Source organism: Flavobacterium sp. (genome assembly GCF_031537875.1).
GTDB lineage: Bacteria > Bacteroidota > Bacteroidia > Flavobacteriales > Flavobacteriaceae > Flavobacterium.
Genome location: NZ_JAVKNB010000011.1, coordinates 115,344 through 173,014, shown reverse-complemented (window position 1 = coordinate 173,014; position 57,671 = coordinate 115,344). Strand labels below are relative to the sequence as shown.

General features: G+C 34.5%; 57 protein-coding genes (2 of these 57 cut by a window edge). 25 read left to right on the top strand and 32 right to left on the bottom strand.

The features are described 5' to 3' along the window. The 3 genes in view from nrfD to RMR09_RS08050 are tightly spaced (at most 35 nt apart) and all read right to left on the bottom strand, a layout consistent with a single transcriptional unit that may run on beyond the window. Nucleotides 1–727, bottom strand: partial view of an NrfD/PsrC family molybdoenzyme membrane anchor subunit gene (nrfD, locus tag RMR09_RS08060; protein ID WP_310595285.1) — the 5' portion only. 674 nt of this gene lie to the left of the window's left edge; only the first 727 of its 1,401 coding nucleotides appear in the window; it begins with the start codon at nt 725–727; its stop codon lies beyond the left edge, outside the window. A 35-nt stretch (nt 728–762) separates the two neighbouring features. Further along, complete coding sequence (locus RMR09_RS08055) at nt 763–3,819, bottom strand: TAT-variant-translocated molybdopterin oxidoreductase (RefSeq protein ID WP_310595284.1); 3,057 nt, start codon at nt 3,817–3,819, stop codon at nt 763–765. Nucleotides 3,820–3,848: 29 nt separating this feature from the next. Further along, nucleotides 3,849–5,183 carry a c-type cytochrome gene (locus tag RMR09_RS08050; RefSeq protein WP_310595283.1) on the bottom strand — a complete coding sequence of 445 codons (1,335 nt, stop codon included), beginning with the start codon at nt 5,181–5,183 and terminating at the stop codon, nt 3,849–3,851. 218 nt (nt 5,184–5,401) lie between these two features. On the opposite strand from RMR09_RS08050, the gene RMR09_RS08045 reads away from it, so the two are divergent. Beyond that, nucleotides 5,402–5,791 (top strand): SPOR domain-containing protein, encoded by a 390-nt coding sequence (locus tag RMR09_RS08045; RefSeq protein WP_310595282.1) that lies wholly within the window; start codon nt 5,402–5,404, stop codon nt 5,789–5,791. Between the two features lie 65 nt (nt 5,792–5,856). Here RMR09_RS08045 and infB read toward each other — a convergent pair whose 3' ends face one another. From infB to RMR09_RS08020, 5 genes are all read right to left on the bottom strand, one after another. After that, entirely contained in the window at nt 5,857–8,640 is a 2,784-nt protein-coding gene (gene infB, locus RMR09_RS08040) for a translation initiation factor IF-2 (RefSeq protein ID WP_310595281.1), read from the bottom strand. 94 nt (nt 8,641–8,734) lie between these two features. Beyond that, a complete protein-coding gene (gene nusA / locus RMR09_RS08035; protein ID WP_310595280.1) occupies nt 8,735–9,982 on the bottom strand; it encodes a transcription termination factor NusA in 1,248 nt (415 codons plus the stop codon). Between the two features lie 13 nt (nt 9,983–9,995). Further along, nucleotides 9,996–10,460 (bottom strand): ribosome assembly cofactor RimP, encoded by a 465-nt coding sequence (gene rimP / locus RMR09_RS08030; protein ID WP_310595279.1) that lies wholly within the window; start codon nt 10,458–10,460, stop codon nt 9,996–9,998. A 250-nt stretch (nt 10,461–10,710) separates the two neighbouring features. Next, nucleotides 10,711–11,007, bottom strand: a complete 297-nt coding sequence (locus tag RMR09_RS08025; protein ID WP_310595278.1) for a thioredoxin family protein — start codon at nt 11,005–11,007, stop codon at nt 10,711–10,713. A gap of 73 nt (nt 11,008–11,080) precedes the next feature. Continuing rightward, on the bottom strand, nt 11,081–12,316 hold the full coding sequence (locus RMR09_RS08020) for a metallophosphoesterase (protein WP_310595277.1): 1,236 nt from the start codon (nt 12,314–12,316) through the stop codon (nt 11,081–11,083). 144 nt (nt 12,317–12,460) lie between these two features. Here RMR09_RS08020 and polA point away from each other — a divergent pair, with 144 nt between their 5' ends. Continuing rightward, on the top strand, nt 12,461–15,289 hold the full coding sequence (polA, locus tag RMR09_RS08015) for a DNA polymerase I (protein ID WP_310595276.1): 2,829 nt from the start codon (nt 12,461–12,463) through the stop codon (nt 15,287–15,289). Nucleotides 15,290–15,330: 41 nt separating this feature from the next. On the opposite strand, the gene RMR09_RS08010 is transcribed toward polA, so the two are convergent. Beyond that, nucleotides 15,331–16,359, bottom strand: coding sequence for a LacI family DNA-binding transcriptional regulator (locus RMR09_RS08010; protein WP_310595275.1), 1,029 nt, complete (start codon nt 16,357–16,359; stop codon nt 15,331–15,333). Between the two features lie 303 nt (nt 16,360–16,662). Here RMR09_RS08010 and rplM point away from each other — a divergent pair, with 303 nt between their 5' ends. From rplM to RMR09_RS07980, 6 genes are all read left to right on the top strand, one after another. Continuing rightward, the gene (rplM, locus tag RMR09_RS08005) at nt 16,663–17,118 is read left to right on the top strand and encodes a 50S ribosomal protein L13 (RefSeq protein ID WP_310595274.1); all 456 of its coding nucleotides are present in this window, start codon (nt 16,663–16,665) and stop codon (nt 17,116–17,118) included. Further along, entirely contained in the window at nt 17,118–17,504 is a 387-nt protein-coding gene (rpsI, locus tag RMR09_RS08000; protein WP_310595273.1) for a 30S ribosomal protein S9, read from the top strand. The genes rplM and rpsI overlap by 1 nt, the downstream gene beginning before the upstream one ends. A 173-nt stretch (nt 17,505–17,677) precedes the next feature. After that, on the top strand, nt 17,678–18,460 hold the full coding sequence (gene rpsB, locus RMR09_RS07995; protein WP_310595272.1) for a 30S ribosomal protein S2: 783 nt from the start codon (nt 17,678–17,680) through the stop codon (nt 18,458–18,460). Between the two features lie 111 nt (nt 18,461–18,571). Further along, the gene (gene tsf, locus RMR09_RS07990; protein WP_310595271.1) at nt 18,572–19,396 is read left to right on the top strand and encodes a translation elongation factor Ts; all 825 of its coding nucleotides are present in this window, start codon (nt 18,572–18,574) and stop codon (nt 19,394–19,396) included. 115 nt (nt 19,397–19,511) lie between these two features. Then, the gene (locus tag RMR09_RS07985; protein ID WP_310595270.1) at nt 19,512–20,168 is read left to right on the top strand and encodes a queuosine precursor transporter; all 657 of its coding nucleotides are present in this window, start codon (nt 19,512–19,514) and stop codon (nt 20,166–20,168) included. Between the two features lies 1 nt (nt 20,169). Then, a complete protein-coding gene (locus tag RMR09_RS07980; protein ID WP_310595269.1) occupies nt 20,170–20,730 on the top strand; it encodes a DNA-3-methyladenine glycosylase I in 561 nt (186 codons plus the stop codon). Nucleotides 20,731–20,787: 57 nt separating this feature from the next. On the opposite strand, the gene aat is transcribed toward RMR09_RS07980, so the two are convergent. The 4 genes from aat to RMR09_RS07960 form a co-directional block, all read right to left on the bottom strand. Next, complete coding sequence (aat, locus tag RMR09_RS07975) at nt 20,788–21,423, bottom strand: leucyl/phenylalanyl-tRNA--protein transferase (RefSeq protein ID WP_310595268.1); 636 nt, start codon at nt 21,421–21,423, stop codon at nt 20,788–20,790. A gap of 178 nt (nt 21,424–21,601) precedes the next feature. Then, nucleotides 21,602–24,028 carry a ribonucleoside-diphosphate reductase subunit alpha gene (locus tag RMR09_RS07970; protein WP_310595267.1) on the bottom strand — a complete coding sequence of 809 codons (2,427 nt, stop codon included), beginning with the start codon at nt 24,026–24,028 and terminating at the stop codon, nt 21,602–21,604. Between the two features lie 114 nt (nt 24,029–24,142). Then, the gene (locus tag RMR09_RS07965; RefSeq protein WP_310595266.1) at nt 24,143–25,120 is read right to left on the bottom strand and encodes a ribonucleotide-diphosphate reductase subunit beta; all 978 of its coding nucleotides are present in this window, start codon (nt 25,118–25,120) and stop codon (nt 24,143–24,145) included. Nucleotides 25,121–25,386: 266 nt separating this feature from the next. Continuing rightward, nucleotides 25,387–25,953, bottom strand: a complete 567-nt coding sequence (locus RMR09_RS07960; protein WP_310595265.1) for a DUF3109 family protein — start codon at nt 25,951–25,953, stop codon at nt 25,387–25,389. 164 nt (nt 25,954–26,117) lie between these two features. On the opposite strand from RMR09_RS07960, the gene RMR09_RS07955 reads away from it, so the two are divergent. From RMR09_RS07955 to RMR09_RS07945, 3 genes are all read left to right on the top strand, one after another. Next, a complete protein-coding gene (locus RMR09_RS07955; RefSeq protein WP_310595264.1) occupies nt 26,118–26,696 on the top strand; it encodes a MarC family protein in 579 nt (192 codons plus the stop codon). An 81-nt stretch (nt 26,697–26,777) separates the two neighbouring features. Beyond that, on the top strand, nt 26,778–26,975 hold the full coding sequence (locus tag RMR09_RS07950; protein WP_296684703.1) for a hypothetical protein: 198 nt from the start codon (nt 26,778–26,780) through the stop codon (nt 26,973–26,975). Next, nucleotides 26,968–27,585 carry an FAD-dependent oxidoreductase gene (locus RMR09_RS07945; protein WP_310595263.1) on the top strand — a complete coding sequence of 206 codons (618 nt, stop codon included), beginning with the start codon at nt 26,968–26,970 and terminating at the stop codon, nt 27,583–27,585. Before RMR09_RS07950 ends, RMR09_RS07945 begins: the two co-directional genes overlap by 8 nt. Nucleotides 27,586–27,589: 4 nt before the next feature. Here RMR09_RS07945 and RMR09_RS07940 read toward each other — a convergent pair whose 3' ends face one another. Together RMR09_RS07940 and RMR09_RS07935 are read right to left on the bottom strand one after the other, a co-directional pair. Beyond that, nucleotides 27,590–28,024 (bottom strand): dCMP deaminase family protein, encoded by a 435-nt coding sequence (locus tag RMR09_RS07940; RefSeq protein WP_310595474.1) that lies wholly within the window; start codon nt 28,022–28,024, stop codon nt 27,590–27,592. Nucleotides 28,025–28,028: 4 nt separating this feature from the next. Continuing rightward, nucleotides 28,029–28,622 carry a HupE/UreJ family protein gene (locus tag RMR09_RS07935; protein WP_310595262.1) on the bottom strand — a complete coding sequence of 198 codons (594 nt, stop codon included), beginning with the start codon at nt 28,620–28,622 and terminating at the stop codon, nt 28,029–28,031. 174 nt (nt 28,623–28,796) lie between these two features. Here RMR09_RS07935 and RMR09_RS07930 point away from each other — a divergent pair, with 174 nt between their 5' ends. The 3 genes from RMR09_RS07930 (at nt 28,797) to RMR09_RS07920 (ending at nt 31,215) form a co-directional block, all read left to right on the top strand. Further along, nucleotides 28,797–29,228 (top strand): TerB family tellurite resistance protein, encoded by a 432-nt coding sequence (locus tag RMR09_RS07930; protein ID WP_310595261.1) that lies wholly within the window; start codon nt 28,797–28,799, stop codon nt 29,226–29,228. A 229-nt stretch (nt 29,229–29,457) separates the two neighbouring features. Then, the gene (locus RMR09_RS07925; protein WP_310595260.1) at nt 29,458–29,937 is read left to right on the top strand and encodes a GNAT family N-acetyltransferase; all 480 of its coding nucleotides are present in this window, start codon (nt 29,458–29,460) and stop codon (nt 29,935–29,937) included. Nucleotides 29,938–29,961: 24 nt separating this feature from the next. Beyond that, nucleotides 29,962–31,215 carry an aspartate kinase gene (locus RMR09_RS07920; protein ID WP_310595259.1) on the top strand — a complete coding sequence of 418 codons (1,254 nt, stop codon included), beginning with the start codon at nt 29,962–29,964 and terminating at the stop codon, nt 31,213–31,215. Nucleotides 31,216–31,286: 71 nt separating this feature from the next. Here RMR09_RS07920 and phoU read toward each other — a convergent pair whose 3' ends face one another. The 8 genes from phoU to RMR09_RS07880 form a co-directional block, all read right to left on the bottom strand. Continuing rightward, nucleotides 31,287–31,961 carry a phosphate signaling complex protein PhoU gene (gene phoU, locus RMR09_RS07915; protein ID WP_310595258.1) on the bottom strand — a complete coding sequence of 225 codons (675 nt, stop codon included), beginning with the start codon at nt 31,959–31,961 and terminating at the stop codon, nt 31,287–31,289. Nucleotides 31,962–32,020: 59 nt separating this feature from the next. Then, entirely contained in the window at nt 32,021–32,779 is a 759-nt protein-coding gene (pstB, locus tag RMR09_RS07910) for a phosphate ABC transporter ATP-binding protein PstB (RefSeq protein ID WP_310595257.1), read from the bottom strand. A 44-nt stretch (nt 32,780–32,823) separates the two neighbouring features. Beyond that, complete coding sequence (gene pstA, locus RMR09_RS07905; RefSeq protein ID WP_310595256.1) at nt 32,824–33,768, bottom strand: phosphate ABC transporter permease PstA; 945 nt, start codon at nt 33,766–33,768, stop codon at nt 32,824–32,826. Nucleotide 33,769: 1 nt separating this feature from the next. Then, nucleotides 33,770–34,975 (bottom strand): phosphate ABC transporter permease subunit PstC, encoded by a 1,206-nt coding sequence (gene pstC / locus RMR09_RS07900; RefSeq protein WP_310595255.1) that lies wholly within the window; start codon nt 34,973–34,975, stop codon nt 33,770–33,772. A gap of 86 nt (nt 34,976–35,061) precedes the next feature. Then, on the bottom strand, nt 35,062–35,895 hold the full coding sequence (locus tag RMR09_RS07895) for a phosphate ABC transporter substrate-binding protein (RefSeq protein ID WP_310595254.1): 834 nt from the start codon (nt 35,893–35,895) through the stop codon (nt 35,062–35,064). Nucleotides 35,896–35,927: 32 nt separating this feature from the next. Next, entirely contained in the window at nt 35,928–37,253 is a 1,326-nt protein-coding gene (locus tag RMR09_RS07890) for a porin (RefSeq protein ID WP_310595253.1), read from the bottom strand. 153 nt (nt 37,254–37,406) lie between these two features. Further along, nucleotides 37,407–38,477, bottom strand: coding sequence for an ATP-binding protein (locus tag RMR09_RS07885; RefSeq protein WP_310595252.1), 1,071 nt, complete (start codon nt 38,475–38,477; stop codon nt 37,407–37,409). Between the two features lie 77 nt (nt 38,478–38,554). Beyond that, entirely contained in the window at nt 38,555–39,238 is a 684-nt protein-coding gene (locus RMR09_RS07880) for a response regulator transcription factor (protein WP_310595251.1), read from the bottom strand. A gap of 228 nt (nt 39,239–39,466) precedes the next feature. Between RMR09_RS07880 and RMR09_RS07875 the strand changes: the two genes are divergently transcribed. Both RMR09_RS07875 and RMR09_RS07870 read left to right on the top strand, forming a co-directional pair. Continuing rightward, complete coding sequence (locus RMR09_RS07875; protein WP_310595250.1) at nt 39,467–39,805, top strand: T9SS type A sorting domain-containing protein; 339 nt, start codon at nt 39,467–39,469, stop codon at nt 39,803–39,805. Nucleotides 39,806–39,894: 89 nt separating this feature from the next. Then, nucleotides 39,895–40,875 carry an acyl transferase gene (locus RMR09_RS07870; RefSeq protein WP_310595249.1) on the top strand — a complete coding sequence of 327 codons (981 nt, stop codon included), beginning with the start codon at nt 39,895–39,897 and terminating at the stop codon, nt 40,873–40,875. Here the strand turns inward: RMR09_RS07870 and RMR09_RS07865 are convergent. Both RMR09_RS07865 and RMR09_RS07860 read right to left on the bottom strand, forming a co-directional pair. Beyond that, complete coding sequence (locus tag RMR09_RS07865) at nt 40,872–41,813, bottom strand: DUF3078 domain-containing protein (protein WP_310595248.1); 942 nt, start codon at nt 41,811–41,813, stop codon at nt 40,872–40,874. The genes RMR09_RS07870 and RMR09_RS07865 overlap by 4 nt on opposite strands. Before the next feature lie 33 nt (nt 41,814–41,846). Beyond that, nucleotides 41,847–43,619 (bottom strand): 1-deoxy-D-xylulose-5-phosphate synthase, encoded by a 1,773-nt coding sequence (locus RMR09_RS07860; protein ID WP_310595247.1) that lies wholly within the window; start codon nt 43,617–43,619, stop codon nt 41,847–41,849. A gap of 37 nt (nt 43,620–43,656) precedes the next feature. Here RMR09_RS07860 and RMR09_RS07855 point away from each other — a divergent pair, with 37 nt between their 5' ends. Next, complete coding sequence (locus RMR09_RS07855) at nt 43,657–44,100, top strand: nucleoside deaminase (protein WP_310595246.1); 444 nt, start codon at nt 43,657–43,659, stop codon at nt 44,098–44,100. Between the two features lie 178 nt (nt 44,101–44,278). Here the strand turns inward: RMR09_RS07855 and RMR09_RS07850 are convergent, their stop codons facing one another. Both RMR09_RS07850 and RMR09_RS07845 read right to left on the bottom strand, forming a co-directional pair. Then, nucleotides 44,279–45,823 carry a ribonuclease E/G gene (locus tag RMR09_RS07850; protein ID WP_310595245.1) on the bottom strand — a complete coding sequence of 515 codons (1,545 nt, stop codon included), beginning with the start codon at nt 45,821–45,823 and terminating at the stop codon, nt 44,279–44,281. Nucleotides 45,824–46,213: 390 nt separating this feature from the next. Further along, nucleotides 46,214–46,504 (bottom strand): HU family DNA-binding protein, encoded by a 291-nt coding sequence (locus RMR09_RS07845; RefSeq protein ID WP_039112429.1) that lies wholly within the window; start codon nt 46,502–46,504, stop codon nt 46,214–46,216. A 134-nt stretch (nt 46,505–46,638) separates the two neighbouring features. On the opposite strand from RMR09_RS07845, the gene mutY reads away from it, so the two are divergent. From mutY to gldD, 3 genes are read left to right on the top strand one after another with little or no spacing between them, the layout of a single operon-like run. Then, nucleotides 46,639–47,700: an A/G-specific adenine glycosylase gene (gene mutY / locus RMR09_RS07840; protein ID WP_310595244.1), complete on the top strand. Its 1,062-nt coding sequence runs from the start codon at nt 46,639–46,641 to the stop codon at nt 47,698–47,700. Nucleotides 47,701–47,718: 18 nt separating this feature from the next. Continuing rightward, nucleotides 47,719–48,132, top strand: coding sequence for a single-stranded DNA-binding protein (locus RMR09_RS07835; protein WP_310595243.1), 414 nt, complete (start codon nt 47,719–47,721; stop codon nt 48,130–48,132). Nucleotides 48,133–48,155: 23 nt separating this feature from the next. After that, nucleotides 48,156–48,719 carry a gliding motility lipoprotein GldD gene (gene gldD / locus RMR09_RS07830; protein WP_310595242.1) on the top strand — a complete coding sequence of 188 codons (564 nt, stop codon included), beginning with the start codon at nt 48,156–48,158 and terminating at the stop codon, nt 48,717–48,719. Nucleotides 48,720–48,768: 49 nt separating this feature from the next. On the opposite strand, the gene RMR09_RS07825 is transcribed toward gldD, so the two are convergent. After that, nucleotides 48,769–49,146: a heavy metal-associated domain-containing protein gene (locus RMR09_RS07825; protein ID WP_310595241.1), complete on the bottom strand. Its 378-nt coding sequence runs from the start codon at nt 49,144–49,146 to the stop codon at nt 48,769–48,771. 96 nt (nt 49,147–49,242) lie between these two features. Here RMR09_RS07825 and RMR09_RS07820 point away from each other — a divergent pair, with 96 nt between their 5' ends. Next, entirely contained in the window at nt 49,243–50,109 is an 867-nt protein-coding gene (locus RMR09_RS07820) for a DMT family transporter (RefSeq protein WP_310595240.1), read from the top strand. Between the two features lie 47 nt (nt 50,110–50,156). Here the strand turns inward: RMR09_RS07820 and RMR09_RS07815 are convergent, their stop codons facing one another. Both RMR09_RS07815 and RMR09_RS07810 read right to left on the bottom strand, forming a co-directional pair. Continuing rightward, nucleotides 50,157–52,205, bottom strand: a complete 2,049-nt coding sequence (locus tag RMR09_RS07815; protein WP_310595239.1) for a pitrilysin family protein — start codon at nt 52,203–52,205, stop codon at nt 50,157–50,159. 8 nt (nt 52,206–52,213) lie between these two features. After that, entirely contained in the window at nt 52,214–53,539 is a 1,326-nt protein-coding gene (locus tag RMR09_RS07810; RefSeq protein WP_310595238.1) for a pitrilysin family protein, read from the bottom strand. A gap of 252 nt (nt 53,540–53,791) precedes the next feature. Here RMR09_RS07810 and rplU point away from each other — a divergent pair, with 252 nt between their 5' ends. Continuing rightward, nucleotides 53,792–54,235 (top strand): 50S ribosomal protein L21, encoded by a 444-nt coding sequence (gene rplU, locus RMR09_RS07805; RefSeq protein WP_310595237.1) that lies wholly within the window; start codon nt 53,792–53,794, stop codon nt 54,233–54,235. A gap of 25 nt (nt 54,236–54,260) precedes the next feature. After that, entirely contained in the window at nt 54,261–54,521 is a 261-nt protein-coding gene (gene rpmA / locus RMR09_RS07800; protein WP_025539465.1) for a 50S ribosomal protein L27, read from the top strand. 75 nt (nt 54,522–54,596) lie between these two features. On the opposite strand, the gene RMR09_RS07795 is transcribed toward rpmA, so the two are convergent. Further along, nucleotides 54,597–55,085 carry a DUF1761 domain-containing protein gene (locus RMR09_RS07795; protein WP_310595236.1) on the bottom strand — a complete coding sequence of 163 codons (489 nt, stop codon included), beginning with the start codon at nt 55,083–55,085 and terminating at the stop codon, nt 54,597–54,599. A 117-nt stretch (nt 55,086–55,202) separates the two neighbouring features. Continuing rightward, nucleotides 55,203–56,519, bottom strand: coding sequence for an adenosylhomocysteinase (ahcY, locus tag RMR09_RS07790; RefSeq protein ID WP_310595235.1), 1,317 nt, complete (start codon nt 56,517–56,519; stop codon nt 55,203–55,205). 233 nt (nt 56,520–56,752) lie between these two features. On the opposite strand from ahcY, the gene RMR09_RS07785 reads away from it, so the two are divergent. Both RMR09_RS07785 and pnuC read left to right on the top strand, forming a co-directional pair. Then, nucleotides 56,753–57,439 carry a 4'-phosphopantetheinyl transferase superfamily protein gene (locus RMR09_RS07785; protein WP_310595234.1) on the top strand — a complete coding sequence of 229 codons (687 nt, stop codon included), beginning with the start codon at nt 56,753–56,755 and terminating at the stop codon, nt 57,437–57,439. Further along, nucleotides 57,433–57,671, top strand: partial view of a nicotinamide riboside transporter PnuC gene (gene pnuC, locus RMR09_RS07780; RefSeq protein WP_310595233.1) — the 5' portion only. 391 nt of this gene lie beyond the right edge of the window; the window shows 239 of its 630 coding nt (coding positions 1–239); the start codon lies at nt 57,433–57,435; the stop codon falls past the right edge of the window. Before RMR09_RS07785 ends, pnuC begins: the two co-directional genes overlap by 7 nt.

Here is a 57,671-nt window from a genome sequence, read left to right as displayed (position 1 = left end):
ATACAATTGTGTGTACCGAAAGTACCAATGGAGTCGCTAAACCTGCTAGTACCAAAGAAACTTCTTCAAAACGTTGCCAGTCTTTAGCTCTACCACTCCATCCAAAACTTAAAATAGAATAGATTCTTTTATGAAAAGGAGTAATAGCTCTATCTCTTAACATTGCAAAATCAGGCAATAAACCAGTCCACCAGAAAACTAATGAAACCGAAAGGTAAGTAGAAATTGCAAATACGTCCCATAACAATGGTGAGTTAAAGTTTACCCATAATGAACCAAATTGATTCGGGATAGGCAATACCCAGTAAGCCAACCAAGGACGTCCCATGTGAATAATTGGGAACAAACCAGCCTGAATTACAGAGAAAATGGTCATTGCTTCCGCTGAACGGTTAATAGCCATTCTCCATCGTTGACGGAAAAGTAATAATACTGCAGAAATTAACGTTCCTGCGTGACCGATACCTACCCACCAAACGAAGTTAGTGATATCCCAAGCCCAACCCACGGTTTTATTTAATCCCCATGTTCCGATACCTGTAGATACAGTATAGATAATACAGCCTAATCCCCAAAGGAAAGCTGTTAATGCGATTGAAAACACAATCCACCAATGTTTGTTAGCTTTACCTTCTACAGGAGCTGCAACATCTACTGTTACATCGTGATAAGATTTATCACCTATAACTAAAGGTTTTCTAATGCTTGATTCGTAGTGAGACGACATAATCCTTTATCTTGTTTCTTAATTAATATTTTATACTAGGTATTTCTAACTTTAACGTGATAGATCACATTTGGTTTAGTTCCTACATGCTCTAATAAATGATACATTCTGTCATCAGCAGCTAACTTAGCTACTTTTGCTTCATCGTCATTAACATCTCCAAATACCATTGCTCCAGTAGAACAAGCATTTGAACAAGCTGTTTGGAATTCACCATCAACAATAGCTCTTCCTTCTTTTTTAGCTTTAAGGATAGTTGCTTGAGTCATTTGAAGACACATAGAACATTTTTCCATAACTCCACGAGAACGAACATTCACATCTGGATTTAAAACCATACGACCTAAATCATCATTCATATGATAATCAAATTCGCTGTTTTGGCTGTATAAGAACCAGTTGAAACGACGCACTTTATAAGGACAGTTGTTAGCACAGTAACGAGTACCAACACATCTGTTGTAAGCCATATTGTTTTGACCTTGACGTCCGTGAGAAGTGGCTGCAACAGGGCAAACAGTTTCACAAGGAGCATGGTTACAGTGTTGACACATAACTGGTTGGAAAGCTACTTGAGGATTATCTCCTGCTTTTTCCATTTCGTTAAATGTTGACAATGAACTTGACAGACCTGCAATATTTTCTTTTCTTTCGTTATCTCCTTCAAAAGTACTTTCAGAAGAATAATATCTATCAATACGCAACCAGTGCATATCACGACTTCTTCTAACTTCTGATTTACCTACTACAGGAACGTTGTTCTCTGCATGACAAGCGATAACACAAGCACCACAACCAGTACAAGCATTTAAGTCAATAGATAGATTAAAGTGATGTCCGATTGAACGATCAAATGAATCCCATAAATCAACTTTAGTTGACTCTACTTCTTTGTGATCCAAAGATACCATAGGAACTTCATTCCATTCTTTAGCGTCTTTAGTATTGAATATCTCTAAAGTTGTTTCTTTAATGATATCCCCTCTTCCCATCAAAGTTTTTTGACCTTGAACACAAGCAAACTCATGGTCTCCATCCGCTTTAACTAAGGAAACAGATTGTACATTATTAAAACCTTTATATAAAGCGTAAGCATTTATACCTACAGCCATTTCTTCTTTAAGCGCCGCTTTACGACCGTATCCTAAAGCTAAACCTACAGTTCCAACTGCTTGACCTGGCTGAACAATTACAGGCACATTTTCTAATTTAGAACCATCTGTAGTTGTAATAGTAGCATAACTACCATTTAAACCTCCATTAGCAACAATTTCATTAGTCAATCCTAATTTCTTAGCATCAGCATTAGAAACAGTCACATAATTATCCCAAGAAACTCTTGTGATTGGGTCTGGAAACTCTTGTAACCAAGGGTTGTTAGCTTGTTGACCATCACCTAAACCAGTTTTAGTATATAAAACTAATTCAAATGCTTCGGCAGCTTTTGATTTTGATAAAGCAGACGCAGCAGCAGTATAATCCGCTGAACCAGCAGATGCAGTTGGAATAACTCCAACATAAACACCATCATGTAACACTTTATTCCAAGTAGAACCAGCAATTATTGAAGCAGCTGTACCTTTAATATAATCGTAAAAAGTACCTGCATTACCATTTAATGCTAATAATACGTCTTGAAATTGTTTTGTATTAAATAAAGGACGAATAGTAGGTTGAGTAAGACTATAAGTGCCTTTAGTCAAACTTAAATCGTTCCAAGATTCTAAATAATGAGGAACTGGAGCTGCTACAGTAGTAACAGAAGCAGTTTCGTCTTCTTTCAATGAAAAAGAAACTGAAGTAGTTACTTTCTTAAGTCCTTCAACAAAAGAAGCACTATCAGCTAAAGTATAAACTGGATTAACTCCACTCATAATTAATGTATGAACACTACCAGCTTTCATATCGTTAATTAATTGAGCTACTTTTTCGTTAGATCCTTTTCTTATTTGTCGTGTACCAGAAGTTGTAAAAGCTTCGCTAGCCAATTTTTGATTGATAGCCAAAACTAATAACTGAGCATTTTTATCTTGTATTCCAGACACTAATACTCCTTTTGAACCAGCCGCTTTTAATTGTTGAGCCGCTTTGGTAACTTCTGATTTAAATTGATCATCTAAACTTACTGCAACTGAAGACCCAGTTACAATGTTATATATATGAACTAATGCTTGTTTTTGATTTGCTGTAGACATAGGCAAACGCTTATCAGCAGCAGCACCAGATAATGTCATATTCGCTTCCAATTGGAAATGACGAGACATTTTTCCGTTTTTAGGAATTCTACCTTGAGCATATCCTGCATCATATCCTCCACCTTGCCAATCTCCTAAGAAATCAGCTCCAACAGAAACGATCAAAGATGCTTTAGAAAAATCATAATCTACTAACGCTCTTTCACCATAAACTGTTTCAAAAGCATCTAAAGCTTCTGAAGAAGAAACCGCATCATAAACTACGTGTTTTGCATTTGGATTTTTAGCAATAAACTCGGCAATCAACTTTTCAGTCGATGGACTCGCTAAAGTATTGGTTAACAATACCACTTGACCTCCTTTTGCTTTCGCTTCTACAATACTTGATGCAATTTTAGAATTAACATCAGCCCAACTTGAATTAGCTCCTGCAATTTTAGGCTCTTTCAAACGCATACTGTCATAAAGAGACAATATAGACGCATGAACTCTTGCATTAGCAGAAAATTTAGCCCCGGCAATTGCGTTGTTATCTATTTTAATCGGACGACCTTCACGTGTTTTAACTAATAAATTAGCGAAATCAAAACCGTCAAAAACAGAGGTTGCGTAATAATCAGCTACACCTGGAATAATTTGTTCCGGTTGCAACACATAAGGTATTGATTTATGAACAGGACCTTCGCAAGCAGCAAGAGTAGCCGCTGCAGTACTAAATCCAACGTACTTTAAAAAGTCACGACGTGTTGTAGAAGACGATGACAAAGCATCATTATTTCCTAAAAATTCATCTGTAGGAATCTCTTCAACGAATTCGTTATTTTTAAGCGCCTCAACAATAGAACTATTTCCGTCTAGTTCCTCAACACTTTTCCAGTATTTTTTGTTTGATGACATATATAAATATTAAAAACTTAATAATTTGATTAATAGTGACATTTACCACATTCTAAACCTCCCATTTGAGCAGCAGTCAATTTCTCTACTCCATATTTTTTAGAAAGTTGTTCATGGATTTTAGTGTAATATTCATTACCCTCCATTTTAACATCAGTTTTTCTATGGCAATCAATACACCACCCCATTGTTAAAGGAGCAAATTGTTTTTGAATTTCAAATTCTTGAACAGGACCATGACAAGTTTGACATTCAACACCAGCAACAGTTACGTGTTGTGAGTGATTAAAATATACGAAATCAGGTAAGTTATGAATACGAACCCATTTTACAGGTTGTGTCTTTCCAGTATAAGATTGAGTAGTTTTATCCCAACCCACAGCAGTATATAATTTTTGGATTTGCTCATCGTAAAAGGCTTTGCTGTATTCTGGAGTAGCTGTTGATTCAGCAACCTCAGAAATGTTTTTATGACAGTTCATACAAACATTTAACGAAGGAATACCTGCGTTTTTACTTACTCTTGCAGCAGAGTGACAGTATTTACAATTAATCTCATTATCACCTGCGTGAATTCTGTGAGAATAATGAATTGGCTGAATTGGAGCATATTCTTGATCAACACCTACTTGCATTAAAAAGCCGTATACTAAATAAGCACCAGACAACAATAAGAATATTGCAGTAACTAATATCAAGAATTGATTTTTAACAAATGCTTTCCAAATAGAAATTCTTGGTTCCTTTGGAGCAACTTCAATATTATTAGCCTTAGCTACTTTTCTCAACACATTGTTTACCAAAAACAACATTACTACAAGCATCGCCATAACCAAAACAAGCGCACCTAGGATAACATTATTAGATAAACCATCCTGTGAAGCAGCAGCACCTTCAGCACCAGCAGCTAGAGCACCAGCAACAACCGGAGCCTCTTCTTTTGGAGTAGAAGTATATGCTATAATATTATCAATATCACCTTCAGCTAACTGAGGAAAAGCAGTCATAACTACTTTATTGTTTTCTTCAAATACTTTTACCGCAGCAGCATCTCCTGATTTGATTAAATCAGAACTATTATGAACCCATTTGTAAATCCATGCCATATCATGCTTAACACTAACTCCTCTCAAAGCAGGACCCGTAGATTTAGCATCTAATTTATGACACGCAGCACAATTTGCATTGAATAGTTCTTTTCCTTTCACAGGATCTCCACCAGTTGCAGCAGCGGGAGCTGCCGTAGCATCAGCAGCCGCAGGAGCAGCGTCTTGAGCAAATGAAGTTGCAGAGAAAATTAGCATTAAAGCTAAGCAGAAATATAATTTCCTTAAGATCGAATTATGGTTACCCACCTTTTTCATATAGTATAATGATTATCTACTAAAATTGGTATGGTTTTTTCTACAAACATTTTTAGAAAAAACGTATACATTCTTTTTAAACTTGCACAAAAATACGACTTAAGAACTATTCTCAAAACCTTAAAATACTCTTAAATTCAATTTATATTAATTCTAAATAATATTTATCGATTGCTTTCTCTTTATAAATATTATTTTTGCGTAAAAATCATCACATTATGAGAATTTTAAGACTTGGCAAACCTATTTTCTACTCTATGATTTTAAGTCTTTCTGTATTTTATTCAAAGGCTCAAATCATAAAAAACACGGCAAATAACGATTCAAAAATAGAACAATTGCTCAATGAAAAGCGAAAAATTAACTCTTCTATCGCTTTGAACGACAGATATAAAATTCAAATTTTTAGTGGCGAAAGCGAAAAAGCAAAAAAAACGGTGGTGCTTTTTAAACAAGAATTCAAAGAAATTGATGCCACAATTGTTTTCAACACACCCAACTACAAAGTGTGGGTAGGTAACTTTAAAACAAGGATGGAAGCGGAAAGGAATTTTGTAGAAATCAAAAAAAAATATAAAAACGTATTGCTGATAAAACCCAACAAATAAGAAAAATATAAGCATAAAAAAAATCCCGATTAATCGGGATTTTTTTTATTTTATAAAATTAAATTTTACTTCAATTTCTTTTTGATTGCTACTTCATGGTAAGCTTCAATAACATCTCTTTCTTCAATGTCATTGTATCCTTTAATTTGAATACCACAATCATATCCTTTAGTAACTTCTTTTACATCATCTTTGAAACGTTTCAGTGCTACTAACTCACCATCGAATACCACAACTCCGTCTCTAACCACTCTAACTTTTGCGTTTCGAGTAATTTTACCATCCATTACCATACATCCCGCAATAGATCCTACTTTAGAGATTTTAAATATCTCTCTAATCTCAGCAGTTCCTAATACTTCTTCTTTCATTTCTGGCGCCAACATTCCTTCCATCGCATCTTTCAAGTCGTCGATAGCAGCATAAATAATAGAATAGTAACGGATATCGATTTCTTCTTTATCAGCTAACTGTCTTGCATTTCCTGCAGGACGAACGTTAAATCCGATAATAATAGCATCAGAAGCAGAAGCTAACATTACGTCAGTTTCAGTAATCGCTCCAACTCCTTTATGAATAATGTTGATTTGAACTTCCTCTGTAGACAATTTAGAGAACGAATCAGATAATGCTTCAACAGAACCATCAACGTCTCCCTTAAGGATTACGTTCAATTCTTTAAATTGACCTAAAGCAATTCTTCGTCCAATTTCATCTAATGTAATATGACGTTGTGTTCTTACTGACTGCTCACGCATCAATTGAGAACGTTTTGAAGCAATTTGTTTTGCTTCTTTCTCGTCTTCAAAAATATTGAATTTATCCCCTGCTGTTGCAGCTCCATCCAAACCTAAAACAGATACTGGAGTAGAAGGACCTGCTTCTTTAACCACATGCCCTCTTTCGTCATGCATGGCTTTAATTTTACCATGATGCTTACCAGCCAACATATAATCTCCAATTCTTAACGTTCCATGTTGTACTAATAAAGTAGAAACATATCCTTTACCTTTATCTAAGAATGCCTCAACAACAGTTCCTTGTGCAGGTTTATTTGGGTTTGATTTTAAATCTAAAATTTCAGCTTCTAATAATACTTTCTCAAGTAATTCTTTTACACCTAAACCAGTTTTAGCAGAAATATCGTGTGATTGGATTTTACCTCCCCAATCTTCAACTAACAAGTTCATTCCAGCTAATCTCTCTTTAATCTTATCTGGATTAGCATTAGGTTTATCTACTTTATTGATTGCAAAAATAATCGGAACACCAGCCGCTTGAGCGTGACTGATAGCCTCTTTTGTTTGTGGCATGATGTCATCATCCGCTGCAATTACAATAATGGCAATATCGGTAACCTGAGCTCCACGCGCACGCATTGCCGTAAAGGCCTCGTGACCTGGAGTATCTAAAAATGCGATTTTTTGCCCGTTGTCCAAAGTAACCCCGTAAGCACCAATATGCTGCGTGATTCCTCCTGACTCTCCAGCAATTACATTTTCTTTACGAATGTAATCCAACAAAGAGGTTTTACCGTGATCGACATGCCCCATTACAGTTACGATAGGCGCTCTAAACACTAAGTCTTCTTCTTTATCTTCAACAACTTGAATTGCCTCTTCAATATCTACAGTGATGAATTCAACTTCATAACCAAATTCATCAGCAACAATAGTTAATGTTTCAGCATCCAAACGCTGATTCATTGTCACCATGATTCCAAGTGACATACACGTACCAATTACTTTAGTAATAGGCACATCCATCATAATTGCAATTTCACCTACAGTAACAAATTCAGTAACTTTAATTGTTTTACTTCCTTCATCTAAAGCTCTTTGCTCTTCGTCTGATTTTTGACGGTGTGTATCTCTTTTATCTCTTCTGTATTTAGCCGCCTTAGATTTACCCCCTTTACCTTGAAGTTTCTCTAAAGTCTCACGGATTTGATTTTTAACCTCTTCTTCTGTTGGCTCAACTTTAGCAACAATTGCCGGTCTATTCCCTTTAACAAAACCAGGTTTAGCACCTCTATTTGCATTGAATCCACCTCCAGTATTCGGAGTGATTTTATTTGGATTTGGAGCTCCTGGCTCACCTGGTGTAGATGGCTTAGCTACAATTCTCTTTCTTTTATTTTTTCCTGCATTAGCTCCAGCACCTGGAACACCTGGTTTGTTTGGAGTAATTTTAGGATCTTCTTTTTTCTTTTTAGGCTTATTAAACTGAGACAAATCTATCGTTTGACCTGTCAAAGTTGCTCCTGATAATTTTTGATATTGAGTAGTAATTGTTTCGTCAATTGGAGCATCGTCTGATTTAGATTCCACTTTCACTTCAGGAGAAACTGCTTTTTTCTCTTCCTTTGGTGCAACTTCCGCAACTGGTTTTACTTCTTTTTTGTCTGAAACTGGTTTTTCCGAAGTAACTTGTTGTGGCGCCTCTTGAGATTTAACTTCCGCAGGAGCAGATGGTTCGTTTGCAGGTTTTTTAGGATTGAGTTCAATTTTACCCACCTGAACAGGGCCTGTTACTACCGCTTTCGCCTTAATAACTTCTTGACGCTCTTCTTCTTGCTTGCGTTTTTCTTCAATCTCTTGTTCACGTTGAATACGCAATGCTTCTTTTTCTTTTCTCTTCTCTTCTCCTACTTCTTTCGAAGCCTCTTTATTCCCCTTATCGCCCGCAAATTGACTTTGTAGGATACCAAACTCACGTTCAGAAATTTTAGCATTTGGATTTGCATCAATGGCAATTCCCTTATCTTTTAGATAATCTACTGCTCTTTCTAACGAAATGTTTAATTCCCTTAAAACCTTGTTTATTCTTATTACTCTCTCTTCAGACATAAAACCTTTTTATTATTATCTTTTTGTTGTGTTTCTCGACCCAAACCTTTTAAATAAAGGACAATGAAGTTAAGATATTTTTTTAAGAATTCGATTAATTATCAAATTCTTCTTTTAATATTTTGATTACATCTAGAATAGTTTCCTCTTCTAAATCTGTTCTTCTTACTAAATCTTCTACGTCTTGATTCAAAATACTTCTTGCGGTATCCAATCCAATTTTAGCAAATTCATCAATAATCCACTCTTCAATTTCGTCAGAGAATTCAGTTAACTCAATATCGTCTTCTTCTCCACTAGCCACATCCCCTTCACGAATTACATCTAATTCATATCCAGTTAATAGACCTGCTAATTTAATATTGTGTCCTCCTCTACCAATTGCTTTAGAAACTTCTTCTAATTTCAAGAATACTTCAGCTCTTTTAGTCTCTTCATTAATTTTAATTGAAGATACTTTTGCTGGACTCAAAGCACGAGTAATATACAATTGATTATTAGTTGTATAATTAATAACATCAATATTTTCATTCCCTAATTCACGAACGATTCCGTGAATACGAGATCCTTTCATTCCTACACAAGCCCCAACAGGATCAATTCTATCATCATAAGAATCCACAGCAACTTTTGCTTTTTCACCTGGAATTCTCACTACATTTTTAACCATAATCAAACCGTCAAAAACTTCAGGAATTTCTTGTTCAAATAATTTTTCTAAAAACTTATCTGAAGTTCTAGACATCACAATTTGAGGTTTATTTCCTTTTAATTCAACGCTTTCAATGATTCCACGTACGTTATCTCCTTTACGGAAGAAGTCAGACGGAATTTGTTTTTCTTTTGGTAAAACAATTTCATTTCCTTCATCGTCAACCAAAATAACAACTCTTGGTCTTACGTGATGAACTTCTGCAGTATATATTTCTCCGATAATATCTTTAAATTGTTTGTACAAATTAGTATTATCGTGTTCGTGGATTTTAGAAATCAAGTTTTGACGTAATGCCAAAATAGCTCTTCTTCCTAAATCAATTAATTTCACTTCTTCAGAAACTTCTTCACCAATTTCAAAATCGGCTTCAATTTTTCTAGCTTCTGTTAGCGTTATTTCTTCATTTTCGAAATCCAAATCTTCATCAGCAACGATAACTCTTCGTCTCCATATCTCCATATCTCCTTTATCAGGATTAATAATGATATCGAAATTATCATCTGAACCGTATTTTTTCTTTAATGCATTTCTAAATACATCTTCCAAAATTGCCATAAGCGTTACACGATCAATAAGTTTATCATCTTTAAACTCTGAAAATGAATCGATTAATGCTAAATTTTCCATGCGAATTCTTTAATTAAAATGTTACTGTAACAATTGCTTCTTTAATATCTGTATAAGGAAGTTCTAAAGTCTTTTGAACTGTTTCTTTTCCTTTTCCTACTTTCTTTGGTTCTCTTGCTTGCCAAGACAAAATTACGAATTCATCATTAGCATCTACTAATTCTGCTTCAATATTTTCTGTTGATGTCTTCACAATCAAGGTTCTACCTATATTTTTCTTATACTGTCTCACCATTTTTAATGGTGATCCAACTCCTACCGAGGCTACTTCCAAAGAATAATCTTGTTCTTCTCTGTCCAAATTATTTTCGATAGCACGACTAACGTCAATACAATCCTGCAATGCCACACCATTGTCTCCATCTAAGTTAACAATAATTTTGAAAGCATCTGTAATTGTAAAGTCAATTAAAAACAGACTTGGCTTATCTGCAAGGCATTCCTCTACTAGTGTATTTACTTTTTCTTTGAATGTCATATTTTATAAAAAGAGGGGACGATTAGTCCCCTCATTATCTAGATTTTAATAAATAACGATGCAAATATAGTGTTTTTTTTAATATTTAAAATAATCAACTACTTTTAAAATTGAAACTCATTTTTGAAATCATAATTCAAAAAATAGTATTCTATCGAAAAAGTATTCCATTTCTCAAAAAACGACCCATTATAAACAGAAAAAAGTCCTATAAATATATCATAGAACTTTTTAAAAGAATTTGCTTTGATTACAATTGTTCTTGAACCAAATTAATAATTGCATTAGCGTCTAACTCTCCGGATTGTCTCCAGACCATTTGACCCTCTTTATAAATCATCAAAGTAGGAAGGCCTTTAATTCGAAGCGCTTCTGCTAACTCTTGATTTTTATCTACATCTATTTTTATCACTTTAGCTTTATCGCCAAGCGCTGCGGCCACATCTCTTATTACTGGATGCATGGATACAGAAGACTCATTCCAATCTGTGTAAAAATCGATTAACACAGGGATTTGTGCATTTATAAGTTCTCCAAATTTTGACATAAAACCAAAAATTTAATTTTTTAATCTGCTTAAAAAGAGATAAATATTTTACAAATGTAGCATTTTTAAGTAATTACACTACATTATTCCCTTTTTTTAGCTCTATAACCGTAATTTCAGGCATAATTCCTACTCTTCCTGAGTAAGCATGAAAACCAAATCCTCGATTTACATACACAAATCTACCTCTGTTTTCATACAAGCCCGCCCATTGTTTATACACATACTGTGCCAAACTCCATTTGAAGTACCCAGGAATTTCAATTCCAAACTGCATTCCATGCGTATGACCCGACAATGTTAAATGGAAATTTTTCTCGTGATGCTGCACTATATAATCCCAATGACTTGGATCGTGACTCATTAATACTTTAAAATCTTCTTTAGTTAAACCTTGAGAAGCCTTATTGATGTCCCCTAATTTTTTAAAATTATGACCCCAATTTTCAACTCCTACTAACGCTATTTTCTGACCTCCCTTTTCAATAAAAGTATGTTCATTCAATAGTAATTTAAAATCAATTTGACCATACAAATCTTTTATAGCTTGAAAATTAGCTGCTTTGTCTTTTTCGGATGGCCAAGTCACATACTCTCCATAATCATGATTCCCAAGAACGGAATACTTACCATACTTATGCTCTTTAATTCTATTAAAAGCTCCTAACCAAGGGATCATTTCTTTAGCGTGTGTATTAACAATATCGCCTGTAAACAAAATCATATCTGAATCTTGTTCGTTAACCAAGTCTATTGCATAATTGATTTTTTCGGGATTATCAAAACTGCCGCTATGCACATCTGAAATTTGTGTTATTTTAAATCCATCAAATTCCTTTGGCAAATCAGGAAAATAAATACGTTGTTTTATTACTTTAAAATTATACTTCCCTTCAAAAATACCGTATATCAAAGATAAAAATGGTACCGAAGCCAATCCTAAACCCATCTGGCTCACAAACTTTCTTCGCGACGCAAAAAATGGCTGATCTTTCTTTTTCTTTACTAAATAATTAACAGACCCTTTGCCTACTCTAAAAAAATCCTCGGTTAACATCACTATCGCCAAAACTATTTTAGGCAAATACACCATCAAGGCAAATCCTAGTACCAACATCGTTTTTCTGGTTTGACCAACTGAACGATCAAATTGAGAAATTGAATATATAAAATACACTGCTAAAAAAAGAGAAACTGCTTGATACAGCACTAACATTTTTTTTCGCTTCAAAAGTGTTCGTAGTGCCTGAAACGAAAACCATTCCACTGCTCCCCAAAAAAGAAAAAAAGATACTAAAACAATAATCATTGATGTGGTAATAAGTTATTTGGGAAACAAAATAACAACATAATTAAGCAAAACTGGTTTTTATTAATTAAAATTTAACTCTAAAAGAAAACTTTCGCTTGGTTTCCTTATTTTTACGAATTCAAATTTTAGAATAAAACACTGATGTCTACTAAAAAACGACTTTTCCTTCTTGACGCTTACGCCTTAATTTTTAGAGGTTATTATGCCTTCATTAAAAACCCAAGAATTAATTCTAAAGGACTTGATACATCCGCAATTATGGGTTTTATGAATTCCTTAATGGATGTTATTAAAAGAGAAAAACCAGACCATTTGGCCGTTGCATTTGATAATGGAGGAAGCGATTTACGAAATGATATTTTTCCTGAATACAAAGCGCACCGCGACGCTACTCCAGAAGCTATCAAAATTGCCGTACCTTATATACAAAAATTACTTCGCGCGATGCACATTCCTATTATTGAAGTAAAAGGATACGAAGCAGACGATTTAATTGGAACGATTGCCAAACAAGCAGAGAAACAAAATTACCAGGTTTTTATGGTAACTCCTGACAAGGATTTCGCTCAATTGGTTTCAGAAAATATTTTCATGTACAAACCCGCCCGAATGGGGAATGGAATCGAAATTTGGGGGATTCCTGAAGTTTTAGAAAAGTTTGAAATAGAAAGACCTGAACAAGTCATTGATTTCCTTGGAATGATGGGAGATACTGCCGACAATATTCCAGGACTACCTGGAGTTGGCGAAGTTACTGCAAAAAAACTATTGAAAGAATTTGGCTCCATGGAAAATCTTTTAGCTAATACTGATAAGCTGAAAGGAAAAATGAAAGACAATATTGAAGCCAATAAAGACAAAGGAATCTTGTCTAAAACTTTAGCCACTATTTTATTGGATTGTCCGGTTCAATTTGACGAAACCGATTATGAATTATCTACTCCTGATGTAGACAAAACCGATGCTTTATTCAACGAACTAGAATTTCGTAGAATGGCGGAACAATTTGATGCTATTTTTAGAAAAGGGGAAACAACTCCCGTAATCGACGAGGCTAAATTATACAAAAAACCACAGCCTAAAAGTGAAGAGCAATTTGATCTTTTTGGAAGTGCTATTGATGAAGGTTCGGAAGAAACCCGCCATCAATATTATAGTTCTCTTGAAAATACCGAGCATTCTTACCAAATCATTCAAGGTGATTTAGGTGTTAAGCTATTGTTACAAAATTTACAAAACCAAACCGCGGTGTGTTTTGACACCGAAACCACAGGGCTAGATGCATTGCATGCTGAGTTAGTTGGAATTTCATTTTCGTATGAAAAAGGGAAAGGATTCTATGTTCCATTTCCAGAAAATCAAACCGAAGCTCAAGCCTTAATTGAGAAATTTATTCCTTTTTTCGAAAACAAAAACATTGAAAAAATAGGTCAAAATTTAAAATACGACTTAAAAGTATTGTCTAATTATGGCATTACTATAAAAGGAAAATTATTTGACACTATGATTGCGCATTATTTGATTAATCCCGATATGCGCCATAATATGGATATTTTATCGGAAACCTATTTAAAATACGCGCCTCAATCTATTGAAGTGTTAATTGGTAAAAAAGGTAAAAATCAAAAATCGATGCGTGATGTTTCTTTGGAAGAAATCAAAGAATACGCAGTAGAAGATGCCGATGTAACTTTACAATTAGCCGAAATATTCAACGCTGAACTAGATAAAACTCATACTAAAAAGCTATTTGAAGAAATAGAAATTCCTTTAGTGGGTGTTTTAGCAAGCATGGAAAAAGAAGGAATTAATTTAGATGTACCTTTCTTAAAATCACTTTCGAAAGAATTAGGCAATGATATTGCGCAACTAGAAAGTCGCATTTACGAAATTGCGGGAGAAAAATTCAACTTAGCCTCTCCAAAACAATTGGGAGACATTTTATTTGACAAACTTAAAATTGGCGGCGCCAAACAAAAAAAGACCAAAACAGGCCAGTACGCAACTGGCGAGGAAATTTTGAGTTATTTGGCTAAAGACAACGAAATTGTAAGTGCAATTTTAGATTGGCGTTCCTTAATCAAATTGCAAAATACCTATGTAGAAGCTTTGCCTTTGCAAGTAGATACTAAAACACATCGCGTCCATACTGATTATATGCAAACGGTAGCTGCTACGGGTCGTTTGAGTTCAAATAATCCGAATTTACAAAACATTCCGATTCGAACAGAACGTGGAAGACAAATCAGAAAAGCATTTATTGCTAGAGATGAAAATTACACCTTACTCTCTGCCGATTATTCGCAGATAGAACTTCGAATTATTGCTGCTTTGTGTGGAGAAGAAAACATGATTAAGGCCTTTAAAAATCACGAAGATATTCATAAAAGTACGGCTGCCAAAGTATTTAATGTCCCTTTAGAAGAAGTGACCAAAGAACAACGTAGCCATGCTAAAACAGTAAACTTCGGAATTATTTATGGGGTTTCGGCTTTTGGATTGAGTAACCAGACTTCGCTTTCGCGTGCTGAAAGTGCCGCTTTAATTGATGCTTATTATGCAACCTATCCAAAACTTAAATCCTACATTCAAGAACAAATTGAGCTAGCAAGAGAAAAAGGATTTGTGCAAACTATTTTAGGCCGTCGTCGCTATTTAAAAGACATCAACTCCGCCAACGCAGTCGTTCGTGGTGCCGCTGAACGAAATGCAGTAAACGCCCCAATTCAGGGAAGTGCTGCCGATATTATCAAAATAGCGATGATCAATATTCACAAACGATTAATTGCAGAAAATTGGAAGTCTAAAATGCTATTGCAAGTTCATGACGAATTAGTATTTGATGTCCACAATAGCGAGTTAGAAAAAATCCAACCTATGATCAAACAAGAAATGGAACAAGCGGTAAACTTAAGCGTTCCTTTGGAAGTAGAAATTGGAATAGGTAAAGATTGGCTGGAAGCTCATTAATACAATAAAAAAAATCCATTCAAATGAATGGATTTTTGTTTTTATACTCTTGCCGTAGTTTCACGTTCTTTCAGCACCGTTTTAATCACTTTCGTTTCGTAAGGTGGCTCTTCTTCTGAATCATCTTCCAAACGCTTAATTAATAATTTAGCCGCTTCTTCTCCAATTTCAATTCCATGTTGACTTACCGTAGTCAAACTTGGAGACAATCTTCTTGAAGCTAATATCCCATCGGCAAAACCAATAATGCAGAGCTCTTCTGGAATTTTATATCCTTTCTTTAAGCCCATTCGTAATGCAGCAACCGAATCGTTTTCTTCTAAAGCAAAAATTCCATCTATTTTATTGTTTGCAAAAACGGTTTCCATTTGTTCTTTCAAATCTTCTTCCGAATCAGTTCTAATAATAAGGTTGTTATTTACTGGGATTTTATTTTTTTCTAATGCTTTCAAATACCCTTCAAATCGTAGTTTTCCAACGCTCAAATTATCTACTGAAGAAAGCAAAGCAATGTTTTTACACCCTAAATCAATCAATCGTTGAGTAGAATCTAAGGCCGAATCAAAATCGTCCACCACTACTTTATCACAATCAATTCCTTCAGCAATACGATCGAACATCACAATTGGAGTTCCGTCGTTAATAATTTCTTTAAAGTGATCGTATTTGTTTTGTTTTTGAGCTTCTTCAGAAACGGATAAAATAAATCCGTCAATAGTTCCGTTACTCAACATTTCTAACGTATGAGCTTCTTTTTCTAAAGACTCGTTAGAGATACACATAATAACATTGTATCCTTTTTCATCAGCCACTTTTTCAATCCCGCTAAAAACTTTAGCAAAAAAGGAATTCAAAATATCAGGGATAATAACGCCTATTGTTTTCGTTTTTCTATTCTTAAGATTCAAACCAATGATATTAGGTTTGTAATTTTTAAGTTTAGCGTATTCCTTAATTTTTGTTTTAGTTTGTTCGCTAATTTCAGGACTATCGTTAAGAGCCTTTGATACGGTCGAAACAGACACATTAAGTTCTTTAGCGATTTGTTTTAGTGTTGCTTTAGCTTTCATAAAAGTAGTTTGAAAGTGCTAAAATAATAAAAAAATCGGTTAATTAACCTGTTTTTAGTCTGTATGCAAAAGATTTCAATGCAAAGCGATGCTGAAAAACCAAGCATTTTCTAAAAACAAACCCGTTTTTAGCAAAAAAGAAGGTTAATTATTGTTAAAAAGGTAAGACTATTAAAAACAAATACTTTACTAGCTGATAATCAGAACCAAATAATATTTTAGGACAATTTGTATTTCAGAAAAATAATTGTACTTTTGCATCCCCTTTATTGGGGATGGAATGTTTAATTAAAAATAAAAATTGTGAACACATTAAGCTACAAGACAATTTCAGCTAACAAAGCCACTGTATCAAAAGAGTGGATTGTTGTTGATGCTGATGGTCATAACTTAGGTCGTCTTGCTTCAAAAGTCGCTATGATTTTGAGAGGTAAATACAAGCCAAGTTATACACCGCACGTGGACTGTGGAGATAACGTAATTGTTATTAACGCAGAAAAAATCAACCTTACAGGTAACAAATTGGATGAAAAAACATACATCCGTCACACTGGTTACCCTGGAGGACAAAGAAGTTTGACTGCAAAAGTATTGCAATCAAAAAACCCAGCTTTATTAGTAGAAAAAGCTGTAAAAGGAATGTTACCTAAAAACAAATTAGGAGCTGAACTTTTTAGAAATTTAAATGTTGTTGTAGGAGCTGAGCACAAACATGGCGCTCAAAAACCTAAAACTGTTAACCTAAACGATCTTAAGTAATGGGAGTTATTCACAAAATCGGTAGAAGAAAAACCGCTGTTGCACGTGTTTATGTTTCGGAAGGAACAGGAGTAATCACTGTAAACAAAAAAGAATTCGCAACTTACTTTCCAACTGCTACTTTACAGTACAAAGTGTTACAACCAATGTCTATGACAGAGAACGCTAGCAACTTTGACGTAAAAGTAAACGTTTATGGAGGTGGTTCAACTGGTCAAGCAGAGGCTGTAAGAATGGCATTAGCACGTGTAATGTGTGAAGTAAATGCTGAAAACAGAGCAATCTTGAAACCAGAAGGTTTATTAACTAGAGACCCTAGAATGGTTGAACGTAAGAAATTCGGTCAGAAGAAAGCTCGTAAGAGATTCCAATTCTCTAAACGTTAATATTACCTGTCTTGTTCAAATGGGACAAGACATCGTTCATTTATTATTGAATTTAAAAACACAGTTATTGTTGCTCCTACCGAGGTAGGGAATAGTTTAGCATCTAAATGTATATAGCCGAGCAATCGCCATCTATACATTGCTAATCAACAGAACGTAAACTAGTACAAAAAATGGCAAACAAAGTTGAAGTAAAAGAATTACTAGAAGCAGGTGTTCACTTCGGACACATGACTAGAAAATGGGATCCAAACATGGCTCCTTACATTTATATGGAACGTAATGGAATCCACATTATCAATCTATATAAAACTGCAGCAAAAATCGAAGAAGCTAACGAAGCTTTGAAAAAAATCGCTGCATCAGGTAGAAAAATTTTATTCGTTGCTACCAAAAAACAAGCAAAAGATATCGTAGCTGAGAAAGCTAAAGCAGCAAACATGCCTTACATCACTGAAAGATGGCCAGGTGGAATGTTGACTAACTTCGTAACTATCCGTAAAGCTGTTAAAAAAATGGCTACTATTGATAAAATGAAGAAAGACGGAACATTCATGACTCTTTCTAAAAAAGAGCGTTTGCAAGTAGATCGTCTTCGTGCTAAATTAGAGAAAAACTTAGGTTCTATCGCTGACATGTCTAGACTACCTGCAGCCTTGTTCGTAGTAGATATCAAAGCAGAACACATCGCTATAAAAGAAGCTCAAAAATTAAACATTCCAGTTTTCGCAATGGTGGATACGAATTCAGACCCAAGAGAGGTTGATTACGTAATCCCTGCAAATGATGATGCTTCTAAATCAATCGATAAAATTTTAACTTTAGTTACTGCAGCTGTTGTTGAAGGTCTTTCTGATAGAGGATCTGAAAAAGACGCTGAAGAAGTTGCTGCTCCTGCTGCTGAAGCAGAAGTAGAAGCTGCTCCTGCTGTAGAAGCTCCTGCAACTGAAGAATAAATAAAACCATTTAAAGATTGAAGGATTTAAAGATTAAAAATTATTAATTGCTACAATTGATACTTAGTCCTTAAATTTTTCAATCTTTTAATCTTTAAATTAAAAAAAATTATGGCAACAATTACTGCTGCAGACGTAAATAAATTAAGAACAATCACAGGTGCAGGTATGATGGACTGTAAAAAAGCCTTGGTTGAAGCTGAAGGAGATTTCGATTTAGCTATCGAAAACTTACGTAAAAAAGGACAAAAAGTAGCTGCTAACCGTTCTGACAGAGAATCTACAGAAGGTGCTGTTATCGCTGTTGTAAACGACGCTAAAACATCAGGTGTTGTTATCTCATTAAACTGTGAAACTGACTTTGTTGGTAAAAACGAGTCTTTCGTAAAATTAGCACAAGAATTAGCTGCTTTAGCTTTGAACTTTGATTCTAAAGAAGCATTCTTAGCAACTGATTTCCACGGAATCACTGTAGCTGAAAAATTAATCGAGCAAACAGGAGTAATCGGAGAAAAAATCGAAATCGGTTCTTTCGAAAGATTAGAAGGACCATTCGTTGGTTCTTACATCCACGCTGGAAACAAAATTGCTACTTTAGTTTCATTATCTGCTAATGTTGCTGGAGCTGAAGAAGCTTCTAGAAACGTTGCAATGCAAGCTGCTGCTATGAACCCAATTGCTTTGAACGAAGCTGGGGTTGATGCTGCTGTTATTGAAAAAGAAATTGAAATCGCTAAAGAGCAATTAAGAGCTGAAGGTAAACCAGAAGCGATGTTAGAAAACATCTCTAAAGGAAAAATCCAACGTTTTTACAAAGACAATACATTAGTAAACCAAGATTATATCAAAGACGGTTCTATGAATGTGGCGGCTTACGTAAAATCAGTTGACGCTAACTTAATTGTTACAGGATTTAAAAGAGCTGCTTTAGGATAATCTAAAGTAAATTTTTATCTCTCTCATATAAATCCCATTCTTAAACGAATGGGATTTTTTTATAGCGTTAATTCCAAATTAAAATGCTAAATTTGAGAAACTAATCCTATCGCTTATGTTCAGATCTAAGAAAGATATGGTATTTGTTATCCTTGCAGGGATTTTCATTACCAATGCCGTGGTTGCCGAATTAATTGGAGGAAAGTTAATTCAAATTGGCCCTTTTGTGATGAGTATTGGAATCTTACCTTGGCCAGTAGTTTTTTTAACCACTGATTTAATCAATGAATACTTTGGTGAAAAAGGAGTTCGTCGACTTTCCATAATTACTGCATGTTTAATTGCCTATGCTTTTGTGGTCTTGCTTTTAGCTATTGCTATTCCAGCTGCTAAAGGTATTAGCCCCGTAAATGACGAACAATTTCAAGCCGTTTTTGGACAAAGTATGTGGATTATTGTCGGAAGTATTATTGCCTTTATGGTTTCACAATTAATTGATGTTACTGTATTTTGGTATTTCAGAAACAAAACTGGCGACAAGAAAATTTGGCTCCGAACCACCGGATCTACCGTCATTTCACAACTCTTCGACTCTTTCATTGTATTAGGAATTGCATTTTGGCTTCCAGGTAAAATTGACTTCGAAACTTTTATCGGGTCTGCATTGACAGGTTATACTTTTAAATTAGGCATAGCGATACTTTTAACGCCTTTAATTTATTGGGGACACCGAATTATAAAAAACTATTTAGACAGCGATATACCAGCTTAAAATGAATAAAAACAGATGCAAATGGTGCGTAGGTATTCCAATCTACGAAGCTTATCACGATCATGAATGGGGAGTTCCTGTTTATGACGACCAAAAATTATTTGAATTTCTAATCTTGGAAACATTTCAAGCAGGATTGAGTTGGATTACTATTCTCAAAAAGAGAGAAAACTTTCGTTTGGCTTTTGACCAATTTGATTACCAAAAAATTGCACTATATAACGAAACTAAAATTCAAGAACTATTACAAGATTCAGGTATTATTCGAAACCAATTAAAAGTACGTTCTGCAGTAGCTAATGCGATTGCTTTTATGGAAGTACAACAAGAGTTTGGAAGTTTTAGTAAGTATATTTGGCAATTCACTGACGGGAAGCCTATCATTAATACTCCACAACATTTAAAAGAAGTGCCTGCTACTACCCCACTTTCAGATGCTATAAGCAAAGACCTAAAAAAACGTGGATTTAAATTTGTTGGATCAACAGTAGTGTATGCACATATGCAAGCCACAGGAATGGTAGACGATCACGTTGCGGATTGCTGGAAAAGAACTAGTTAACGATTTACGATATTCGATATTCGATTTACAAATTGATTTTTGATATTGTCATTGACTTTAGCTTTTCAGAATTGTAATAAATTCGGCTCTAGCTATTTCGCGACAACCTAAACTTTCCAGATGCGGATTATAAATTTGGCAATCCAACAATTTGTAATTGTTCGCTTTTAAATGTCGTGACCAATGAATAAAAGCGACTTTAGAGGCATTCGGCACTTTAGAAAACATACTTTCACCACAGAAGATAGTCCCTAAATCAACTCCGTATAGACCTCCTACCAATTCGTTATCTTGCCATACCTCAACTGATTTGGCTATACCCAATTCATTCAATTTACAATAGGCTTCAATCATTTCGTTAGTTATCCAAGTACCGTGTTGTCCCTCTCGTTTTATTTTTTGGCAATTGGAAATTACGCCTCTGAAATCCTGATTAAAAGTTACTTTAAATGCATTTCGATTCAAAATGTTTCGCATGCTTTTGGAAACCACTACTTCATCCAAGAATAAAACCATTCTTGGATTGGGCGACCACCACAAAATAGGATCTCCGGGTTCGAACCAAGGGAAAATGCCGCTTTTGTACGCCAATAGTAATCGCTCAGTAGATAAGTCTCCGCCAATAGCTAAAAAGCCGTCTTTATTGGCTTCAGAAACAGGAGGAAATACTAAGTCTTTGGTGAGGTAATTCATTTTGAAGATAAAATAGGTTTATAGCCCAGATGGAAGCGGCATCCTTTTTAGGTGACTGAGGCGTTCGAAGTCACATAAAAAGATATAGCGTACAGCTGGAATTAGCTTCTAAAAAAACAGCCATCAAAAATTGACAGCTGTTCTAGTATTTATTTGCCGTTAAGCAGGTGATAAATTATTATGACCCACACATTTCGCATTCCTCAGGACCTGCATTGCGTGCTTGTTCAATCATCGCTCTATATTCTTCGGCAGTCATTTCAACTGCTTCATTAACTACAGCAACAGGTTGTTCCTTCACTTCTACTTCAACCACTTCAACTGGCTCTGCTTTTTTATCATTGTTTACCGTAAACTTAATCGCATCTACTGCTGATTTTGTTCTCAAGTAATACATTCCAGTTTTTAAACCTGATTGCCAAGCATAAAAGTGCATAGAGGTCAATTTAGAATAGTTAGCATCTTGCATGAACAAGTTCAACGATTGTGATTGATCAATAAAATACCCTCTATGACGAGACATATCAATAATGTCTTTCATAGACATTTCCCAAACGGTTTTGTACAATTCCTTCAAGTCTTGTGGAATCACATCAATGTTTTGAACAGATCCGTTTTCACGCATGATTTGCTGCTTCAATGATTCGTTCCATAAACCACGCTCTACTAAATCGTGCAATAAATGTTTGTTCACCACGATGAACTCTCCAGACAATACACGACGAGTATATAAGTTAGAAGTATACGGTTCAAACGCTTCGTTGTTTCCTAAAATTTGAGAAGTCGAAGCAGTTGGCATTGGCGCAACTAATAATGAGTTTCTAACTCCATGTTCCACCACTTCTTTTCGTAATGAAGCCCAATCCCAACGACCTGATAATTCTTCGTCTTTCATTCCCCAAAGATTATGTTGGAATTCTCCTTGAGAAATTGGAGATCCTTTGAAAGTAGAATATGGTCCTTCTTCTTTAGCCATTTCCATGGAAGCAGTAACTGCAGCAAAGTATAATGTTTCGAAGATTTCTTGGTTTAATTTTTTAGCTTCATCACTAGTAAACGGCAAACGCAACATAATGAAAGCATCTGCTAATCCTTGTACACCAAGACCTACTGGACGGTGGCGCAGATTTGAGTTTTCTGCTTCTTGTACTGGATAGTAGTTTCTATCAATTACTTTATTCAAGTTGCGTGTAACACGTTTGGTTACATCAAATAACAATTGGTGATTGAAACTTCCGTTTTCCACAAACATTGGTAACGAAATTGAAGCCAAGTTACACACTGCAATTTCATCTTTAGAAGTGTACTCCATAATCTCAGTACACAAGTTAGATGAACGAATAGTTCCTAAATTCTTTTGATTTGATTTACGGTTAGCCGCATCTTTGTACAACATATAGGGAGTTCCAGTCTCGATTTGAGATTCTAGAATTTTTTCCCATAATTCACGTGCTTTAATCGTTTTTCTACCTTTTCCTTGTGCTTCATACGAAGTATATAACGCTTCAAATTCTTCGCCATATACATCATACAACCCTGGACATTCGTTTGGACACATCAATGTCCAAGTAGTATCTTCTTGTACACGTTTCATGAACAAATCAGAAGTCCACATGGCAAAGAATAAATCTCTTGCACGCATTTCTTCTTTTCCGGTATTCTTTTTCAAATCCAAGAAATCGAAAATATCAGCATGCCAAGTTTCAATATAAATAGCAAAACTTCCTTTACGTTTACCACCACCTTGATCTACATAACGAGCGGTATCATTAAATACTCTCAACATAGGAACAATCCCATTTGAGGTACCATTAGTCCCACGAATGTAAGATCCTGTCGCACGTACATTGTGAATTGACAATCCAATTCCTCCAGCCGACTGAGAGATTTTAGCTGTTTGTTTCAATGTATCATAAATTCCATCGATACTATCATCTTGCATAGCCAAAAGGAAACAAGAAGACATTTGTGGTTTTGGCGTACCTGCATTGAACAAGGTTGGCGTAGCGTGTGTAAAGAACTTTTTAGACATTAAGTCGTAAGTTTCAATAACGGAATCCAAATCGTTCAAGTGAATTCCTACCGAAACACGCATCAACATGTGTTGTGGGCGTTCTACAATTTTTCCGTTAATACGCAATAAATACGAACGTTCTAAAGTTTTAAATCCGAAATAATCGTAATTAAAATCTCTATTGTAAATAATGTGTGAATTTAAAAATTCAGCATTCTCTTGAATTACTTTATGCACTTCCTCTGACAACAAAGGAGATTCTTGATTGGTTCTTGGATTTACATAATGGTACATTTCATTCATCGTTTCTGAGAATGATTTGTTGGTGTTTTTATGCAAATTCGAAATTGCAATACGGGCAGCTAACTGAGCATAATCAGGATGCGCAATAGTCATCGAAGCTGCGGTTTCTGCCGCAAGATTATCTAATTCTGATGTAGTAACTCCGTCATACAATCCTTCAATCACACGCATTGCTACTTTTACAGCATCAACTAAATCATTTAAACCATAACATAGTTTTTTAATTCTATCTGTGATTTTGTCAAACATTACTGGCTCTTTATGGCCATCTCTTTTTACTACATACATAATCTTGTGGGTTTTAAGAAACCAAGAAATCCCTTCCTTGCTTTCGGGTATTTGTTACTAATTGTTTGCGCCTATGTGCGCGGTAATCTATTCAGAATCTGAAACGAGTTCAGATTAAAAATCAGCGTCGAATGTTATTTTTTGAGCATCTGAATCGGTGTTCATTACTCCTGCTTTTTGGTATTCACCAACACGTTTTTCAAAGAAATTGGTTTTTCCTTGTAACGAAATCATATCCATAAAATCAAACGGATTAGAAGAGTTGTACACTCTCTCGCATCCTAATTCTACTAAAAGTCTGTCAGTAACAAACTCCAAATATTGCGTCATTAGATTGGCATTCATTCCAATTAAACTAGCCGGAAGCGACTCCGTGATGAATTTTCTCTCGATATCCAATGCGTTAGTCAAAATTTCTGTAATTCTTGCTTTTGGCACTTTGTTAACCAAGTGATTATTGTGCAAATGAACTGCGAAATCACAATGCATACCTTCGTCTCTTGAAATCAACTCATTTGAGAAAGTTAAACCTGGCATTAAACCTCGTTTTTTCAACCAATAAATCGAACAAAACGAACCTGAAAAGAAAATTCCTTCTACAGCGGCAAAAGCAATCAATCGCTCTGCAAAAGAATCAGAACTAATCCATTTCAAAGCCCACTCAGCCTTTTCTTTAATGGCTGGAAAAGTTTCAATAGCATGAAACAATTCGTGTTTTTCTGCTTCGTCTTTTACATAAGTATCAATCAATAAAGAATAGGTTTCACTATGAATATTTTCCATCATGATTTGGAAACCATAGAAAAATTTTGCTTCTGGATACTGCACTTCAGCCACAAAATTTTCAGCTAAATTCTCGTTTACAATTCCATCTGAAGCAGCAAAAAATGCTAAAATATGTTTGATGAAATATTTTTCATCTGCATTCAACTTGTTATTCCAATCATTTAAGTCGGTATGTAAATCAATTTCTTCAGCGGTCCAAATACACGCTTCTTGTTTTTTATACCACTCCCAAATATCTTGGTGTTTGATTGGAAAAATCACAAAACGATCTTTGTTTTCTTGTAAAATTGGCTCAATTGCAGACATAATAAGTTCTTTGTTTTTTGATTGAAAAAGTTAAAATTTTGGGACATCTTGGGGTTTACAAAGATTGTGAAATATTGCGGTTATTAAAAGCCAAACTTATTCACAATCGGCTCTAGTTTTTAACAAAACTAAAATATATAGGAATTTTAACCCAAAACATAATTTATTAAAAATCAGTGTTTTGAAAACGTAAAAAACGATATAGTCCCGTAAAATATAGGATTTTTAAAACTAAAGTATGAGAAAAAATTCGTGTAGAGTCGGAATTATTTTTTTAGATCTAAAGCTACTTTTTCAAGCTCTAAATACCAATCTTCTCCAAACCTTCTAACCAAGGCTTCTTTGACAAATTTATAGACTGGAACTTGTAATTCTTTACCTAAAGTACAGGCATCATCACAAATATGCCATTTGTCATAATTCACTGCGGTAAATTCAGTAAAATCTTTCACTCTAATAGGATATAAATGACAAGAAACGGGTTTTTTCCAATCTACAATTCCTTCATTATAGGCTTGTTCAATACCACATAATGCAGTATCGCCATCAAAAATTACATACGCACAATCTTTACCTTCTATTAAGGTAGTTTCAAAATCACCATCTTCTCCTTTTACCCAAGTTCCTTGCGCTTCAATAGCAGCAATTCCTTCGGGACGTAAATAGGGTTTTACTTTAGGATAAATGGCTTCCATGATTTTGGTTTCCTCTTCACTCAATGGTGCTCCCGCATCACCATCGATACAACAAGTCCCTTTACAAGCAGACAAATTACAAACAAACTCTCTTTCGAGTATCTCTTCTGAAACGATGGTTTTTCCTAATTGAAACATTGGGTACATAAATTGAATAATGAGCTGCAAATGTAATCAAACCTCCTGAAGAAAAAAGCGTCTATCTTATCATAAATTTTACACCTTCTCAGTATAGTGCAAAAAAATATAACATTATCGTTTAATTTACTCAAAAGTGTAACTTTGCAATAAAATAAAAAGACATGTTTGAAATTGACTTTAGAGAAATACTTACCGTAGGAATGGTACTATTTGCTGTGATTGATATTGTAGGTAGCATTCCTATTATTGTGGATTTAAGATCCAAACACGGGCATATCGAATCAGAAAAAGCGTCTATAGTTGCTGGAATAATTATGATTGTCTTTTTATTTATTGGAGAAGAATTTCTTAAAATAATAGGCATCGATGTTCATTCATTTGCCGTAGCAGGATCTTTTGTGTTATTTTTTATTGCGTTAGAAATGATATTAGGGATTCGTATTTACAGAGACGAAGAATCGAGTTCAGCTTCTATTGTTCCTATTGCTTTTCCTTTAATTGCAGGAGCAGGAACTATGACCACCTTGCTTTCTTTACGTTCTGAATTTCACACCATCAATATTTTGATTGCTATTTTATTGAACTTAATTTTGGTTTATATCGTTTTAAAGCTATCATCCAAATTAGAACAATTATTAGGAAAAAATGGATTAGGAGTAATTCGCAAGGCTTTTGGGGTGGTGCTTTTGGCAATAGCTGTTAAATTATTTGCTGCTAATGTTAAAGGTTTGTTTGTCTAAAAGAAATTTTTATAAATTTATCCCCTATTTAATTAAATACGATGATTCACAAGTTATCGGTATTTATAAAATAAACATCTTATGAAAATTTTTACTGCTGTTTTGATTTTTTTGGCTTCCGCTTTAATCATCTTTAATGTCACTCGCCTTGATTTTAGCAATCTGTTACAAGGAGAAAGTATGTATGCCTTAATTGGTATTGCTGCTTCTTTTTGTGCTGTATTGATTCTTTTGATTTTTAGAATGTCAAAAGAAATTGAAAAACGAATGAATGACTAATACTTTTGACGTACTGATTGTCGGTGGTGGCGTTTCAGGAATGTCCTGCGCACTTGTTTTAGGTTCTGCCAAAAACAAATCTTTTGCAGCTGAAAAGCAAATTGGAATTTTCACCCATCAAAAATCATCAATGCTTCAAGAAGCTATTTTCAACAATGCTTATGGTATTACCCCAGGGAAATTAGGGTCTGAATTGTTAGCAGAAAGCAAAGCTCATCTTTCAAAACTCTATCCTCATGTTATTCAAATACCTGATGAAAAAGCATTGAAAATCGAAGGTAAATTCCCTGAATTTACAATAACCACCAATAAAAATACCTACTCTACAAAAAATATCATTATTGGTATAGGGTCGGCTAATACATTTGACATAGAAGGCTTGATGGAATATGTTGAACCACATCAAAAAGCGCTACCCGAAAAACAACGCATTCAACTTCGCAATACAGACCACAAAATAATTGATGGTATATATGTTATTGGAACTTTGGCTGGATGTAGAAGTCAACTTACTATTGCTGCAGGAAGTGGCGCCGCAGTAGCAACTGATTTACTTAGTTTATGGAATGAAGGTCTACCAACCCAAGTTCATGATAGTATTAAAAAATAATACTTTATTCTTCTTCTAACACAGCTATTTGCTGCACATCAATACCTGCTTTAATTAAAAACTGAAGTCCTGAGTCGTCACGGTATCCGTTATGATAAACCACCCTCTTGATTCCTGATTGATGAATTAATTTACTACACTCTTTACAAGGAGAAAGTGTAATGTATAAGGTAGCTCCTTCGCAAGATTGTGTAGAACGTGCTACTTTTAAAATAGCATTCGCTTCAGCATGTAAAACATCCCAACGAGTTAATCCTTCTTCGTCCTCGCAACAATTTTCAAACCCAGAAGGGGTTCCATTATATCCGTCTGAAATAATCATTCGGTCTTTAACTATAATTGCACCTACTTGTTTGCGCTTGCAATAAGACAGTAGACTCCACTCTTTTGCAATTCTCAAATAAGCTTTGTCGTATTTATTTAATTTTTTTTCTTCCATTTTACTATTGATTCCAAATTTCATTTTCAATAATCATCGGTACAACCACTCCTATTATAAAAGCAGAGCCTACCAAAACCCAATCCCGTTTAGAAAACTTAAAGAAAGTTTGCATAATATAAGCCATAATCAAAACTACAAAAACTACAGCAATCTGTGCTCCTTCAATTCCTAAAGCAAACTCTAACAAGGGAACTAATTTAGAATTTGATGTCCCACCTAATACCGTTTTAAAATAATTTGAAAAGCCTAATCCATGTATAATTCCAAAAAACAAGGTGATAAAGAAAACTAAATTTAGCTTTTCTTTTTTAGTTGACTTTCCAATTGTAAATAAGTTAAATAAGGCAGTCGCCAAAATCGTTATTGGAATCAAAAATTCAACAACATTGGCTTTGATTACCATAATTTCATACACTGATAAAAGCAGAGCTGTAGTATGTCCCAAAGTAAAAAGAGTAACTGACAAGAGTATTCTTTTCCAATCTTTAAATGTAAACGGAATTACCAAGGCCATTAAAAATAAGACATGATCGTAAGCATGAATATCTAAAACATGGCGAAGTCCTATTTGAAAATAAACCCAAAATTCTGACATTAGTTCTGAATTAAAATAATTAAGGAATGTAAACTTACGATTAATTTTGATTACGGAAAATAATGGCTACATCAAATCCTATTTAGAAATAAAATTTATTATTGAAAATTGAGATTGAAAGCGGTCTGTTTTGAAAAAAAATGTACCTTTATAGTAATTAAAAACCCAATTATTATGTCATTTTCAGATTTATTTGATAGCGAATTTAAAACAAGAAATAAAGGTCATTTCTCAGCCATTGTTCGCGTGGCACTTGCCGATGGAAAATCTTCACCAGAAGAAAAGGCATTTTTAGATAAACTGGCTACAAGCCTTGAGATTTCAGCTTCTGAATACGAAGAAATCTTAGCCAATCCATTGAAATACCCAATCAACCCTCCTTATTTATACAACGATCGATTGGAACGTTTGTATGATTTAGGGCGCATGGTTCATATTGACCATCAATTAGGGGATCATCAAGAAAAGTTATTAGAAAAATTAGGTGTAGCATTAGGATTCACGCCAAGTAATATTGGTTATATTGTCAATAAAGCATTATCATTGATTGACAAAAAAGTAGACTTAGACACTTTCATTTATGAAATGAAGAACATGTATAAATAATCTCTTAGTCCCTACATTATTTTGTACTAAAAAGCTCCTCATATAGGAGCTTTTTTATTTTTCCAAATAATCACAAATAAATCGGAAGTCACAAATAGGTTGTTTTTTGTGAAAATGACATAAATTTTATTTTGTAGCTAGCTATCATTGTATATTTGCTAACCAAATCGACAAATTTGGTTAAAAAAATTATTATTTTTAGCAATTGATTCATTAATATTAAGAATTTATGACTATTCGAAAAGGAAATCCAGAAGATATGAAAGGAGTATTAGCTCTGATTCAGGAATTGGCTGATTTCGAGAAAGAGCCTGATGCTGTTGTAATTACAGTAGAGGATTTGATTCGAGATGGTTTTGGAACTAACCCATTATTTCATGTTTTTGTTGCCGAAGTGGAGGCTACAATAGTTGGTATAGCTTTATATTATTACCGATATTCTACTTGGAAAGGGAAAACTATACATCTAGAAGATTTAGTAGTTAAACAAAGTATGAGGGGAACTGGACTAGGTTATGCCTTATATTCAGAAGTAATAAAACAAGGAAAAAAAGACAATGTAAGACGAATTGAATGGGCTGTTTTGGATTGGAATACACCTGCAATTGAGTTTTATAAAAATTCAGGTGCCAAAGTTTTTGACGACTGGAGAGTGGCACAAATGGACGAAGAAGGCATTAACTATTTTCTTGAAAATAAATTAAAATAAAAATTACAGCAGTTATACATAATTATGAAAATATTCAAATTTGGTGGCGCCTCAGTAAAAGACGCCGATGGAATCAAAAACGTATATGACGTTTTACAAAAAGCGGGTTACGAAGATGTATTATTAGTAGTTTCTGCTATGGGCAAAACCACAAATGCATTGGAAGTAGTAATCAAAAATTATTTTGATAAATCCCCAGAGCTGAACTCCTCTGTTCAAGAAATTAAAAAATACCACAATCAAATCTTATTGGATTTGTTTGAAGACGACACACACCCAGTATTTGCTTCTGTAAACGAACAGTTTGCAGATTTGGAATACTTTTTAGCACATAACAAATCCCCTAATTACAACTTTGTGTACGATCAAATTGTAAGTTATGGTGAATTGATTTCGACTAATATTTTAAGTCATTTCATGAATTTCATGAACATTAAAACACAATGGCTTGATGTTCGCAATTTTGTAAAAACTAATGCTAATTACAGAGATGCAGAAGTAGATTGGGAATTAACTCAAAAAAATATTGCTAAAAATGTAGCGCCAAAAATCCTGAATATTACGCAAGGGTTTTTAGGTTCTGACGAAAATAATTTTACAACCACTTTAGGTCGTGAAGGTTCTGATTATACTGCGGCTATTTTTGCCTATTGCTTGAATGCTGAAAGTGTAACTATCTGGAAAGACGTACCTGGAGTAATGAATGCTGACCCGCGTTATTTTGAAAATGCGAGTCTGTTAAATCAGATTTCGTATCGCGAAGCAATTGAGTTAGCTTTTTACGGTGCATCAGTAATTCACCCAAAGACCTTACAACCATTACAAAAGAAAGAAATTCCTTTGTATGTAAAATCATTTATCAATCCATTATTAAAAGGGACTAGCGTATCTAAAGGAGTTGACTTAGAGCCTCTTTTACCTTGTTTTATCGTTAAAAGAAACCAATTATTGATTTCTCTTTCGTCAATAGATTTCTCTTTTATTATGGAAGAAAACATCAGTGAAATTTTCGGCTTATTCCACGAATACAAAATCAAAGTAAACTTGATTCAAAATTCAGCAATTAGTTTCTCTGTTTGTGTGGAAGACAAATTTGACAATTTCAAAGAATTGAATGCTATTTTATCGAAAAAATTCAAGGTTGATTTTGAAGAAAATGTTACTTTATACACTATTCGTCATTTCAATGATGATGCTGCGCAAACTGTTGAAAAAGACAAAACCGTTTTACTAAAACAAGTGAGTCGTGAAACTATGCAAGTGGTAACCAAAGAATAAACTAGTCTATTTTATAGCATAAAAAAAGCACCTGTATTGGTGCTTTTTTTTATCTCTATTAAAATCAAAAACTATTCTTCTGATTTCTTTTCTTCAAATTTCTCGTGCTTAATAATTTTAGCGTTGATCATAAAAAAGACATTTTCTGCAATGTTAGTACAATGCTCAGAAATACGCTCTAAATGTTTTAATACAATCACTAAATTGGTTCCTGAGACTACTGCTTTTGAATTTACTTTCATTTCGCCAACGATGTTATGAATTGCATCGTCAGTTTTATTTTTAATGCTTTTATTCAAAACAAATATTTCGCCAATAGTACTTTCATCACGAGTTATAAAACACTCATTGGTCTTTATTGTGATTTTTTCTACTTCTTTTGCTAATTCAGCTACTTGAAATCTAGTAATCAAATCGTGTTTGTCTTTGGTGTTTTTTGCTTTTTTGATAATGCTTATCGCTAAGTCGCCAATGCGTTCAATTTCATTACTGATTTGCATGGCCGACATAATAAAACGTAAATCAGAAGCAACAGGTTGTTGCAAAGCAAAAATACTTTGACAAATCTCATCAATCTTGATGTCTAATTTATCTATTTTATGCTCTATTTTTTTAACCTCTTTCCCTTCAATTAGTGGTTCAGCAAGCAAGGCTTTTACTGATTCTCCTACTTGATTTTGAGCAAGATTCCCTATTTTTTCGATTACATTTTTTAACTTTTCTAATTCTATTTCAAAGTGTGTCATCCTATTATTTTTTAGTTTAAGATTAAAATTACAAGTCTATTACTCTTGATTTGCAATGATTATCCAAATCTTCCTGTGATATAATCTTCGGTTTGTTTTTTTGCTGGTTTGGTAAAAATATCATTTGTTTTACCCATTTCGATTAATTCTCCTAAATAAAAGAAAGCAGTATAATCACTCGTTCTAGCTGCTTGTTGCATATTATGCGTCACGATAATGATGGTATATTGCTCTTTTAATTCATGTACCAATTCTTCAATTTTAGAAGTAGAAATTGGATCCAATGCACTTGCCGGCTCATCCATTAAGATAATGTCTGGGCTTACCGCCAAAGTTCTTGCAATACACAAACGTTGTTGTTGCCCCCCTGAAAGTCCCATTGCAGAATCACCTAAACGGTCTTTAATTTCATCCCAAATAGCCGCTTTACGCAAAGACGTTTCAACGATTTCATCCAATTCTGTTTTGTCCTTTATCCCGTTAATTCTCGGTCCATAAGCGATATTCTCGTAGATAGATTTTGGAAACGGATTTGATTTTTGGAAAACCATTCCAATTTTCTTTCTAATATTGACTACATCAACATCCTTATCATAAATATCAACCCCTTCCACGAGCATACTCCCTGTAATTTTTACATCGGGAATCAAGTCATTCATTCGATTAATACATCTCAAGAAAGTAGATTTACCACAACCTGAAGGCCCAATTAAAGCCGTTACTTTATTCTTAGGAATTTCTAACGAAATTTCTTTTAATGCTTTCTTTTCTCCGTAGTATAAAGACAAATCTTTTACTGCAATTTTTATATCTTTCATTTTCTGTAAGTTAAATCTAAAAATAATTTAAGTAATTAGGTCAATTACTTTGTTTTTCTTCTAATTCTTGATCGGATTAAAACGGCTACTAAATTCAATGACAAAGTCAATATTAATAAAACAAGTGTCGTTGCAAATTGTATTGGCATTGTTTTTTCAACATCTGAAGATTGCGTTGACATAATATAAATGTGATACCCCAAGTTCATAAATTGATCACTTAACGACCCTGGTAACGTAGCCAAATAATATGCCGCCCCCGTAAATAAAATTGGCGCTACCTCTCCTGCTCCTCTACTTACTGCCAAAATAGTTCCTGTCATAATTCCAGAAATGGAACCTGGGAAAACTACTTTTTTAATTGTTTGCCATTTGGTGGCTCCCAAGGCTAAACTTGCTTCACGCAATTCACGAGGAATCGTTTTTAAAGCCTCTTCTACTGAAACAATAATTACGGGCAATGTCAATAATGACATAGTAAGACTTGCCCAAAGAATATTAGGTTGTCCCCAACGCAATTGTCCTCCATTCAAAACGGTATCGGCACCCGCACCAACAAATTGAATAAAGAAACCCAATCCAAATAAACCAAAAATAATAGAAGGTACAACCGCTAATGTTCGAATTGAAAATCGAACCGCTGCTGCAATTACTGAATTTTCTTTAGCATATTCTGTCAAATAAATGGCTGTAATAGTTCCAAATGGCACGGCAGCAATAGACATTACAATAACCAAAATAAAGGTTCCTATCAGAGCAGGAAAAATTCCTCCTTTAGTCATCCCTTCCGTTGGAAATGAACTAATAAATTCCCACGAGAATTTATCTCGCCCTTCATAAACAATGATTCCAAGTATAATAAAAAGGATAGCTATAATCAATAGAACTGCCAATTGTGTAGTTCCAACGATCAACTTCCCTTTGATATCGATTCCTTTTCCCTCACTAGAGAAAAAATGATTTTCTGTTGTATTCGTATTTGTATTCATATTATTTGCCTTGGAATTTTTTAATTAATTTTCCTTTTACATAAAACTCTGCCAAAGCATTTAAGCCAAATGAGAAAATAAAAAGTAACGACCCTATGAAGAATAAAACACTGTAATGTGTTTCTCCAAAAACCGTTTCTGCCATTTCAGCACCAATAGTTGCAGCAAAAGTTCGCACACTTTCAAAAGGATTTGATGAAACTAAAGCAGCGTTTCCTGTAGCCATTAAAGCAATCATGGTTTCTCCAAAAACACGTCCCACACCTAACAATAATGCCGCAAAAATACCTGGTGTCGCCGCTGGCAAAACCACAAAAAATGCCGTTTGCCATTTGCTCGCACCTAAAGCTAAACTTGCTTCTGTATAGGTTTTTGGAATAGACGACAAGGCATCTTCCGAAATGGTATATATAATTGGAATTGCTGCTAAAGCCATAGCTACTCCGCCTACAAAGGCATTCAATCTAGAGTCGTAACCAAACACATTTTGGAAAAAAGAAGCTAAAACCATCAAAGCAAAAAACCCAATTACTACTGACGGGAAAGCTGCCAACATTTCGATGATAGGTTTAATAATCTCTTTCGTTTTTTTAGAAGCAAAACAAGACGTAAATAAAGCAGCTAAAACAGCTAAAGGCCCTGCAATAAGCATTGCAATTATGGTTACTTTTAATGTCCCAATTAGTAATCCAAACAATCCAAATCTTGGATTGTCGGATACTGGAACCCACTCTGTAGTCAAAAAGGTATTCCAAGTATTTCCTGCTCCATCACCATTTTCAGTTTCAGCAACCTTATCTGACATTTCTTCTGAATCTGAAGTTAGCGGTTCTGCCTTTACATCGCCATAGGTTTCTGGTTGTAAATCAGCCTGAGAAACGGGTTCAGAGCCATAAGTCTCCGGTTTCAATTCTTCAGTTGGCTCCGTGCCATACGATTCTGGTTTTAACTCTTCTGTCGACTCAGACCCATACGATTCGGGTTTTGAAGCTGAATCTGTTGCTTGAATCTCTGTTTTTGCAACTTCTTTACCAGTACTAAAAATAGGTAACGATTCTTTAAACACAAAAATGAAGATTAGAAAAATAATAGCAATAGATAAAAAAGCCACCGATGAAATGATTTTTTCAGCTAGAAACTCAGAAAGTCTGAATTGTTTTTTCAGACTTTCTTTAGTAAAATTAGTATTCGATAATTGAGAATTCATTGAATTGAATTATGAAATATATAAATTAGTTTAAACACAAAATTATCCCTCACCAAAAATGGAGAAGGATAATTTTAATATTGTAATTATTTTACAGGATAATAGCCTACCGAAACTATTACTTTTTGACCCTCTGGACTTAAAATCCAATCGATGAATTTTTTAGTTTCTCCTGTTGGTCTAGATTTCAAATACATGTACAAATATCTTGTAATTGGATATTGTTTGCTTTTGATTGTTTCTGCATTTGGAGCATAAGCAGGGCTTTTATCGTCTTTCTTAACTTTACAATCTTTTACTCCTTCAGCATAAGCTGCACCACCGTAACCAATAGCGAATTTATCTTTCTTAACTGCATTTACAATCGCAGCTGTTCCAGGTAGAGTTTGACAACTTGGTGAGTAATCTCCTTTAACAACATTGTCTTTAAAGAAAACGAAAGTTCCTGAACTACTTTCTCTACCATACAATCTGATTCCTGCATCTACTCCACCAACTTGTTTCCAGTTAGTAATTTTACCAGCAAAGATATCTCCGATTTGTCTCACTGTTAATTCAGAAACACCATTTGCTTTATTCAAATACACAGACAAACCATCTTTTGCACATGGAATTTCAATTCCAAGTGTATTGTAACGTTGTTTCAATTTATCTACCTCAGCAGCTTTCATTGGACGACTTGAGTTAGCAATATCAGTTGAACCATTAATCAAGGCTGCAATACCAACACCTGAACCACCACCAGTTACTTGGATTGTAGTTCCTGCATTTTTTTGCATGTACACCTCAGCCCATTTTTGTGACAAAATAACCATTGTGTCTGACCCTTTCACTGTAATTTTTTCCAAAGATGTAAACGATAATCCGATTACCATCACTAAAGCTAAAACTGCAGCTATTTTTAATTTTGTTGTTTTCATTTTTATTGATTTTAAAAAAATAGTTAATTAAATTAGAATTTCGCTTGAATTCTGATACTGAACTGATTGTCTGTTTTATCTCTGTTAGCAAAATCCCCTGAAGTAATACCGGTAGTTTTTTCATTTACTGGCAAAGAATAACCTGCTACAATTTTGATATTTTCATCATAAAAATATTGCCAAGATAAAGTCAGTGTATTATATTTTAAGTCGTTTGCATTTGTTACTGCATTCCCAGATAATTTAGTATTAGGATCAAATTCATCATAACGAGCAATAAATTGATTTTTAGTACCAATGTTTTTTATCAAAGTAGCATAGTAACCACTAAAATCTCTTAATCCGGCTACCTTGAATACTGAATTATAATTCACATAAATAGAATTCGAACCAACACCTGACATAGTTCCAGAAATATACTCTGCTTTCAAAGCCATTCCTCCTAATAAGTCATAGTAAATTTGCATTTCAGCACCCAACCAAGTTTTGTCTAATTTATCACCCACTACTGGAGTAAAAGCAGTTCCATCAGCTTTTGTAAAACCAGTCAAAGCAGTCCCTGGCATTACTTCAGTTTTTCCGAAGTAACCGTGTCCTCCAAAATCAATTCCTAAACCAGCATTTGGTAATTTAACAGAGTAAACGGCTCTAGCCATTACATCTTTAGTATTATCAACATCTTTAGTTTGATTTGCAGTAGTTCCTAAATTGAAGTTACCATTCATTACAGCCAACTGTAATTTTAAAGGGAAGTTGTATTTAGTATCAAAATTAGCTTCTAATTTAGCCCCTAATTCTTTTTCACCTGGATATAAAATCCCAGCCATTTTAGTTCTTTCTAACATCTCCATAGATCCTGAAGAGTACTCTACTTCATAATTTGGTCTATCAAACTGCCCTAAATACAATGAGAAAGTTTTCGTCCAACGGTCGTTCAAAACTACATAAGCATCTTTCAAAGACACTTTATCAAAAGCGAAGTCAGGTTGCAAAACAAATTTTACACCATCTAAAGCCTCATAAGCAAATTTAATTCTAGCTCTTCTCAAGAAAAAAGAATTAGTTATAGGGGCTGAAGTAGAAGAACTATTGATTCCATGAACACCATCAAAAGTCCATGTATCATACATGTCATACTGTGCTTGGATATATCCAGACACTTTAATTTTTGTCAATTTTGCAAGATCAGCATCAGAAGTCGCTAATCTTTCTTCTAAACCTTCAAATTTCATTGAGTGCGCATCTACAGATTCTTTCAATGCTTCAATGCTATTCGATTTTATGGTATCATTTTGCACATCTTGTGCTTTTGCCATCAAAGCGCCTAAAACAAAAAACGCTACAGTAATTTTTTTCATCGTTGTGTTAGATTAATTTTTCTGATGCAAAGATGAATCAGCTATGTTAACCTAATGTTACGATGGTATTATCTTGTGAAGAAATAATTGTTATTCAATTGTTATCCGAAGTATGCTATTTTGAACTACAATCGCTCAAAAGGATAATAAAAACTAGTCTTTAGCGATGTTAACCGCTTTGTCCAGAGTAAAAGAAAATTCAGAACCAACGCCAAATTCACTTTCTACATATATTTTTTGTTTGTGTGCTTCAACAATGTGTTTTACAATGGCTAAGCCCAAACCGGATCCTCCTTCAGAGCGAGAACCACTTTTATCGACACGAAAGAAACGTTCAAATAATCTTGGTAAATATTGTTGTTCTACACCCTCACCATTATCAGTTATTCGAACTAATAATTTTTTCTTGGTCAAATTGACGATGCTAACTTCTGTTAGACCTCCTTCTTTACCGTACTTGATAGAATTCACCACCAAATTTTCGACTACTTGTTGCAATTTGTCTTTATCTCCTTTTACAATAAATTGCTTACCAAAAGAATTCTCTAATTCTAGCTTAATTTTCTTTTTATCAGCTTTCATCTCCAAAAGATCCAAAACGTTTTGAATTAATTCTACCAAATCAAATTCAGAAATTTCTAAATGTAAATCTCCTGATTCTAGCTTGGTAATCATATCCAAATCTTCAACAATATATATTAATCGTTCCACTCCTTTTTCGGCGCGTTTCAAATATTTTTTTCGAATATTTTTATCCTCCATAGCCCCTTCAAGCAGGGTATCAATATATCCTTGTACTGTAAATAGAGGGGTTTTTAATTCGTGAGAAACATTACCTAGAAATTCTCTTCGGTATTCTTCTCTCACCTGAAGCATCTCGATTTCTAATTTCTTATCGGTGGCAAATTTTTTCACTTTTCGTGAAAGCGTTTCCATATCAGTTGTTATGGGCTGGTTGATAAACGAAGACGATTCGAGTAAAGCTACATCATCGTATATTTTTTTTATCCTACTATAAATGAAACGTTCTACACGATATTGTAGTACCAAAAAAGAAAAGAACAAAGTGAATAGAAAAAAAATAAACCCAAATGTAAGTACATCATGTTGCTCTAATTTCAACATGTACTTTGCTAAAATCATCCCAAACAAAGATGTAGAGATGCTAATAAGTAGTGCAGATTTAGAAGCAAATCGGTAATTCTTTTTAAAACTTATTTTCATCTATAATTCGTGGTTCTTTTAAATAAAGATAACGCAAAAGATTGCGTTATCAAATAAAAAATTAAAAAGTGAATGGGCTATATTTCTAACTTATATCCTACTCCTTTTATGGTTCTAAAAAAATCATCTCCTATTTTTTCTCTTAACTTTCGAATGTGCACATCGATGGTTCTTCCCCCAACAATCACATCATTCCCCCAAATAGTATCTAAAATTTCCTCTCGTTTAAATACTTTACCCGGTTTAGAGGCTAACAAATATAGTAATTCAAATTCTTTTCGAGGCAAGACAATTTCAACATTGTCTTTAATAATTTTATATTCTTCTCTATTAATTTCAATTCCACCGACATTTAATGTCTCTGTGTTTTTTTCTTGTTCCTTAGAACGACGCAATAATGCTTTTACTTTACTTACCAATAATTTTGGTTTGATTGGTTTTGTAATATAATCGTCAGCTCCTGCATCAAATCCGGCTACTTGGGAGTAATCTTCTCCTCTTGCCGTTAAAAAAGTAATAATAACATGGTTCAATTCTGTTATTTTTCTGATGTTTTCACAGGCTTCTATACCATCCATTTCTGGCATCATAACATCCATAATGATTAAATCTGGCACCTCACTTTTAGCCTTAGCAATTGCTTCTTTTCCATTAGATGCTGTGCTAATTTGATACCCTTCTTGAGCCAAATTATAACCTACAATCTCCAAAATATCTGGTTCATCATCTACCAATAATATTTTTGTACTTCGATTTTTCATTATGAAATATATAATGTATTTAATTTTTACAATGTAAATATAAAACAAAACAACCAAAAACCGATGCGATGCGATGCTAAGATAATAAATTGATAACATTGGGATAACACGGCTTTAACGTATAAAAGGAGCGCATTTATTGAAAAATTCCACATAACGCATTTTATTTCGTTTTGGTATATTTTTTGAAAAATATTTTTTATCTTTAACACTTGAAAATCATTTTTAATGACAAAAAACTACGTTTATATCACACTTTTGTTGTTCTTTTTCTTCTCTTTGAGCGCTTCAGCACAAGAAACTAAGCAACAAACTAAATTGCAAGAATCAACTTCTATTGAAGGATTGAGCTTGTACCCTAATCCTGTGAGTAACGGTAAAGTCTATATTACTACTAAAAATGATTTAGATAAAGAGATTCAAATTTTTGATGTTTTAGGTAAAAAAGTATTCCAAACAGTATTGAGTTCAAGAGAACTTAATATATCAACTTTATCTCCTGGCGTTTATATCATAAAAATCAAAGAAGAAGAAGCTTCTACTACTCGAAAACTGATTGTACGATAAAATCAAATATAAAAAGTTCCTAAATGGAGCTTTTTTTATGTCCGTTTCTTTTCCCATTTATTTCGATTACTTTTGTAAAAAAATAATTTTTGATTTCAACCCACGATATATTCACCATTAGCAATCAGAAGCAATTTGACAAAATCGCTTTGAAAGTCTTTCGTTTCCAATACGAGAATAATTTGGTGTATCGTGAATTTTGCGATTTCTTAAAAACCGATGTGCAAAAGGTAAAATCCATTCAACAAATTCCATTTTTACCCATTCAGTTTTTTAAAAGCCATTCCGTAGTTTCTTCTACAAATCCTATACAAACTACTTTTACCAGTAGTGGTACAACCGGAATGATTACTAGTAAACATTTAGTTACCGATGTGAGTATTTACGAAGAGAGCTACCGCAAAGGATTTTCACAATTCTATGGCAATATTGAAGACTATGTTGTTTTAGCTTTACTTCCATCCTATTTAGAAAGAGAAGGTTCGTCGTTAATTCACATGGTAGATGATTTAATTCAACTATCGAATCAGCCTGAAAGTGGCTTTTATCTTCATAATTACGACGAATTAATTGCCAAATTAATTCAATTAGATAAAGCAGGTCAAAATGTGATTCTAATTGGGGTTACCTATGCTTTATTGGATTTAATTGAAAAACATACTTTCCAATTAGAAAATACTATCATTATGGAAACAGGCGGAATGAAAGGCAAACGAAAAGAAATGATTCGCGAAGAATTGCATCAACAACTTTGTAAAGGATTTGGGGTTACCGCTATCCATTCAGAATACGGCATGACTGAATTATTGTCGCAAGCCTATTCTTTAGGCGAAGGAATCTTTGAATGTCCTTCGTGGATGCAACTACTCGTTCGCGATACCGAAGATGCGTTGTCTTACGTTAGAGAAGGGAAAACAGGAGGCATCAACGTAATTGATTTAGCCAATATCAATTCGTGTTCCTTTATTGCTACACAAGACCTAGGAAAAAAATACGCTAATGGAAGTTTTGAAGTTTTAGGTCGCTTTGACCATTCTGATATTCGGGGATGTAATTTGATGGTAGTTTAAAATTGGTACACAATACCCACACCTAACAACTGCTTTAATTGTGCTTTTGGACCAACAGTAACTTGAGTTCCATTAACTTCCTCTTTAGCTTTAATATCATCATCATACACAACTCTAGCGCCGATATTTGCTTTAACATATTGGTTGACTACCAAATCTAATGAAAGATCGCAATCCACATCAATATTTCCAAAATTATTAATATAATCAGAGTACAAACTGAGTTTGTTGACCAAGGTAATATTCTTCACGATTTCCCTTTTATAAAAACTAGTAAATAAAAACCCTAATTCTGTCTTGGAACGTTTCCCGTTAACAAGAATATTTCCACTAGTATCATAAATCGCTTTAGAGACCCCAAATGCCCCTTGATTGGCTAAATTTTGATCTAAAACTAAGGTTGTCTTAAACGTAAAAGGTGAAATATAAAAAATACGTTTTTTCTCTTTATTGGCATTTTCTGCCCCAACCCCCAAAAAGATGTAAGCTGGCGCAAACAATCGAGAAATTACTTTTTCGGTATTTGGATAGGCATATCCATTGGTAAACTGCGTATTGAAATTAAATTTAGCGGAATGGTACCAATTGGTAATCGTGTCTTTTCGATACCCAAAAGTAGAGTTAAATTGGATCGCATCATCTGTTTTTCTAACACCAAGTCCATCTTGCTTATTCAAACCATAGCGAACAAACAACTCATTTACCCACTTGCGATTTTCTTTAGCATACATTCGTAAAAATTCACCTTTGAACAAACCTGACACAGCACTATTCCCCCCAGCACTCCAGTTGACAAAAGCAATTTCTGAAATATCAAATCCTAATTTATTCTTTTTAGTCCAATACGAAATCGTATCGGGTGATTTCGTATTGGTCAATTCTTGAGCAAAAATTGACACTGAAAAAAGTAATAGAAAAAGAGCGCAAGCTAACCTCATTTTAGTATGTTTTTTAATCCTTAATTTGATATTTTAAAGTAGTTCTCTAAACAAAACTTCCAAACTACTAACGTCCATTTTACAAAATTGTTGTAATTCTAAAACAGTTCCTTGTTCAATAAATTGGTCTGGAACGCCTACTACTTGTATTTTTGAATGGTAGTTATTTATGGCAGCAAATTCTAAAATTGCACTTCCAAAACCTCCTGTAATAGTTCCGTCTTCAATGGTAATTACCATTTCAAATTTTGAAAAAATAGTATGCAAAAGTTTTTCATCCAAAGGTTTAACAAACGGGAAATCAAAATGCGCAATGTCAGATGGATTTTGTAAATTTTCCAAAGCCTGCGTCACAGTATTTCCAATAGTCCCGTTAGACAAAACAGCTACTTTTGTTCCTTCTTTTATACAGTGGGCTTTTCCAATTGTAATGGTTTCATACGGAATTTTCCAATGCGTATTTTGACCTCTTCCGCGTGGATAGCGAATCGCGATTGGATGTTCCAAGCCTAATTGAGCAGTATATAAAATATTTTGCAAAGCCATTTCATTCCTTGGAGAATACACAATCATATTTGGGATACAACGCAGATACGCCAAATCAAAAACACCATGGTGTGTGGCTCCATCTTCTCCTACCAATCCCGCACGATCCAAACAAAAAATAACAGGTAAATTTTGCAAGGTAACATCATGAATCACTTGATCATACGCTCTTTGTAAAAAAGTCGAATAGATATTGCAAAAAACAACCATACCTTGTGTTGCCATCCCAGCAGCTAAAGTCACTGCATGCTGTTCTGCAATTCCTACGTCAAATGCTCTTTCTGGAAATACATCCATCATCAACTTAAGCGAACTTCCTGTTGGCATTGCCGGTGTAATTCCGATGATTTTTTCATTTTTTTGTGCCAGATCTAAAATCGTTTCTCCAAAAACATCTTGGTATTTTGGAGGAAGATGTTCTTCTGATTTAGGAATAATTTCTCCTGTATTGGCATCAAATTTTCCTGGCGCATGGTATTGCACCTGATTTTCTTCCGCTTGTTGCAATCCTTTTCCTTTGGTAGTAATTACGTGAAGGAATTTAGGGCCTTTTACTTTTTTCAGTCGTTCTAATTCTTGAATTACTGCCTGAATATCATGTCCGTCAATTGGTCCCGAATAATCAAAATTCAAGGACTTAATCATGTTATTTTGTCTTGGATTTTTGCCTTCTTTGACTGCGGTCAAATAGTTTTTTAACGCTCCTACACTTGGATCAATTCCAATGGCATTATCATTCAGAATAACCAATAAATTAGCATCCGTAACTCCCGCGTGATTCAGTCCTTCAAATGCCATTCCTGAGGCAATCGAAGCATCGCCAATGACCGCAATATGGTGCTTTTCAAAATCACCTTTCAAATTAGAAGCAATCGCCATTCCTAAAGCTGCCGAAATAGAGGTTGATGAATGGCCTACGCCAAAAGCATCGTACTCACTTTCGCTTCTTTTTGGGAAACCCGAAATCCCATGAAATTGTCTGTTGGTGTGAAAATTATCTCTCCGTCCCGTTAGAATTTTATGTCCGTAGGCTTGATGACCTACATCCCAAATCAAACGATCGTTAGGCGTATCAAAAACATAATGCAAGGCAATAGTCAACTCTACTACTCCCAAACTAGCACCCAAATGTCCTTCTTTGACCGAAACGACGTCGATAATGAAGTCGCGCAACTCTTGAGCGAGTTGTGGCAATTGATTGACATCGAGTTGACGTAAATCAGTGGGACTGTTGATACTTGAAAGTAAATTGCTTAACATGGTGCAAATGTACAAATTGAATTCTTATTTTTGCCACATGGAAAACCCTTTCAACGATACCTATTTTATGAAGAAAGCCTTGCAAGAGGCTGAAATGGCTTTTGAAAAAGGTGAAATTCCGGTGGGCGCGCTGATTGTGATTAACAATACTATTATTGCGCGTTCCTATAATCTAACTGAATTACTTCACGATGTAACCGCTCATGCCGAAATGCAAGCCATAACAGCAGCGGCTAATTTCTTGGGCGGAAAATATTTAAAAGATTGCACCTTGTATGTTACGCTGGAACCTTGCCAAATGTGTGCTGGGGCTTTGTATTGGAGTCAAATTTCTAAAATTGTCTATGGTGCAACTGACGAACAACGTGGCTTTGTAAAAATGGGAACCCAATTGCATCCCAAAACTGAAGTGGTCTCTGGAATTTTAGCTGAAGAAGCTGCCGAACTGATGAAGCGTTTTTTTGCGGAGCGCAGAAAGTGATCTTTACTAATTACCCTTAGCCCAGATAGAAGCGGCATCCTTTTTAGGTGACTGAGGTACTCGAAGGCGCCAAAAAAGATAGAGCGGAAAGCTGGAAATAGCTCCTAAAATAAGATTGCTTCGTTCCTCGCAATGAAGCATAAAAAAACCGCCAATCTTTCGAAAGGCGGTTTCTTTTTTATTCTGAAATAACATTCCCTTTTTTGTCAAAGAAATGGTATTCTAAATACGTGTAAGCGTCACGTGGTATGATTTTCACCCATTTTTTATGTTCAAAGAACCACTTTGAACGTATTGATGGAAAACCTTTGGTAAGGTATGCAGCCACAAACGGATGTACGTTAAGTACAACAGATGGATGGCTTTTTAATACTCTTTCTAGGTCTAAAGTAATCTTGTCAATGATAAGAATTGGCGCTTCAATTTCGCCACTTTCATTATTAGGATCTTCTTCTCTAGTTTTAATATTCATTTCTGGTCTTACGCGTTGTCTTGTAATTTGAACTAATCCAAATTTACTCGGCGGTAAGATTTTATGTTTGGCTTTATCATCGCTCATTTCTTCTCTTAAGAAGTCGAACAATACTTTGCGATTTTCAGGATTCGCCATATCGATAAAATCAACTACGATGATTCCGCCCATATCACGAAGACGCAATTGTCTTGCTATTTCGGCGGCAGCAATCATATTCACTTCCATGGCGGTGTCTTCTTGATTAGAAGCCTTATTAGAACGGTTTCCGCTGTTCACGTCAATAACGTGTAAAGCTTCGGTATGTTCGATAATAAGATACGCTCCTTTACTCATAGAAACCGTTTTTCCAAACGAAGTCTTGATTTGTCTCTCTATATTGTATTTCTCAAAAATGGGAGTATCATTGGATTGATAAAACTTCACAATTGATTCTTTGGATGGCGCAATTTCTTGCACATAATCCTTGGTTTGTTGGTACAACTCTTCATCATCAATTTGAATACCACTAAAGGTATCGTTAAATACGTCTCTTAATATTGAAGAGGCTCTATTGAGTTCTCCTAATACTTTTGACGGGTGATGAGCAGTTGGTAATTTCTTACACATTGCAGTCCATCTGCTAAGCAGGTTCTGCAAATCTTTTTCTAATTCGGCTGTATTTTTGCCTTCGGCTACTGTACGAACAATAACACCAAATCCTTTTGGTTTAACAGATTGTACGAGTCTTTTTAAACGGTCCTTTTCTTTTTTGTCTTCTATTTTTTGAGAAATAGAAACACGATCTGAAAAAGGCACTAACACAATAAAACGTCCAGCAAGAGAAAGCTCAGCGCTAATTCTTGGCCCTTTGGTTGATATTGGTTCTTTTACGACTTGCACTAAAATAGATTGATTAGCACTCAAAACATCAGTAATGGTACCATCTTTATCAATTTCATTGTCAAACTGAAAGGTTTTTAGGGAGAAATCTTTTAATTTACCTGCGCTTACAAGTTTTATGAATTTCAGTTGGGAAGATAAATTAGGACCTAAGTCATGATAATGTAAAAAGGCATCTTTTTCGAAGCCAACATTTACAAAAGCAGCATTCAATCCAGCAACTGGTTTTCTAATTTTGGCAATAAAAATATCCCCAACTTGAAAGTTGCTTTTTTCCTCTTCTTTGTGTAATTCAATTAGTTTTCCATCTTTTAATAAGGCAAAATCTACGGCTTCTGAACTGGATCGAATGATTAATTCTTTATTCACGCTGTACATTTTTATCCGAACATTGGGTTGTCGGTCATTGGTTGTTCATTGTCAGAATAATCTAGCAACTAGCAACCATCAACTACCAACTTATAGTAAGGATGGATTAAACAATATTTTTAACAGGTATTGAACCCGGGGAGATTTTAGATTTTCGAGTTTTGATTCTTAATTTTAGATTTTTCAAATCTGCAATCTTAAATCGTAAATCTACATTCTTAAATCTCGATTTCAATGAACGTTTAAAAAGAAAAAAGTAGTTTAAAACTACTTTTTCTTCTTGTGACGGTTAGCTCTCGCTCTTTTTTTACGTTTGTGCGTCGCTACCTTATGTCTCTTTCTTTTTTTACCACTTGGCATATCTTGTAGATTTTATGATTAATTACTATTTTATTTTGCTTCGTTATTGATTTTTACGCCTTCTACAAAAACTTTTGCCGGTTTAAAAGCAGGAATATTGTGAGCAGGTATTTTTATTGTTGTATTTTTAGAAATGTTTCTACCTGTTTTTTCAGCTCTTGTTTTTACGATAAAACTTCCAAAACCTCTTAAATATACGTTATCTCCAGTCTCTAATGAAGTTTTCACTTCATTCATAAATGTTTCTACAGTTGCCTGAACATCTCCTTTTTCAAGACCTAATTTCTCTGAAATTTTCGCTACGATATCTGCTTTCGTCATTTTCTTTCCTTATTTATAAATGTTGTACTATTTTTTTGAGTTTGCAAATATATGAATTAAAAAAACAATTATTCAAGCTAATTCATTAAATTTTAATCACATAAACTTTTACTTTTGCAAACAAATATTGAACAATGGATTTTTCTAAGTTATTGATAGATTGGTATTTACAAAATAAACGCGATTTACCTTGGCGAAATACCACTAATCCATACCCCATTTGGCTGTCCGAAATTATGCTCCAACAAACGCGAGTAGCACAAGGAATGCCTTATTTTTTTTCGTTCACAACTGCATTTCCAACCGTTTTTGATTTAGCAAATGCCCATGAAGAACAAGTATTAAAATTATGGCAAGGGCTTGGTTACTATTCACGCGCCAGAAACTTACATCAAACCGCACAATATATAGCGAATGAACTTGGAGGTGTTTTCCCAACTAATTATAAGGATTTATTAAAACTAAAAGGAATTGGCGAATATACTGCTGCCGCAATTGCTTCTTTTGCTTACAATGAAGTCGTTCCTGTTGTTGATGGCAATGTGTTTCGAGTGCTTTCGCGCTATTTTGATATTGAAACTGATATCGCATCGGCTTCCGCCAAAAAGGAGTTCAGTGCAATGGCTCTCGAATTAATCCCAAAAGACAATCCTGCGCTATTCAATCAGGCTATAATGGAATTTGGTGCTTTGCAATGTGTTCCAAAAAGTCCAAACTGCGAAGCTTGTATTTTTAACGAAAGCTGTGCTGCTTTGCAAAAGAAAAAAGTAGACCAACTTCCTGTAAAATTAAAAAAGCTAAAGGTCAGAAATCGATTCTTTAATTACCTCATCTTTTCTGACGAAGCTGAAAACACCATTATTCAAAAAAGAACCGATAAAGGAATTTGGCACAATTTATATGAATTCCCCTTGATTGAATCTGAAAAGGAGGAAGATTTCAAAACCATTTCAAAGCAAATTCAAAACGATTTTCAGCACTTAAATATACTTACTATCGGAGAAGAAAACTCGAAAAGTATCATTCATAAATTATCACACCAACATTTACATATCAAATTTTGGAATGTAAAAGTAGGTGGAACTCTTTCAAACGGAATTAATAAAACCGATTTAAAAACCTATCCTTTCCCAATTGTGCTTCATAATTTTATTGAAGCGAATGAAAATGTTACTACTAAAAAGCCCTATCTTTGATTCAAATACCACTGTATTATGAACGGAACAGTAAATAAAGTGATTCTTATTGGTTATCTTGGTGACGAGGTAAAGTTGCATTATTTTGAAGGAGGCAATTGCATTGGCCGATTCCAACTAGCAACACACGAAGTGTACATCAATAAAACAACTAATGAAAAAATCACTTCTACCGAATGGCATAATTTAGTGGTGCGCAATAAAGCCGCTGAACTCTGTGAAAAATACCTTTCTAAAGGAGATAAAATTTATGTAGAAGGTCGTATTAAATCGCGTCAATGGCAAGCCGAAGATGGAACAACCAAACACACATCAGAAATTCAAGTAGTCGAATTTACTTTTTTAAACACTAAAAAAGATTCTGAAAATAATAAGACAACCCCACCAGAACCACAAAATACTACTTTACCTATTAACGATTTGCCTTTTTAATCGATGCTATTTTTAAGAATACTATGCCAAAAAAAACAATCCTTTTTGTAGTCCTTTTTCTTGTTGCATTGACTGTATTGAGTTGTAAAAAAGAAGTGTTACCAAAACCTTCTAGCCATTTACGCTTGGACTATCCTGAAGCTAATTATGCGCAATTTGAGAGCCAATGTCCATTTACTTTTGAAATGAATGCCGATGCTATTATTAAAGGAGAAAAAGAGTGTGGTTTTACCATAAGCTATCCTAAAATGAAAGCAACTATCTATTTGACCTATAAACCAGTCAATGGAGATATCAACAAATTATTGCGCGACGCTCAAAAATTAACCTATGAACACGTTATTAAAGCTGATGATATTTTAGAACAGCCTTACCTAAACCCTCAAAAAAAAGTCTTCGGAATGTTCTATCAAGTAGATGGCAACGCAGCAACTAATGCTCAGTTTTACGCGACCGATAGCACTAAACATTTTGTTACTGGTTCGATTTATTTTTATGCCAAACCTAATTTTGATTCTATTATGCCCGCAGCGAGTTATATTAAAAATGATATGCAACGATTACTAGAAACCTTGAAATGGAAATAACAAAAAAAGCATCCCAAAAGGATGCTTTTAATTTTATACGGCAACTAGTTTATGATTTTGGCAACACCACTTTATAGGTTTTCCCATCAGCAGTAGCTTCAACCACTTTAGTTAAACTTTCTTGACTTTGGATAGTTTTGTCAAATACTACTGTTGCTTTTTTAGAATCAAAATCTACCGTTGCTTTTTGAACACCGTCTAAAGCACCTAATTCTTCTTCAATTGTTTTTGCACAACCGATAGCACAAGTCATTCCTTCAATTTCAAAACTAGCAGTTTGTACATTTTCAGTAGCTATTACTACTTCTTTTTTAGGTGCTGCTACTTCTTTTTCAGTAATTTCTTCCTTTGTTTCAGCGCCTTTTTTGCATGATACCGTTAAAAGACTAACGAACGCGAATGCCAATATTGTTTTTGTGATTTTCATGTGTTTGAATTTTATTTCTTTGATAATGACAAAATTAATCAAAAAAAGACGGACAATTTCACAAATTTAATAGAATTTTGACCCAAACTATTTTTCATGGAATCAAAACAGCTCAAGTGGATTTACCTTGGTACTCTTTCTTTAATTTGGGGAAGTTCGTTTATTTTAATTAAAAAAGGACTAATCGGATTAAGCGCGATACAATTAGGTTCCTTACGACTTATTTTTTCTGCAGTTTTCTTAGTATTGATTGGATATAAAAGCTTGTTTAAACTAACTAAGTCGCAATGGAAATACGTTGCCCTAACCGCTGTATTTGGTACGTTTATACCCGCCTATCTTTTTGCTTTAGCTGAAACTGAAATTGATAGTTCGACAACTGCTGTTTTAAACTCATTAACACCATTAAATACCTTAATATTAGGCATAATTGCCTTTGGAGTTCCCTTTAAAAAAAATCAATTTATCGGAATTTGTATCGGTTTTATAGGAAGTATTCTTTTAGTTTTTAACGGCGCTTCAAATCATCCTGAGCAAAACTATTATTATGCCCTTTTGGTGGTATTGGCATCTATTTGTTATGCAACTAATGTAAATTTGATTAAAAAATATTTACCCACTGTTGCTCCGCTTAGTATTACTACGGGTAACTTTTTAGTCTTATTAGCACCCGCAGTTTTACTATTGTATTTTTCTGGATTTTTTGACATAATTTCTGCTCCAGAAGTACAAATTTCCATGGGTTATATTGCTATACTTGGAATAGTGGGTACCGGAATAGCCAATATTCTGTTTTTTAAATTAATTCAAATATCCTCTCCTGTTTTTGCAACATCGGTAACCTACTTAATTCCAATAGTTGCTTTCTTTTGGGGATTATTGGATCACGAAATTTTAACTCCTATCCAATTCATGGGTGCGTTTATCATTTTAATTGGGGTCTATCTTTCGTCTAAAAAATAAAAAAGGCCGTCTTTTCAGACAGCCTTTCTATTCAATTTGAATGCTATTTATTGGAAATCCGCATCCGTTACTCCTTCGTTAATTTTTACGTCAGTCATTTTAATATTCAATTCAAAACCTACATTTTGAACCAAGTTAAATGGAACTTTCAATCCTTTTACCTCGCGATAATCCAAATACGAATTAGTTTTATTCATCGTTTTACCCCCTTGCTCAATGGTAATTACATCAGCGATTTTTAAACCTGATTTAACATCATAATACAAGGTTGTTTTTCCGTTTTTCAAAGCATAGGCTTCCGTCCCATTAATTGTCTCAATTCCTGTCAAGCTCACTTCTGGGTTTTTCAAAAGATTTAGTTCTTCAAAAGGAGCTGCAGCCGCTTTCAAATCTTCTAAATCTTTTCCTGTAAGCTCTACTTTCTGACCTTGTTGAATAACAAAACCCCCTTTTTCATTAACCACTTGCTTCATCAAACTCATTCCACCCATGGCAAGTTCTACCACTAATTTCCCTTTGGCGTCAATTTTAGAATTGAACCTTAATGGAGCTGGCGCTTGCGGAATAGTCGTTGAACCAACCATTGCGATTGTTTTTACTGCCAAAGCTACCTTTTCACCACCAATGGCTTTGATGTAATTATCTAAAACTGTTTTAGCAGTCATTCCTTTAGGCACTTCTTTTTTGAAAACAGGTTTTTCTACAGCATTCCCATATTTGTCAAAAAACAAAATTGGGATTTTCAATTTTTCTAATGCTGGAACTACATCAGCTCCTTTTCCTACAATCAAGATACGACTATTGTCTGCCAAGAAATATTTATTGGCAACACGCAACACATCGTCAGCAGTTACTGCATTGATGTTTTTAATGTAATTTTCATAGAAATCAGCTGGCAAATTTTGTGTTTGGATTCGCAAAGCATAACCCGCCACCGTTTGTGGTTTTTCAATTTGCATCACAAATCGGCCAATATAACCCGCTTTTACGCTAGCTAACATATCATCAGATACTCTTTCAGTTCTGATTTTTTTATATTCTTTAAAAATTTCAACCACGGTACTATCCGTTACTGCATTTCGTACTTGAGTAGATGCTTCAAATTTAGTGATACGTTTGTCTCCACGAATACTTGATCTTGCACCATACGTCCAACCGTGTGCTTCTCTCAAATTCATGTTCAGGTAACTATTAAAATCGCCTCCTAAAATTTGGTTGGCTACCAAAGCTGGAAAATAATCAGGATCAGTCATTTTAAGATTGACCAAATTGACCACTGCCACTTCTGACTGTACCGCATTTGGCATATCTACAAAATTGATTTGTGAAAAAGAAACATCTTTTGGTTCTGCATAAGCTTGAACTGGAGCCGAAGCTTTTTTCCAAGAACCAAATAATTTTTCTACTGCTTTCTTTGTTTCTGCAAACTTAACATCTCCTACAATAATCAAATAGGCATTTTCTGGAACAAAATACGAATTGTAATTCGCTTGAACATCGGCTAAATTCACATTTTTTAAAGTCGCCTCAGTAACATATTCACCATTAGGATGGTCTTTCCCAAAAGTCAAGAAATCATTTACTCTACTTGCAACCTCTGGAACACTTTTCTCACTCGCTTTTAAGCCTTCAATCATTTTGGCTTTTTCCTTGTCAAATTCAGCTTGGGTAAAGTTAGGATTCAACGCACCATCAGCTAACAACTCTAAGACACGGCCAGAATATTTAGACAAGGTGCTTCCTGAAGCACCATTGGAACTAAAACTAATATTGGCTCCCATAAAATCAATTTCTTCATTGAAAGCGGTTTTAGAGATTTTTTTTGTCCCGTTACCAATAAGACTACTGGTCAAGTCAGAAACTCCTTTTTTAGCACCTTCGGCATAAGGGGCGTTATCTAAAGTTAATGTAAAAGAAACTCTAGGTAATTTATGATTTTCAACCACCATTACTTTCAACCCATTCTTTAATTGGAATGACTCGGGTTTCCCTATTTTAATAGTTGGGGCTGCTCCTGATTTGGGTTGAGGGATGATTTGTCCTTGCATTATCGCTGATATAAATAAGCTTGATAAAATAATAATTGATTTTTTCATGATGTATCTTAGTTTTGGGATTTATCTTTTACTGGAACATAGTCCAAAACCAGTCTCTGGCTTGGATTCAAATATTTCTTGGCAATATCCCTAATTTCCTCACGAGTGATGGAATGATACATTTCAATTTCGGTATTGATTAAATTTACGTCACCATACAACAAATGGTAGGTAGCTAAATTATTGGCAATTCCTTCAATGGTCGAATTACTATTTACATATTGATTGTCAAATTGGTTTTGTAATTTTTGTAAATCTTTCTCCGAAATTAACTCCGTTTGTAATTTAACGATTTCTTCATCGATTTCAGCCAATAAATTAGCCGCCGTAAATGGAGATTGAGGCAAACCATACAATATATAGGTGCCATAATCTTCTTGACTATAATTGAACGCACCTATTTGAAGTGCCATTTTCTTATCGTCAACTATTTTCTTGTACATACGAGAACTTTTTCCGTCACTCAAAATAGACGAAATCATATCCAACACACGAGCATCGCGTGTTTTCATAGATGGCGTTCTATATGCTGTTACTAACATTGGAAGCTGAATGTTGGGATCTTCAAAAGTAGCTTTGATTGTTTCGGTAATCGGAGCTTCTTCAAAAGTGGTTCTTTTAATTGGAGTTGATTTTGCAATTACTCCAAAATATTTTTGAATCCATTCTTTCGCTTGTTCGGGTTTAAAGTCCCCCGCAACAACCAAAACAGCATTGTTTGGAATATAGAATTTCTTATTGAAGGCTTGGAATTCTTCTAGCTTAGCCGCATCCAAATGATCCATTGAACCAATAGTAGTCCAACGATACGGATGGTTTTTAAACATATTTTTCTTCACTTGCGGAATCAATTGACCATACGGGCTGTTATCATAACGCAAACGCTTCTCTTCTTTTACTACTTCGTTTTGAGTATTCACTCCAATTTGGTTGATCACTGGATGCAACATACGCTCTGCTTCCATCCATAATCCCAATTCTAAATTATTAGAAGGAAAAACTTCATAATAATAAGTTCTGTCTTCAGTAGTATTAGCGTTATTCACGCCTCCATTACCTGTTACAATTTTAAACCACTCTCCACGTTTTATGTTTTGAGTCCCTTCAAACAATAAATGTTCAAAAAAGTGAGCAAAACCAGTACGATCTGGTTGTTCGTCTTTGGCACCCACATGGTACATTACCGAAGTTACCACCGTTGGGGCTGACGGATCGTTGTGCAAAATCACATGCAATCCATTGTCTAAGTCATACTCTTCAAAAGCGACTTTCTGAGCAGAAGCGACTCCTCCCAGCATCAATGCAGCACTTAACATCATGATAGATTTTTTCATAAAGATTAATAATTATAGGTTAGATTTAGGTTGTAACAATCCTAAGGAATTCTAATTAGATAGTTACTTAGTATTATTGTTACATCAAAAATACTTTTTTTTAATTGGTATTGCGAATCAATTCCAACTTTGATAAAAAATTAACACTTGTTTTCTTAAAAAACGACCCGAAAAACTTTTTTATCATAGGGATTGCAGGATAAATTATTAATTGTATATTTGCAACCTTAAAATTAATAAAAACAATTTCGTATGTATGCAATCGTAGAGATAGCAGGGCAACAATTCAAAGTAAGCAAAGACTTAAAGGTTTATGTTCACCGTTTGGCTAACGAAGAAGGTTCAAAAGTTTCTTTTGACAAAGTTCTTTTATTAGACGACAAAGGTAATGTAACTTTAGGCGCCCCAGCTATAGAAGGTGCTTCTGTAGAAGCTAAAGTGTTACAACACTTAAAAGGAGACAAAGTTATCATTTTCAAAAAGAAAAGAAGAAAAGGATACAAAAAGAGAAACGGTCATAGACAATATCTTACTCAAATTGTAATTGAAGGTATTACAGTAGGTGGAGCTAAAAAAGCTGCAGCACCTAAGAAAGAAAAAGTAGCCGTTGAAGCGCCAGCAACTGAAGAAGCTAAACCAGCTCCAAAAGCTAAAAAGGCAGCTCCAAAAGCTAAAAAAGAAGATACTAAAGAATAATTAACAATATTAAAACCAATACGTCATGGCTCACAAGAAAGGTGTCGGTAGTTCGAAGAATGGTAGAGAATCAGAATCAAAACGTTTAGGCGTTAAGATTTTTGGTGGTCAAGCTGCTATTGCTGGAAACATCATCGTAAGACAAAGAGGTTCTAAACACAATCCAGGTGAAAACGTTTACATTAGTAAAGATCATACTTTACATGCAAAAGTTGATGGAGTTGTTAAGTTCCAAAAGAAAAGAGATAACAAATCATACGTTTCTATTCTTCCATTCGAAGCATAATCTGTAGATTTACTATATCATTAAAAAAACCTGTTTCTCACGAAACAGGTTTTTTTGTTTTATATCATTGTTGATTTAAATCCAAGCACAAACAATAGCACCAATAATCATTAATGAAATTACCCAATATCCAGCATGAATAAAGATATACTTCCACGATTTTCTTTCAAACAACCCATTAATAGCAATCATTGGAAAAGCAAACAATACCGCTGTAAATAGTCCATGAAAAGCACCATGTTTAGCCGTTCTAAAAGCAGCACCATAATCTGACATAAAAGCCGCAAAAGAAGGCTTGGCTTCTGCTACTTTAGCCGCTCCACCTATCATACTCAAAGCGCCCATTTGATGAATTGCCAACATCTGCATTATGAAAGAAATAAAAATAGAGAAGATAAAGGTCAATCCGAAGATTTTAAGCATATTTCCTTTTGCCAATTCTTCTTGCGTCAACCCTGTTTCTTTCATCCAAGCTGTTCCAAAAACCTTGGGATGATACCACACAAAACCTACTAACAAAGTAGTAAAAGCCGCCACAACAGGCGAAATAAAATTCATTTCCATAGCATTATATTTAGTTGTTAATACTAACAAATATAAAAATAATACGCATTAAAAAACCCTTACATCACTGTAAGGGTTTGAAAAAATCGCAAATCGTATTGCTACAATCGTAAATCTTTAGTATCTGTAATATTCTGGTTTGAATGGTCCTTGAACTTCAACACCAATATAAGCTGCTTGCTCCGGACGTAATGTCTCTAATTCAACACCTAATTTAGCCAAGTGTAAAGCAGCCACTTTTTCATCTAAATGTTTTGGTAACATGTACACTTCATTGTTGTAAGCCGCACTGTTTTTCCATAATTCAATTTGAGCCAAAGTTTGGTTGGTAAATGAGTTACTCATTACAAAACTTGGGTGACCTGTAGCACAACCTAAGTTTACTAAACGACCTTCAGCCAAGATGATAATATCTTTTCCGTTTACGTTGTAGATATCTACTTGAGGTTTCACTTCGTTTTTAGTATGACCAAAGTTTTTGTTCAACCAAGCCATATCAATTTCGTTATCAAAGTGTCCGATGTTACAAACAATCGTTTTGTCTTTCATTTTCTCAAAGTGAGAACCTAAAACAATATCTTTATTTCCTGTAGTAGTGATAATAATATCAGCCGTTGCAATAACAGTATCTAATTTTTTTACTTCAAATCCGTCCATTGCTGCTTGTAAAGCACATATTGGATCAATTTCAGTTACAGTAACAATAGATCCAGCACCTCTAAAAGAAGCAGCAGTTCCTTTTCCTACATCTCCGTATCCACAAACAATAACTCTTTTTCCAGCCAACATAATATCAGTTGCTCTTCTTACTGCATCCACAGCCGATTCTTTACATCCGTATTTGTTGTCAAATTTAGATTTAGTAACCGAGTCATTTACGTTAATAGCTGGCATTGGTAATGTTCCTGCTTTTACTCTTTCGTATAATCTATGTACTCCTGTAGTTGTTTCTTCAGATAATCCTTTGATACCTTCAACCAAATGAGGGTAACGATCAATCACCATATTAGTCAAATCTCCACCATCATCCAAAATCATGTTCAATGGTTTTCTATCTTCACCAAAGAACAAAGTTTGCTCAATACACCAGTCAAAATCTACTTCATTCAAACCTTTCCAAGCATATACTTGAATTCCAGCAGCAGCAATAGCAGCAGCAGCCTGATCTTGAGTAGAGAAAATATTACATGAAGACCAAGTTACCTCAGCTCCCAAAGCAATTAAAGTTTCAATCAAGACTGCAGTTTGGATAGTCATGTGTAAACATCCTGCAATACGAGCGCCTTTCAAAGGTTGTTCGTCTTTGTATTCTGCTCTAAGCGCCATTAATCCTGGCATTTCAGCTTCTGCTAATTCAATTTCTTTTCTTCCCCAAGCCGCTAGAGAAATGTCTTTTACTTTGAAAGCCACATAAGGCATCGTTGCTGTACTCATTTATAGTATATTTGTGATTGTAAAATTTTTTGCAAAATTACATAATAACTTATGATTTTAAAAACATTACCCTACTTTTATGAATTGTTTAGGGGCCTAATCTTTTAAAAATCAATAAAATAATTGAATTTGTTTTCTTTTAAGGAGCTATTCCCGCCATTCGTTTTATCTTTGCTGCCAAACCCTGGCAACAAAGGATGTCACTACTGTCGGGGCTAAAACCAGAATTCGCTATGCCGTTATACAAAATCATAGACCATAATCCCACTACCCGAATTCTGATTTGGAATATCACCGAATCCTTCGAACAATTGAACCAAGAAGTCCAGTTGAACGAAAAAAATCAACTGCGACTTAACGGAATGAAATCGGAGAAGCACCAATGCGCCTTTCTAAGCGTACGTAAATTATTGGCATTGGCAGACTACTCCGATTTTGACTTGTATTACGATGAATTTGGCAAACCGCATTTACATTCCGAAAATTGTCACTCTGAGTTTACCGAAGTGTCCATCACCCATTCTCACCACTTTTCAGCTATCATTTTGAGTAATGAACCCGTTGGTATTGACATTGAAATGCAACGTGATAAAATCATAAAAATCGCCCATAAATTTGTCAATGATGGAGAATTGAACCGGCTTCAAAAAATAAACCACACCGATTACATTAAAAAATTAACCATAAAATGGGGTGTCAAAGAAGCCATATTTAAAATTAGAAACGAAAAAGGAATCAGTTTCAAAGACCATATCAATGTACTGCCTTTTGAATTGAATGAGCATCAAGCCTTAGCCAACTTACATTTTAACGGACTACACCGTCAATACACTATTTATTTTTCAGAATTGGACACTAATTTCACACTAGTGTATACTATGGAACCGCAATCTCAAAACCCAAAACAACAATCATGTTAGAATTCTTTTTTGCCCAATATAATGGATACGAAACCTACGACATTGTTCTTGAAATAATTGCTGTTATTTTAGGAATTGCAAGTGTTTGGTATGCTAAAAAAGATGATATCTTAGTTTTTCCAACTGGAATAATCAGCACATTAATCTATGTTTATCTGCTATGGAAATGGACCTTGTGGGGAGACATGATGATCAACGGCTACTATTTCATTATGAGTATTTATGGCTGGTA

Excerpts from the sequence above, each read along its gene's own strand:
- RMR09_RS08055 (WP_310595284.1), bottom strand. The coding sequence starts at position 3,819 with ATGTCATCAAACAAAAAATACTGGAAAAGTGTTGAGGAACTAGACGGA.
- RMR09_RS08050 (WP_310595283.1), bottom strand. The coding sequence starts at position 5,183 with ATGAAAAAGGTGGGTAACCATAATTCGATCTTAAGGAAATTATATTTC.
- RMR09_RS08045 (WP_310595282.1), top strand. The coding sequence starts at position 5,402 with ATGAGAATTTTAAGACTTGGCAAACCTATTTTCTACTCTATGATTTTA.
- infB (WP_310595281.1), bottom strand. The coding sequence starts at position 8,640 with ATGTCTGAAGAGAGAGTAATAAGAATAAACAAGGTTTTAAGGGAATTA.
- nusA (WP_310595280.1), bottom strand. The coding sequence starts at position 9,982 with ATGGAAAATTTAGCATTAATCGATTCATTTTCAGAGTTTAAAGATGAT.
- rimP (WP_310595279.1), bottom strand. The coding sequence starts at position 10,460 with ATGACATTCAAAGAAAAAGTAAATACACTAGTAGAGGAATGCCTTGCA.
- RMR09_RS08025 (WP_310595278.1), bottom strand. The coding sequence starts at position 11,007 with ATGTCAAAATTTGGAGAACTTATAAATGCACAAATCCCTGTGTTAATC.
- RMR09_RS08020 (WP_310595277.1), bottom strand. The coding sequence starts at position 12,316 with ATGATTATTGTTTTAGTATCTTTTTTTCTTTTTTGGGGAGCAGTGGAA.
- polA (WP_310595276.1), top strand. The coding sequence starts at position 12,461 with ATGTCTACTAAAAAACGACTTTTCCTTCTTGACGCTTACGCCTTAATT.
- RMR09_RS08010 (WP_310595275.1), bottom strand. The coding sequence starts at position 16,359 with ATGAAAGCTAAAGCAACACTAAAACAAATCGCTAAAGAACTTAATGTG.
- rpsI (WP_310595273.1), top strand. The coding sequence starts at position 17,118 with ATGGGAGTTATTCACAAAATCGGTAGAAGAAAAACCGCTGTTGCACGT.
- rpsB (WP_310595272.1), top strand. The coding sequence starts at position 17,678 with ATGGCAAACAAAGTTGAAGTAAAAGAATTACTAGAAGCAGGTGTTCAC.
- tsf (WP_310595271.1), top strand. The coding sequence starts at position 18,572 with ATGGCAACAATTACTGCTGCAGACGTAAATAAATTAAGAACAATCACA.
- RMR09_RS07985 (WP_310595270.1), top strand. The coding sequence starts at position 19,512 with ATGTTCAGATCTAAGAAAGATATGGTATTTGTTATCCTTGCAGGGATT.
- RMR09_RS07980 (WP_310595269.1), top strand. The coding sequence starts at position 20,170 with ATGAATAAAAACAGATGCAAATGGTGCGTAGGTATTCCAATCTACGAA.
- aat (WP_310595268.1), bottom strand. The coding sequence starts at position 21,423 with ATGAATTACCTCACCAAAGACTTAGTATTTCCTCCTGTTTCTGAAGCC.
- RMR09_RS07970 (WP_310595267.1), bottom strand. The coding sequence starts at position 24,028 with ATGTATGTAGTAAAAAGAGATGGCCATAAAGAGCCAGTAATGTTTGAC.
- RMR09_RS07965 (WP_310595266.1), bottom strand. The coding sequence starts at position 25,120 with ATGTCTGCAATTGAGCCAATTTTACAAGAAAACAAAGATCGTTTTGTG.
- RMR09_RS07960 (WP_310595265.1), bottom strand. The coding sequence starts at position 25,953 with ATGTTTCAATTAGGAAAAACCATCGTTTCAGAAGAGATACTCGAAAGA.
- RMR09_RS07955 (WP_310595264.1), top strand. The coding sequence starts at position 26,118 with ATGTTTGAAATTGACTTTAGAGAAATACTTACCGTAGGAATGGTACTA.
- RMR09_RS07950 (WP_296684703.1), top strand. The coding sequence starts at position 26,778 with ATGAAAATTTTTACTGCTGTTTTGATTTTTTTGGCTTCCGCTTTAATC.
- RMR09_RS07945 (WP_310595263.1), top strand. The coding sequence starts at position 26,968 with ATGACTAATACTTTTGACGTACTGATTGTCGGTGGTGGCGTTTCAGGA.
- RMR09_RS07940 (WP_310595474.1), bottom strand. The coding sequence starts at position 28,024 with ATGGAAGAAAAAAAATTAAATAAATACGACAAAGCTTATTTGAGAATT.
- RMR09_RS07935 (WP_310595262.1), bottom strand. The coding sequence starts at position 28,622 with ATGTCAGAATTTTGGGTTTATTTTCAAATAGGACTTCGCCATGTTTTA.
- RMR09_RS07930 (WP_310595261.1), top strand. The coding sequence starts at position 28,797 with ATGTCATTTTCAGATTTATTTGATAGCGAATTTAAAACAAGAAATAAA.
- RMR09_RS07925 (WP_310595260.1), top strand. The coding sequence starts at position 29,458 with ATGACTATTCGAAAAGGAAATCCAGAAGATATGAAAGGAGTATTAGCT.
- RMR09_RS07920 (WP_310595259.1), top strand. The coding sequence starts at position 29,962 with ATGAAAATATTCAAATTTGGTGGCGCCTCAGTAAAAGACGCCGATGGA.
- phoU (WP_310595258.1), bottom strand. The coding sequence starts at position 31,961 with ATGACACACTTTGAAATAGAATTAGAAAAGTTAAAAAATGTAATCGAA.
- pstB (WP_310595257.1), bottom strand. The coding sequence starts at position 32,779 with ATGAAAGATATAAAAATTGCAGTAAAAGATTTGTCTTTATACTACGGA.
- pstA (WP_310595256.1), bottom strand. The coding sequence starts at position 33,768 with ATGAATACAAATACGAATACAACAGAAAATCATTTTTTCTCTAGTGAG.
- pstC (WP_310595255.1), bottom strand. The coding sequence starts at position 34,975 with ATGAATTCTCAATTATCGAATACTAATTTTACTAAAGAAAGTCTGAAA.
- RMR09_RS07895 (WP_310595254.1), bottom strand. The coding sequence starts at position 35,895 with ATGAAAACAACAAAATTAAAAATAGCTGCAGTTTTAGCTTTAGTGATG.
- RMR09_RS07890 (WP_310595253.1), bottom strand. The coding sequence starts at position 37,253 with ATGAAAAAAATTACTGTAGCGTTTTTTGTTTTAGGCGCTTTGATGGCA.
- RMR09_RS07885 (WP_310595252.1), bottom strand. The coding sequence starts at position 38,477 with ATGAAAATAAGTTTTAAAAAGAATTACCGATTTGCTTCTAAATCTGCA.
- RMR09_RS07880 (WP_310595251.1), bottom strand. The coding sequence starts at position 39,238 with ATGAAAAATCGAAGTACAAAAATATTATTGGTAGATGATGAACCAGAT.
- RMR09_RS07875 (WP_310595250.1), top strand. The coding sequence starts at position 39,467 with ATGACAAAAAACTACGTTTATATCACACTTTTGTTGTTCTTTTTCTTC.
- RMR09_RS07865 (WP_310595248.1), bottom strand. The coding sequence starts at position 41,813 with ATGAGGTTAGCTTGCGCTCTTTTTCTATTACTTTTTTCAGTGTCAATT.
- RMR09_RS07860 (WP_310595247.1), bottom strand. The coding sequence starts at position 43,619 with ATGTTAAGCAATTTACTTTCAAGTATCAACAGTCCCACTGATTTACGT.
- RMR09_RS07855 (WP_310595246.1), top strand. The coding sequence starts at position 43,657 with ATGGAAAACCCTTTCAACGATACCTATTTTATGAAGAAAGCCTTGCAA.
- RMR09_RS07845 (WP_039112429.1), bottom strand. The coding sequence starts at position 46,504 with ATGACGAAAGCAGATATCGTAGCGAAAATTTCAGAGAAATTAGGTCTT.
- mutY (WP_310595244.1), top strand. The coding sequence starts at position 46,639 with ATGGATTTTTCTAAGTTATTGATAGATTGGTATTTACAAAATAAACGC.
- RMR09_RS07835 (WP_310595243.1), top strand. The coding sequence starts at position 47,719 with ATGAACGGAACAGTAAATAAAGTGATTCTTATTGGTTATCTTGGTGAC.
- gldD (WP_310595242.1), top strand. The coding sequence starts at position 48,156 with ATGCCAAAAAAAACAATCCTTTTTGTAGTCCTTTTTCTTGTTGCATTG.
- RMR09_RS07825 (WP_310595241.1), bottom strand. The coding sequence starts at position 49,146 with ATGAAAATCACAAAAACAATATTGGCATTCGCGTTCGTTAGTCTTTTA.
- RMR09_RS07820 (WP_310595240.1), top strand. The coding sequence starts at position 49,243 with ATGGAATCAAAACAGCTCAAGTGGATTTACCTTGGTACTCTTTCTTTA.
- RMR09_RS07815 (WP_310595239.1), bottom strand. The coding sequence starts at position 52,205 with ATGAAAAAATCAATTATTATTTTATCAAGCTTATTTATATCAGCGATA.
- RMR09_RS07810 (WP_310595238.1), bottom strand. The coding sequence starts at position 53,539 with ATGAAAAAATCTATCATGATGTTAAGTGCTGCATTGATGCTGGGAGGA.
- rplU (WP_310595237.1), top strand. The coding sequence starts at position 53,792 with ATGTATGCAATCGTAGAGATAGCAGGGCAACAATTCAAAGTAAGCAAA.
- rpmA (WP_025539465.1), top strand. The coding sequence starts at position 54,261 with ATGGCTCACAAGAAAGGTGTCGGTAGTTCGAAGAATGGTAGAGAATCA.
- RMR09_RS07795 (WP_310595236.1), bottom strand. The coding sequence starts at position 55,085 with ATGGAAATGAATTTTATTTCGCCTGTTGTGGCGGCTTTTACTACTTTG.
- ahcY (WP_310595235.1), bottom strand. The coding sequence starts at position 56,519 with ATGAGTACAGCAACGATGCCTTATGTGGCTTTCAAAGTAAAAGACATT.
- RMR09_RS07785 (WP_310595234.1), top strand. The coding sequence starts at position 56,753 with ATGCCGTTATACAAAATCATAGACCATAATCCCACTACCCGAATTCTG.